We start from the raw sequence: 51,737 nt of genomic DNA on the forward strand, positions 1-51,737 counted from the left end.
AGGTGGTCATTTTGAAATGGAATCAGGTGCTCACTTTAAAACGGAATGGGGTGATCAATATAACCGGAATTTGCACCATATTATTGAATTAATGAAAAATACCTTAAACCTAGCTACCAACTTTGTTTACGAACAATCATTAAAACACTATGTTAATTATAAAGATACAATTGAAGAAAACCCAACATTTCCTTTAAGACTAGGAATAAATCTGCCACCACAAACTTTTTATTTTGAAGATAAGAATCAATGTAAAATCGATTTAATTAAATTTGAATTCGAAATTGATGTAAAATTTAATCCTAAAATTAATCCAGATTCAGGGCGTATTATCAAAAATCCCGACGATTCTATAAAAGCGCATTCATTCAAATTTACAATCGATGAAAATACTGAAAGTGAAATGATTTTAAAACCTGATAGTAATTTTACATTCTTCCATACATCGAATAGCGAAACAGTTGAATTCAAAACTTTGGCATCATACGACCCGAAAAGTAATAAAATCACAAGTTCATAAAAAACTGTGCATTAAATTATTGTCGAAAATACAACTGTTTTATTGTGGCATTCAATATGTCGAGCGTTTCGGCTTGTTCTTGTAAATCTAAAATGGCAACATTAACTTCATTTCTTTTTGAATGGCGTCATTAAAAAATTTCCAATAATCTCCAATATCGGTAGTACCTTTAGAACAAACTTAGTAGCAAATACTATTAACGCATATCTCCAATTCAAATAAACCATTATAGCAAAAATTATCCATTCAAGCCAATAAAGAATTTCAACCCATTTTGGAAGGTCGGGTTCTTCAGGAGGTAACGTCCCGTTTTTCTTTCCTTGAATTAATCGGATATCAAAGGTCGTTATTGACGAAATAACTCCATATGCAATTGTTAACCCAATGAGGGTTGCTGTATCGTAAGGCATTATTGAATTAAAACTCATATTTCAATTTAATGTGATGTTTTAAAGGTGTCCATTAATTTATTTATAAGTATAACAAAACCATAGCAAGTTCACCAAATAAGCTAGATATGTGTGATTTAATTGGATATTATATACATCCAAATATATTATTTTATTTTCTAACTACAGAAGAACTTTTATTTGTGAAAAGTAAATTAATTAATATTAACTTGTAAATGGTTATATTTTATGCTCTTAAAATTTCATTCAAATAACCACATATTAAATAAATACAACATTAATAAATATGATTTGCGATTACATTATAATTATTTTTAATCACTCCAAAATACAAAGTCAATTACTGTTAGGTTGCTCGTAGATAGGCATTAAATAGCTTTTAATAACACCAATTTAGATTCCTTGCTAAGTCTCATTATATTGTAATTATCTATGAGAGATTTTCATTTAGTCATTGCCGTAATTTGTTAATAAATAAACTGCGACGCTTGCACGACAATCATCGTAATTATTGTTGCCATAGAAATTATTAAACCATTTTCTATTTATAATTTCGCCGTTATTTTTTGCATTTTTTGCATCAACTAACCAAGTTTTTGGAATTGCCTTTCGTTGAGTTATTCCTTGAAATTGAAACGAATTTGTTCCATCATTTTTTGGCAACCAACGATTGAATGAAAAATTACCATAAAGGTTTTGACCATTTACTAAAAAAATTTCTGTGAGGAAATCATAAAACTCAGTCCCGTGCATTTTTTTTAAAGTTTTAGTTATTAGAAAATCAATATTAAATGCGTGTCAAAATTTCAAAACATTTATTTCGAATATATAATTTTCTTTTTCAAATTACAAAAGATAATTATTTTGATTTGCCAATGACAAACAGTACTATTGCATATACACATTTCGAATAATTTGAACAAACAGTTCAACCACATATTAAATAAATATAACATTTGAAATCGTATGATGCGGCGAACGAAATGGTCGCTGATTCATTAAACCGACTTCTTTCAATTTTCCGGCAACGCTATGAATTTTAGTCGTTTCTAAGGCTTCGCGTAAAGTCATTGGAGGCAAAATACTCGGAACGCGTTTTGCCAACATCGTCTTTCCTGCGCCCGGCGGACCAATTAAAATAATATTATGTCCTCCTGCCGCTGCAATTTCCATACAGCGTTTTATACTTTCTTGCCCGCGCACATCAGAAAAATCATGCTCTGGGAAATCAAGGCTTTTGTAAAATTCTGCACGAGTGTCAATTACTGTTGGTTCAAGAGTTCCTTTTCCTTTAAAGAAATCTATTATTTCCTGTAAATTCGAAACGCCATAAACATCAAGTCCAGCAACAATCGCGGCTTCTTTTACATTTTGAATCGGAAGAAAAAAACCTTTATATCCTTCTTCTTTTGCTTTTATGGCAATTGGCAAAGCACCGCGAATAGGCTGTAAACTTCCATCCAATGAAAGTTCGCCCATGATGATATATTGTTCAATTTCTGGAGCTTTTATTTGATCAGAGCCAATTAGAATTCCCATTGCAAGTGGCAAATCGTAGGCAGAACCTTCTTTTCTAAGGTCGGCAGGCGCCATATTGATGGTTATTTTTTTGCCCGGAAGCATCAATCCGTTGTTTTTTAAAGCGGCCGCAATTCGGTAACTGCTTTCTTTTATGGCATTATCTGGAAGCCCAACTAAATGATAACCAATTCCTTTATCCATATGAACTTCCATCGTAATGGTCGTTGCTTCTACTCCAAAAACAGCACTTCCGTAAACTTTTACTAGCATAATTATTCTTTCATTAAAAGTTTTAAAACTAATGAAAAAATATTAATTTGTAAGTTTTTTATTTCAAATTATAAATTCTAAAAAAGATACATTGATTTCACTCATTCTTATAAGGCCAAGAATAAATTCCTGTTGGTTGAATACTATCAATTAAAATAAATTTTTCCGTTTCGTCCCTTCGGAAAACATATAAATATTTTTCTTCTGCTCCTTTATGAATTGAATCACCGACTTTAACACGGCTATAAGGAAAAAAATGATACTGCCACATATCGATTTCAATGTCATTATGAAACGGTGTAACACCTCCAGTAGGCGTGTTTTCAACTTTTGTAACTACAAAATCGTATTTCTTAAAATGTACAGTTCTCGATTTAAAATAGTTATTTATAAATAACAAAATTATGCCGCCTATGAATATTAGAATAGCATATTTAATTTTATTAAAGTTATTGTACATTCAATAAGGTTTTACTAATTTTTGGAATAGATTTAAAAGTACTACAAAATCAGATCTTTTACTGCATTAATATTTTTTAAAACTTCAGACCAATCTGAGTTTTTATCTCCGCCACAATCCCACTCAAATCCAAACAATTCTGATGTGACCAAAGCTCACTTTCAATCTGGCCATTTCGGATACATTCATGACATTCGATAATTTCATGCGAATATCCTTTTCCAAGTGTTGGGAAACTAAATGAAGTTTTTTCTTCCTCTTTAATTAAGGCATAACCATCGGCAACAAACCATGGCGCATTTAATTCGATTCGACCTTTGTTTCCTGCAATCACCGCTTTCATTTCTGAATCGGAAACTATTGAAGCATGTAAAATCGATTGTGCTGATTCGTATTGCAAAATCATCGAAGTCTGCAAATCAATATCGTTTTTGTGTTTTATGGCTTTTGCAGTAATCTCTTTCGGATTTCCTAATACTATATAGGACAGAAATAAAGGATAAACGCCAATATCAAACAAAGCACCTCCACCAAGATTCTTGTCAAAAAGCCTTTGATTTTCGGTTTCGCTTCCGCGGAAAGCAAAATCGGCATTAATGTATTTTACATCTCCGATTTCTCCGCTTTTTACTTTCTGCAAAACTTCTTTTATGGAAGGATTAAATCGCGTCCAAAATGCTTCCATAAAAAATCTATTGTGCTTCTTCGAAGCTTCAATCATTCTTTCAGCATCTTTATAAGAAAGCGCCATCGGTTTTTCGCATAAAACATGTTTTCCGTTTTCAAGCGCCTTAATCGATAAGTCAGCGTGCGAATTATGGGGCGTGGCGATGTAAATGATTTCGACTTCTTGATCTTCAAAAAGCGCTTCATAAGAATCATATGTTCTAGAACAATTGTATTTTTTTGCAAAATCATCGGCTTTGGCCAAATCTCTAGAAGCAACAGCCGTCAATTCAGCATCTTCCAACAACAGTAAATCGTTTGCAAATTGATTAGCGATATTTCCTAAACCAATTATTCCCCACTTTATTTTATTTAAATTTTTCATAAACGTACTTTACACACTATTCATCAGTGTTTTAGTCAAATCATCATCTAAAATAGTGAAAAAACATTTTAAAAAAATAATAGCCACATAACATATATTTCATATTTTTAGCAACAAATTAGCAAATACCATATGAAAAAAGCCCTACTACTACTCTTTTTGAGTGTTTTTTTAACAAAAACGTATGCTCAAGACTATTTCCCTGTTAATGAAAGTGTGCACAACAAAAGTAAAAATTACACTGTTTTTACTAACGCCACTATTTATGTTACACCAACTCAAAAAATTGAAAAAGGAACATTACTTATCCAGGACGGAAAAGTTGTTTCTGTTGGAACTTCAATTGCAATTCCTAAAAACAGTATCACAATTGATTTGGCAGGAAAAACAATTTACCCATCATTTATTGATATCTACACAAGTTTTGGAATCGAAAAACCAAAATCAAACTTACCTCCAGGACGCAACCGCAACCAGATTTATGACACAAAAAGAACGGGTTATTACTGGAACGAGAGCGTTAGACCTGAAGTAAACGGTTACGAAACTTTCAAATATGACCAACCAAAAGCGGAAGAATTCTTGAAAGCTGGTTTTGGTGTTGTTGGAACCCACACTCTTGACGGAATCGCTCAAGGAACTGGAGCTCTTGTTGCTCTGAACAATGAAGACAACAGCAAACAAATCATTTCAAACAAACTAACAAATCACTTTGCTTTTACAAAAAGTGCTTTGACAAATCAAGCATATCCAAGCTCTTTGATGGGTATGATGGCTTTATTGCGTCAAATGTATTTGGATTTGGATTGGTATAAAAAAGGAAATTCTGAAACTAAAGATTTGTCATTAGAAGCTTTGGCTAGCAATGAAAAATTGGTTCAGATTTTTGCAACAGAAGATAAATTGAACAGTTTAAGAGCTTCAAAAATTGCGAAGGAATTTGGCTTAAACTACATTTTAAAAGGAAGCGGAAACGAATTTGAAAGAATCGAAGAAATCAAAGCTACGAATGCAAAATTCATCATTCCAATCAGTTTTCCAGATGCTTATGATGTTTCAAATCCGTATTTGTCAAACCAAATCGAATTGGCTGACATGCGTTTCTGGAATCAAGCGCCTACAAACTTAAAAGTGCTTTCAGAAAACGGAGTTGTTTTTGCCTTGACAACTGACAAATTGAAAAAGATTGACGATTTCAAACCTAATTTATTGAAAGCAATAAAATATGGTTTTGATAAAACAAAAGCTTTAGAAGCCTTGACTACAATTCCGGCTGCACTTTTAGGAAAAAGCGACGAAGTTGGAAGTTTAAAAGCAGGAAGTTTTGCCAATTTCATCATTACTTCTGGAGAAGTTTTTGACGAAAAAACAGTTTTATACGAAAACTGGGTTCAAGGAAGCAAATATATCGTGAATGATATCAATGCAAAAGATATTCGCGGGAACTACGACTTGACAGTTGGAAAAGATACTTATAAATGGAAAATTGACGGAACGGCTGATGCGCAAAAATCAGAAATTACGACTGTTGATAATAAAAAAGTAAAAAGCACTTTTTCTCTTGCAAAAAATTGGGTTTCACTTGTTATCAAGCCAGCTGATACTATCAAATCAAACTTTGCTCGTTTAACAGGATTTGTTGAAAAAACAGATGCGCTTTCTGGAAAAGCAGTTTTAGCAAACGGAGATGAATTGGCTTGGAATGCAGTAAAGACAAGTCCGTTTGTGGCGGTTAAAGATACTATCAAACCAGAAAAACCAAATAGAGTTATGCCGGTAACGTATCCAAACGTTGCTTTCGGAGATACCAAAAAACAAACTGCTCAGACTTTATTATTCAAAAATGCTACAGTTTGGACGAATGAAAAAGAAGGGATTTTGACTGAAACGGACGTTTTGATCAAAAACGGAAAAATTGCTGCTGTTGGCAAAAATCTTTCTGATGCATCTGCAACTGTAATTGATGCAAAAGGAAAACACATTACAAGTGGTATTATTGACGAGCACTCACATATCGCGATTTCGAAAGGTGTAAATGAAAGCGGACACAACTCGACTGCTGAAGTTACAATTCAGGATGTTGTGAACTCTGAAGACATTAATATTTATAGAGATTTAGCTGGTGGTGTGACAATTTCACAATTATTGCACGGATCTGCGAACCCAATTGGCGGTCGTTCTGCAATCGTAAAATGGAAATGGGGTTCTGCGGCAGATGATATGTTGTACAAAAACCAACCAAAATTCATCAAATTTGCTTTGGGTGAAAACGTAAAACAAGCAAACTGGGGAATTGACAACCCAACTCGTTTTCCACAAACAAGAATGGGAGTTGAACAAGTTTTTACAGATTATTTCCAATTGGCTAAAGAATATGACGAAAACTGGAAAAAATTCAACGCTGGAAATAAAAAAGGAAAAGCACCAAGAGTGGATTTAGAATTACAAACTCTTGCTGAGATTTTAAACAAAGAGCGTTTCATCACGTGTCACTCTTATGTAGAATCAGAGATTTTAAATTTGATGAATGTTGCTGAAAAATTTAACTTCAGAGTTAACACTTTTACACACATTCTTGAAGGTTATAAAGTTGCTGATAAAATGAAAGAACACGGAGTTGGCGCTTCAACTTTCTCTGATTGGTGGGCTTATAAATTTGAGGTAAACGATGCAATTCCGTACAACGGGCCAATTATGCATAACGAAGGATTGGTAGTTGCTTACAATTCTGATGATGCTGAAATGTCTCGTAGATTGAATCAAGAAGCGGCAAAAGCAGTAAAATACGGAAAAGTATCTGAGGAAGATGCTTGGAAATTTGTGACTTTAAACCCTGCAAAATTATTACACATTGATGACAAAGTAGGAAGTTTAAAAGTAGGCAAAGATGCCGATGTTGTTTTATGGAGCGAAAATCCATTGTCTATTTATGCTAAAGCTGAAAAAACAATTATTGAAGGTGTAGTTTATTTTGATATCGAAAAAGATGCTCAAAAACAACAAGCTATCACTAAAGAAAGAAATGAATTGATTGGGCAAATGCTGCAAGAAAAAAACAAAGGAAACAGCACGCAAGCACCAACGAGAAAAGAGAAAAGAGAATATCACTGTGATACTTTAGAACAGTTATAAGAGCTTTAGAAAATTCATAATGATAAAAAGATACAACATGATAAATAAAAACATATATAAATTGCTGTTATTGTTTTGTGCTTCTGTACAAATGAATGCACAGCAAATTCCGGCGCCAAAACAATCAAAATCGGTTTTGATTTTAAATGCGACTGCGCACTTGGGGAATGGAAAAGTGATTCAAAACAGCGCGATCGGATTTAAAGACGGGAAACTGACTTTAGTAGCCGATGCCACAACTATCAGACTTGCCGCTGATGCTTATGATACTACAATCGATGCCACTGGAAAACACGTTTATCCAGGTTTTATTGCTTCGAATACTACTTTAGGTTTAGTAGAAATTGATGCCGTAAAAGCATCAGATGATGAAGAAGAAATTGGAACTTTCAATCCGAATGTGAGAAGTATTGTTGCTTATAATTCGGAGTCAAAAGTGGTTGAAACTGTTCGTCCAAACGGAATTTTAATTGCACAGGTTACGCCACGCGGCGGAACAATTTCAGGAACATCTTCTATTGTGCAATTAGATGCTTGGAGCTGGAAAGATGCTATTTTAAAAGAAAATGACGGAATTCATTTAAATTTTCCTTCAAACTTCAAAAGATCAGGATCTTGGTTTGAGCCTGGCGTAATTGAGCCAAACAAAGATTACCCTAAGCAAGCCGAAGAAATCAATGCATTTTTGATCAATGCAAAAGCATATAATCAAACCACTCCAAAAGAAAGAAACATTGTTTTGGAAGCTACAAAAGGTTTGTTTGATGGAACACAGACACTTTACATCCACGCTGATGAAGAAAAACAAATTGTAGACGCTATTCAATTGGCAGCCGACAATCAAATCAAAAAAATTGTTATCGTTGGTGGATTTGAAGCTTACAAAGCGACAGCTTCACTTTTGAAATACAATGTTGGTGTACTTTTAAGACGTGTTCACGATATGCCAACAAGTGCGGATCAAGATGTTAACTTGCCTTATAAAATGGCAAAATTGCTTACTGACAAAGGTATTGTTGTAGGATTAGAAAACAGCGGTGATCACGAGCGTATGAGCGTAAGAAACTTGCCTTTCTTGGCTGGAACTTGTGCTGCCTTTGGTTTAGATAAAGAAGTTGCAGTACAATTAATCACTTTAAATACAGCAAAATTATTAGGAATCGACGCCACTTGCGGTACTTTAGAAACGGGTAAAGATGCAACTTTGTTCATCTCCGAAGGCGATGCTTTAGATATGCGTACAAACCAATTGACAACTGCTTTTATTCAAGGAAGAAATATCAATTTAGATACTTTCCAAAATAAATTGAACAGAAAATTCAAAGAAAAATACGGTCAGAAATAATTAGATTTTTCTAATACGAAAAGGCATCATTTGAAATATTCATTTGATGCCTTTTTTATTTGAAATCAAAGAATATGAACAACATAACCCATATTCGAGAAGAAAAAATCATAATTTTAAGAATAATAGTATCTTTTTTGCATCAGATTTTGACGAAATGATAGTTTTTACTCATTTCAAGTTTAATAAATTGTAAAATTTAAGTCTTTTTTAAGATATACACGCAAAATTTAGGGGGTCAAATTTTAAAATTAACAAAAATTAAACATTACACTCTATTTTTTATAGGGGTGTCGAATGATTTTATACTTTTATAAAAAATTTAAAACTAAATAACTATGCGAAAAATTATTTTAAGTGTGATCCTCATCACGATTTTGTTACTATCTATTTTTTCTATCTCATTTGTTACTGAATCAAAAACATTAGGCGCTCATGTTGTTGAATTAAAATTAGACACGGGTGATACAGCATGGATGGTTGTTGCTACGGCATTTGTATTATTAATGACTCCGGGATTAGGATTTTTCTATGGCGGTATGGTAGGCAAGAAAAACGTAATCAGCACAATGCTTCAGAGTTTTATGGCAATGGTAATTGTTACAGTTCTTTGGGTAGTAATTGGTTTCGGATTATGTTTTGGACCATCTATAGGCGGTTTCATTGGAGATCCTTCTTCAAATATATTTTTCCAAGGAGTAAGCGCCAACATGGCGTGGGAATTGGCACCAACAATCCCAATGATTCTTTTTGCTTTATTCCAAGCTAAATTCGCCATCATTACGCCGGCGTTAATCACAGGAGCTTTTGCAGAGCGTGTACGTTTCTGGGCTTACTTATTATTCATGGTTTTATTTATCTTATTCATATACGCTCCATTATGTCACATGACTTGGCATCCTGACGGATTATTCTTTGGATGGGGAGTTCTTGACTTCGCTGGTGGTACTGTAGTACACATGAGTGCTGGATGGGCTGCTTTAGCTGGAGCAATTTTCTTAGGAAAACGTAAAGTTCAAAAAGTAAACCCTGCTAGAATTACATACGTATTATTAGGTACAGGTTTACTATGGTTTGGATGGTTTGGTTTCAACGCAGGTTCTGCTGCTGGAGCCGGAAGTCTTGCTGCACAGGCTTTAGGAACTACTACAATCGCTGCTGCTTCTGCTGCAATGGCTTGGGTTTTCCTTGATAAAATCTTAGGACACAAATTATCTGCAATGGGCGCTTGTATTGGAGCTGTTGTAGGTTTGGTTGCCATCACTCCTGCTGCTGGTTTCGTAACTATGCCTCACGCTTTAGCAATTGGTATCATCGCTGCTGTAATCAGTAATATTGTAGTGAGCAAATTCCCTAAAGGAAAAATCGATGACGCTCTTGACGTATTTGCTTGCCACGGTGTTGGTGGAATGGTAGGAATGTTATTGACTGGAGTTTTTGCTTCTAAAAGCGTAAATTCAATTGTTGGTGACAACGAAGGATTAATCTATGGTGATGCAACTTTATTCTTAACGCAATTGAAAGCTTTAGTACTTGTATCAATATTTGCATTCTGTGCTTCTTACGCTTTATTCTTCATCGTAAACAAAATCACTCCTCTAAGAGTTACTGAAGAAAAAGAAGAATTAGGATTAGACATCTCTCAACACGGAGAATACCTATAATATTAATATTGTCCTCTTTTTGCCTTTACAAAAAAATCCCTCTAAGTTTTAGCTTAGAGGGATTTTCATTTTGAATTAATAGTAATCCTTTATTTATATTTTAGTTTGGAGATTTTAGATTCGAATTCCTTATTCCAAATATTCTTCTCTTTAAAAAGAAAGCGATCCGATAAAAGAGAAAAAGTACACTAGGCAAAATATAATTGAAAAAACAATTACTACCCATGATTTAAAATTCTCTACACGCGTCAATCCTTCATGCATTCCTTTTTCTCGCCGAGTTTTAATATTATCCTTATTCAATAAATAAAACAAGAATGCAAACAACGCAAAAGCGCCACTTATCACGAAATCTAAAAAATTAGAAAACTTCATCTAATTATTTAAAATTCGCAATTCCTTCTTTCAACCATTGCAAGTATTCCTCTGTACTCACATAACTAATTGTCGGTTTAGAAGTATGCAAATTATTGCCTTCTAAATCGGTAATCACATATAAAGGCTGCGTATTTGTTTTATATTTTGAAATCATAAAATCAGTCCATTTATCGCCTACAGTAATAATTTCATCGCCAGCTTTTGTAACAAATTGTTCATTTTTTGGAAGCTCTCTTTTGTCATCAACATAAAGTGAAATCAAAACAACTTCATTTTTTAAGATTGGCAAAACCGATGGATCTGACCAAACGTTATTTTCCATTTTTCTGCAGTTTACACAAGCATATCCTGTAAAATCGAGCATAATTGGTTTGTTGATCTCTTTTGCGTAAGCTAATCCATCTTCATAATCATGAAAAACCATTATTCCATGCGGACCTAATTCTGCACCTTCAGGAAGACCTTTAATTTCTCCTGAATTTACATTGGAATTTCCGGAACCTCCAACTCCAAACGGACTTTCACTATATTGCGGCGGTGGCGGAAATGCGCTGATCAATTTCAATGGAGCTCCCCAAAGCCCTGGAATTAAATAAATAGTAAATATTAAAGATATAATACCCAAATACAATCTTCCAACAGAAATATGCTGAATTGGGCTATCATGAGGCAAAGTGATTTTTCCAAATAAATACAAGGCCAAAGCTCCAAAAATCGCAATCCAAATGGCAAGAAAAACTTCTCTTTCTAAGAAATGTAATTGCAATACTAAGTCGGCGTTTGATAAGAATTTGAATGCCAAAGCCAATTCTAAAAATCCTAAAACCACTTTTACAGTATTCAACCATCCGCCCGATTTTGGCAATGAATTCAGCCAGCCTGGGAATAAGGCAAACAACATAAATGGCAATGCTAATGCAGAAGAGAATCCTAACATTCCAACAACTGGCGCAATTCCTCCATTTGAAGCCGCTTCAACTAATAATGTTCCAACGATTGGTCCTGTACATGAAAATGATACAATTGCCAAAGCCAAAGCCATGAACAATATCCCGATCAAACCGCCTTTATCTGCTTGTTGATCAGCTTTGTTTGCCCATGAATTTGGAAGCATGATTTCGAAAGCTCCCAAAAACGAAGTAGCAAAAATGATTAATATCACAAAGAAAATTAAGTTGAACCAAACATCCGTAGACAATGCATTTAAAGCATCGGCACCAAATATTTTTGTTACAATTAATCCTAAAATCACATAAATAGCGATAATAGATAATCCATAAATAATAGCGTTTCTGATTCCTTTTGCTCTGCTTTTGCTTTGTTTTGTAAAAAAGCTCACCGTCATAGGAATCATTGGGAAAACACAAGGCGTGAATAAAGCAGCAAAACCACCTAAAAATGCAAAGAAAAAGATTGACCACAAACTTCTTGCAGGTGCTGGAGCCGGCATATCTTCTTTAGAAATAGGTTCCTCGATATTTGATTTTACAACTTGAGTTTTTGCTGTATCAGTAGGTTTTGCAATGGTATCAACTGCAATTCCAGTTACTTTTGTTTCATCCACTTTTGCTTCTGCAACCGTAGGAACAGCTTCAACGTTAAACGATGAAGGAATAGCTATTGAGAATTTTTTAGTCGAATTGATGCAAACTTCTTTACAAACCTGAAAATCAAAATCAACATCAACCGTTTTTAAATTTGGGTTGATAATCTTGATTTCTTGTTCGATATGTGCTTTTCCTTCAAAGAAAGTTTCATTTACACCAAAAACATCATTAAATGCTGTTCTGGTTTTTCCTTCTTTTGCTTTTCCAACTAATTCATAGTTTCCTTTTTGGTTTTTGAATGCAATTTCAAGCGCCAACGGACCTCCGTCTGGCGTGAACTGCGAATACATATGCCAATCTTTTTCAATTGTTCCGTCAAAAATTAAAACGGCATTGTTACCTGCTTTTTTTTCAATTTTAGAAGTCCATTTTACTGGCTCTAAAACCTGTGCATTGCTTGTAACAAAAGAAAAAAGAAAAAACAGTAAAAATAAAAGGGATTTACTCCAGTAATTTTTTGTCATTATCGTTTGACGGTATTGATTAAAGTTCATTATTGCAGTTCTATTTTAAGTATATTATTTGTGGTATTTTCAATTTTAAAACGTTCATCTTGCCTAAGTCCAACAACCCACACAATTTGGTTATCTGAACACAAAATCCACGTTTTTTCTTTTTCAATCAGAGATAATTTTTCGTCTTTAAAAAGCTTGCTCACTTTTTTTGATTTCCCTTGCATTCCAAAAGGATGAAAAACATCGCCTTCAGTCCATTTACGTAAAATCAAAGGGAACTGGATTTTTTCAGCATCCACAAATATAGACTTATTTGATTCTATTGTTATGTGACCTACGTTACAAAGTCTCATTTTTAAGGGAAAATTAACTTCTGTCTCGTTTTCATGAATTTCAAATTCCTCGTCTTTAGGCTCATAAGAAACAGGACTCAAAATCAAAGTTTCTCTGTTTTTAAGCAATCTGAATTCTTCTGAAAGCACTTGTTTTCCGGATTGCCCGTTTACCAAATCGTAAATATCATTCCACGCTGAAAATCCAAATTCATTCAGCCATTGGTACAAATAGGATTTGTAATTAGGCAGTTTTTTCAGCTGATTCAAATCAAAATGAATGTCCTCACCTTCTTCTTTTGCCACTTGCTGATAAATCATAATCGATGCATCTTCAGCCATTTCTTGAGATTCCTGCAAATACGATTGGGTTTTCTGAAAAGCATTCAAAAAATTCGGATTGATTTCTTTTAAAATCGGAACCAAATCATGGCGGATTTTATTTCGCAGGTATTTATTCGAAGCATTACTGCTGTCTTCTCGCCATTCAATTTTATTTTCTTCGGCGTATTTCAGAATTTCTTCTCTTGAAAAAGGCAAAAGCGGCCGAATTATTTTGTCATTTTGTTCCGGAATTCCAGTTAATCCATCTAATCCTGTTCCTCTTGTCAAGTTGATGATAAAGGTTTCCAAATTATCATCAGCATGATGTGCTGTCAAGATATAATCGAAGTTTTGTTCTTCTAAAAGTTCATAAAACCAATTGTAACGAAGCTCGCGCGCCGCAACTTGAGTCGATAATTTATAATCTTCTGCAAAAGCCTGCGTATCAAATTGAGTGGTGAAAAACGGAATGTTATTTTGAGCGCAATAATTCTGAATGAATTCCTGATCACCAAAACTTTCTAATCCGCGAAGCTGAAAATTGCAATGCAAAACTGCAATTTCATAAGGCAATTGTCTCAACAAATGCAACAAAACCATACTGTCTAAACCGCCACTTACAGCTAGAAAAAGCTTTTTTTCTGCTAAAAAAGAAAAACGGGAAATGATATGATTTTGGAAGTTTGAAAACATTTGATAAATGTAAAAAATTAAACTTTATCTATTTTTAAATGAAATGTTAAGCGTATTTTTTTTTTTAGCCACGAATTCACGAATTATTTTTTTATGCAGATAGCGTATATTTTTTCTGCTACGAATTCCACAAATTTACTCTCATACGATTAGACAAAAAATTCGTGAATTCGTGGCGAAAAATCACTGCAAAACTTCGTGCATTGCTTTGGCTTTTAGCAAACATTCTTCGTATTCTTTTTCGGGAATGGAAAGAGATGTTATCGCACTACCAACGGAAAACGAGACATATTTATTTTCTTGGTTGTATAAAATACTTCGAATTACGACATTAAAATCAAAGTCGCCTTCGGGAGTGAAATAGCCAATTGCACCGCTATAAAGGCCACGTTTGGTTTCTTCCAAATTTTCAACAATTTTCATTACAGAAATCTTTGGCGCTCCGGTCATGCTTCCCATTGGAAAAGTAGTTTTCAAAACATCAACTGACGAATATTGTTTGTCTAATTTTGAAGTTATAGTCGAAATCATCTGATGCACTTGAAGAAAAGAATAAATGCCGCAAAGTTCCTCAACCTCAACAGATCCTTTTTGCGCTGTATGCGATAAATCATTTCGAACCAAATCGGTAATCATGATGTTTTCGGCACGTTCTTTTGCATCATTTTCTAGAAAATGCTTTGATTTTTCATCTTCAACAGGATCTGAAAAACGCTTTGAAGTTCCTTTTATGGGTTGCGAAATGATCTTCTCTCGCACCTTTTTCAAATATCTTTCTGGTGAAGCAGAAAGCAGGAATTGTTTATTATTTTTAAAGAAAGCAGAAAAAGGTGCTTTCGAAATTTCATTCAGTTTCTGAAATTTTTCCAGCGGATTAATCCCCGTATTTTCAGCAAAAAATTCCATGCAAAAATTGCCTTCATACATATCGCCTTTATGGATATGCTCCAGCATTTTATTTACTTTTTCAACATACAATTCTTTCGAAATTCGTTGCTTTACAACTACCGTTTCCTGACTTTCGACTTTTGACTTCTGACTTTCGACTATCTCATTAAAATCATCTTCAACCTCATCATCACACAGAAATAAATACTGGATTTCAAGTTCATTTCCTTTCAACAAAAATATTTTTTTTGGCTGAAAGAAAAACAAATCTGGAAAATCAAGTCCGTCAAAATTATCTGATTTTAAATCTTCAATATCATTTTTTAAATCATACGAAAGATAGCCAAAAAGCCAATCTTTTGTGGTTTGCTGATATTGTTTTAAATCTTCAAAAGCGTTTTGAAAATCAGTTTTTATAGACGTAAAAGCATCCACAGCAAGCAAACAGTCAAAACTTGAATATTCTTGTGGATACGAATTGCTGTCCAAAAAAACAATCTCGCGAAACTGTTGCGACCAACTTAAAAGCTGTAATTTGAATTGTTCTGGGTTGGAAATATGTTTATGAATTGAAACTCTCAAAGAAGTATGAATTTTAAAACTTCAAAATTACGACAAAAAAAATCCTTCGATAAAATAAACTCGAAAAAATATTGGCACACTTTTTAGTATATCGATTTTAACAGTAAATCGTAAAATTTCATCATTTGATTAAAAAACTACTCTTAAAAATCTTAACAACAAAACCGTATTTACATCGTGTAAATATTTTATTTATTAATCAAATTTTTAAACTTTTATGAAAACAACTGCAAAATTAGGTTTGACCACCTTAATTCTTATTCTTGTATTATTTTCCTGCAAAAAAGCAGATTATGCAACAGCTGAAGCTTCGGCTGACGTTGCAACCATGGACAGCACCGCAATTTCGTCGTCGGCAGCGGTCGAGCAAAAAGACAGCAAACAGAAATTTATTCGAACCGCTGATATTAAGTTTAAGGTTAAAAATGTCGTCAAATCTACTTATGCAATTGAAAATGCCACGCAAAAATTCGGCGGCTTTGTGACTTATACGAATCTTCAAAGTAATATCCTGAATCAGATCAAAACCAAAATCAGTCAGGACAGCACTTTAGAAACCACAAAATATTCGGTAGAAAATAATATCACCATTCGCGTTCCTAATACGCAACTTGATACTGTAATTAAAACAATTGCCAAACAAATTGATTTTTTGGATTTCAGAGTAATCAAAGCCGATGATGTTTCTTTAAAAATGTTGGCTAATCAACTTTCGCAAAAAAGAAACAGTATTTCTGAAAAAAGAGTTGCAAACGCAATTGATTCAAAAGGAAAAAAAATCAATGATATTGTCGAAGCTGAAAATACATTAGCCAATAAAGTAGCAGAAAAAGACAATAGCACCATTGAAAATCTTTCTTTGCAAGATCAGGTTAACTTTAGCACTGTTACACTACAACTTTACCAAAACGAAACCATTAGACAGGAGGTTATGGCAAGCGAAAAAGACAGTGCGGCATATAAACCTAATTTAGGTATTCAGGCCATCGATGCTCTAAAAAGTGGTTGGTACATATTACAATCCATCTTAATTTTCTTTATTAATCTTTGGCCAATTATTTTAATAAGCGTTGGTTGTTATTTCCTCTACAAAAAATATATAAAGAAATAAGAAAAGTGTTAATAAAACTGCAATTTCATAACGAAAAAATCGTTATATTTGATATTGCTTTCAATTAATCCCAAAACATGGTAAGATCAATTGAAAAATCTTCAATTAAACAGGATTAAAATACTAATTCTGTTTATGAGAAATTTACATTAGACGATTTCCAAGCACATCATTTATATTTTTTAACTTTTTAAAAATCCTAAGTATTATGAAAATTGCTACTATTATTGTCCGTGTTTTAATTGGTCTTTTGCTGCTTTTTGCTTCTATTAGTTTTTTCTTTCACTTAATGCCAGCAGAACCAGCAACCAATAATGATTTTAAAGCCTTTAATACAGGTTTGATGGCTTCTACTTATTTAATGCCCTTGGCTAAATCAATTGAATTGCTTTGCGGAATTGCATTTGTAACGGGACGTTATGTAACATTAGCTAATATTTTGATCTTGCCTATCACGGTAAATATCTTGTTCATCAACTATTTTTTAACGCCAGATGGTCTGCCAATCGCGGGATTATTATTTTTAGGCAATTTATTTTTGATTTACAGATATTGGGATAATTACAAAAGTGTTTTTACAGCTTAATTTATTTTCAATTAGAAATAAAAAAACCCGATACAGTAACGTATCGGGTTTCTTTTTAATTTGTTTTGTCATGTTTTACCCAAATTAAATCGGAAATTTTATATCCAATTTCTTGGGCTTTAATCAGAAAATCAGCTTTAACGCTTTCAGGAATTGTAGTTTCCCTTGAAAGTATCCACATATACTTCAAACTTTCGCCTGCAACAAGAGCATATTTATAATCTTGATCTACTGCGATAACATTATACCCAGCATAAAAAGGACCAAAAAATGAGACCTTAAGCATACCAACATTGTCCTTTTTGACAAACTTGGCTTTCCCGATACTTTCCTCCCATTTGTCTTTTTTGACATCATAGCCCTTATTATCAACTTTTATAGTGCCATTGTCATTCAGCGAATACTCGGCGGTGACGTTATTTAAATCTTTTTCCCATTTATAATCTAACCTTGCGATCTCATACCATTTTCCTAAATATTTTGCCTTATCAAAGTTGGTGACGGCAACTGCTTTTTTAGGAATTGTAGAACTGCAGGAATAAAGTACTGCTGCAATTCCCGCTCCAAGAAGAATCGGAGCTATATATCTATTTTTCATAATGTTATCTTTTTAATTTAAGTAAAGATAGCATCTGAATTACACATCTAATTTACAAAATTTTTCTGAAACTTTATATTTTTTCAGATATTTTAAAACAGATTAAAAACAAAAAACCGTCAGAAATAATCCTGACGGTTTTTGAAATATGATTTACGTAAAAAATTATACGTGTAAAGCTCTATTTTCTGTAGCTGCCAATGCTGCTTCTTTTACCGCTTCCGCGAAAGTTGGGTGTGCGTGGCTCATTCTTGAAATATCTTCAGCAGAAGCTTTGAATTCCATTGCAGTTACTGCTTCAGCAATTAAATCTGCTGTACGAGCACCAATCATGTGAACTCCTAAAACCTCATCTGTTTTCTCATCAGCAAGGATTTTTACGAATCCGTCTAAATCAGCACTTGCTCTTGCACGTCCTAAAGCTTTGAATGGGAAACTTCCAGATTTGTATTTTACTCCAGCGGCTTTCAATTGCTCTTCAGTTTGTCCAACTGCAGCAACCTCTGGCCAAGTATAGACTACTCCAGGAATTAAATTGTAATCGATATGTGGTTTTTGACCTGCTAAAATTTCAGCAACCATTACTCCTTCTTCTTCCGCTTTGTGTGCCAACATTGCTCCACGAACAACGTCACCAATTGCATAGATATTTGGAGTACTAGTTTGTAAATGATCGTTTACTTCAACTTGTCCTCTGTCTGAAATTTTAACTCCAGCTTTGTCAGCATTTAATCCGTCTGTGTAAGGACGACGACCAACAGAAACTAATGAATAATCTCCTTCAAGAGTAATTGTTTCTCCTTTTGCATTTTCAGCTTGAACTGTAACAGCATCGCCGTTTCTTTCAACTGATTTTACTTTGTGAGAAACGTAGAATTTCATTCCTTGTTTTTTCAATACTTTAGTTAATTCTTTAGAAAGCGCTCCGTCCATTCCTGGAATGATTCTGTCCATGAATTCTACTACAGAAACCTGAGCTCCTAAACGAAGGTAAACTTGTCCAAGCTCGATTCCGATAACTCCTCCACCAATAATCACTAAGTGTTTTGGAACTTCTTTTAAAGCTAATGCTTCAGTAGAAGTGATGATTCTTTCTTTATCAATTTTGATAAATGGTAAAGAAGATGGTTTAGATCCTGTAGCAATTACAGTATATTTTGCTTCGATAGTTTCAGATGTTCCGTCTGCTTTTGCAATAGCAATGTGAGTTGCGTCTACGAAAGAACCTAAACCATTGAAAACAGTAATTTTATTTTTATCCATTAAGTAGTTGATTCCACCTACGGTTTGATCTACAACGGCTTGTTTGCGCGCGATCATTTTCTCTAAATTGATTTTTACATCACCAGAAACTTCGATTCCGTGGTCTGCAAAATGAGCAATTTCTGAATAGTGGTGAGAAGATGATAATAATGCTTTTGAAGGAATACAACCTACGTTAAGGCAAGTTCCGCCTAATGAATTATATTTTTCTACAATAGCAGTTTTGAAACCTAATTGTGCGCAACGAATTGCTGATACATATCCGCCAGGACCTGAACCTATAATGACTACGTCAAATGAACTCATAGTTTATCTTTTTTATTTTAAGCGATACAAAATTAAGGAATAAAGTTTTGTTTAAAGTTTAAATTTCAATGTTTTTTGTGTGAAATTTTGTTGAGAAGTTTAACCGCAAAGGGCGCTAAGATTTACGCGAAGTTCGCAATTTTTTTTTAATCTCGCAGAGTCGCAGAGTCGCAAAATAATTTGAATTGCCTCTAGCTTTAGCTGGAGGTACATTATTGAAGCACAAAAAAGGCTTTAGCCAAACTTAGAGAGTTGTGGCTAAAGCCTTTTTATAAGAATCATTTTTACATCCAGCTAAAGCTAGACGCAATTCAACTTAAAAACTTTGTGTCTTTATCACTCTGTAACTTTGCACCTCTTAAAAAGAAATCACCGTTGAATTCTTCACTTCGCTAATCATAAACATACTTTGTGTACTTCCAATATGCTGTAATGAAGTCAATTTGGTTACCAAAAATTCTCTATACGCTTCCATATCTTTTACTAGAACTTTCAGAATATAATCATAATCACCACTTACATGATGGCATTCTAAAACCTCGTTTAGTTTGATGACTTCACTTTCGAATTTGGTTAAAAATTCTTTCGTGTGTTGAATCAATTTTAAATGGCAGAAAACCACAAATCCTTTTTCGATTTTGGATTTATCGACTAAGGCTGCGTAGTTTTTTATAATGCCTTCGCGCTCTAGTTTTTTGATTCGTTCGTAAACTGCTGTTACTGAAAGATTCAATTTTAAAGACAATTCTTTGTTCGTCTTTTTGCTGTCGGTTTGAAGTAAAACGAGGAGTTTTTTATCTATTTCGTCAAGAATCATTTCTATTATTTTTTGAAGTGAAAGAAAATCTACAGAATCAGATTCTGCAGCTCAAATTTAGATTAAAAAACATTAAAAATACATATTAATAGTTTTAAAATCTATAAAAACAATTTCTTGTTGACATTTTTTCTAATTAAACTTTTCTTTGACTGGAATTTCTTTTGAAAATGAGTGCCCTAGCCCTGATAGAAGTGGAAATCCTTTTGTGCCGGGGTTCGGCACAAAAGATTGAAACGGATAGCAGGAAATAGCTCCTGAAACTTGAAACAAAACAAACAAAAAACTAACATATAATGAAAGACTTTAATCCAGCAGACAAAATTCAAGATTTGCAATACTTTGGAGAATTTGGAGGCGTGAATCCTTCGATTTCTGATTCTTCGACTTATACTTTTTTATCGGCTAAAACGATGTTCGATACTTTTGAAGGCAATATGGAAGGCTGTTATTTGTATTCCCGCCATTCTTCGCCAAGTAATTTATATTTGGATCAGGCTTTGGCAGCAATGGAAGGGACTGAAACAGCAAATGTTTCGGCTTCGGGAATGGGTGCGATTACGCCTACTCTTTTGCAATTGTGCGGTGCTGGCGATCATATTGTTTCGAGCCGAACGATTTATGGCGGCACTTATGCTTTTTTGAAGAATTTTACGCCTCGTTTCGGAATTGAAACCACTTTTGTTGACATTACAAAATTGGATGTTGTTGAAGCTGCCATTACTCCTAAAACGAAGGTTTTGTATTGTGAAACGGTGAGTAATCCGTTATTGGAAGTGGCTGATATTCGAGGTTTGGCAGCGATTGCTAAAAAACACAATCTAAAACTGGTAGTAGATAATACATTTTCGCCATTATCGGTTTCACCTGCAAAATTAGGTGCTGATATTGTCATTCATAGTTTGACGAAATACATTAACGGAAGCAGTGATACAGTTGGTGGTGTAACTTGCGCTTCTAAAGAATTTATTAATTCACTTAAAAACGTGAATACTGGCGCGAGTATGCTTTTAGGGCCAACAATGGATAGTTTGCGTTCTGCGAGCGTGATGAAAAACCTGAGAACGCTTCACATCCGAATCAAACAACACAGTCACAATGCGCATTTTTTGGCTGATCAATTTGAAAAAGACGGTTTAAAAACAGTTTATCCTGGATTGAAAAGCCACCCAAGTCACGAATTGTATAAAACGATGATTAATCCGGAATATGGTTTTGGAGGAATGCTGACGATTGATGTTGGTTCTTTGGAAAAAGCCAATGAATTAATGGAATTAATGCAGGAACGAAATCTAGGTTATCTAGCAGTAAGTTTAGGTTTTTACAAAACGTTATTCAGCGCCCCAGGAACTTCAACTTCAAGTGAAATTCCGTTAGAAGAACAAAAAGAAATGGGATTAACAGATGGTCTAATTCGCTTTTCTATTGGTTTGGATAATGATATTCAACGTACTTATGATATGATGAAGGCTTGCATGATGGAGCTAGGGGTTTTGAAAGAGGCTAAGATTCTAAGTTACTAAGGGACTACGTTTTTTTCAAACAATTACTTAAAATTTTCTCTCGCAGATTGCGCAGATTTGGCAGATCTTTTTCTTAATAAATAATCTGCCCGATCTGCGAAATCTGCGAGAGATTTTTTTTCATCAGCCTAATGTGCGACACAAAAAAAAGCCGTTCTGGAAATTATATCAGAACGGCTTTTTGCTTTAATTTTGCTCGAAATGTCGAAACGTTTTCCAATATTTGTCTTTGTAGATTTCGTAGCTTATTTCAAAAACACCTTCCTACTTTTTGATTAATTGATCAGCTACTTTGGTTGGTTTTCGGAAGTCTTTGCAGGCAAAAAAGATTTCTCTTTTATTATTTGCTGTTTCTCTGCCAATATTTAAATAACCATCAGAATCTGGTAAAATATGGATAATTTCTTCTTCGATTTCATCTAATAACTTATATGTTTTTTCATCTGGCAATCCATCGTTATTACAATCTTCAAAGGGAATCACAATTATAAAAACCCAAGGATGTGATGCTTTTTTGTCCCATTGCATTAACGTTGTATTTATCAAAGCCAAAACCACCGCGCCACTTTGCCTTTTTCCTTCAAAATTAGCATAGCCATCATTCTCTGTATTATGTCTTGTCCCTTCGTATCTTTCAACAAACTCCTTTTCTCTCCAAATTAAATAATCTTTTAATTTTTCAATCGGGATTAATTCTTCTGAAATAGCATCTGGCCCAACCACTTTCATGTTATCGATCAAAGTAACCGAATGCAGTTCTCCCAAATAATTATCTAAGAAAATATAAACACCATTGGTTACCATTGATTTCTTTTCTTCTTCAAAATCATCATAAACAATCGTCAAGTCTATTTCATCAGGATATTGCTTATGAACGTTTGGATAAAACTTTAAATTGTCTTTATTGAATTTGAAACCTTCATAACTTATACCTACATCTGTAATATCTAATGAAGGCTTAAGAGCTGTAATTTTCCAACCTTCAATTTTAGGAGCAGCATTTACCAATTCTTCAACGACGTAAATATTTCTAATCGCTCCGTCTGGCGTCAGAATTAATTCAGCGGTTTGATCATCAAACATTCCGGTTACAAAATAAATTCCGTCATGAATTTCATCCAATTTTGGCCCGAGTTTTTCAAAAAAATCTTTCTGTATATTGTCACCTATTTGAACTGCTTTAAAAAACTCTTTTTCGTGTTTTAAAAACCAATTCCAAAACTCGTTATGTGATTGAATTGGCGCTTCTTTTTTGCCCAATATTTTATCCAGAAAACCCATTTATTTAAAATTAAATTAAAATTTCACTCAAACAAACTTAAAGAAAAGTCTTTTCAAAACATAAGAATATTTGTATAAAAAATAAAGCTTTTAAAGGACTACTGAAGATAAATACTTTACACTTAAAAATTTTTATTTCACGCAGATTTTAAAAAGATTTATGCTGATATACGCAGATTATAAATGGAAAAATCAAAACTAGATCTGCTGCAATCCTTTTAAAATCTGCGTGAAATAATTAGTTATAAAAAAAGCCGTTCTGAATGTTTTCAGAACGGCTTTTATCATTTATCATTTTACTTTTAACTTATAACTTCAGTATTAAGTTTACTATTTTTTCGGCTGTAGCCAAAATAAATCAGCAATCCGATTATCAACCAAACCGTGAAGTAAATCCAGTTCCAAACGCTTAATTCGGCCATCATATACAAACAACAGATTAATCCTAAAAGCGGAATCAAAGAAAGATTTTTTCTGAATGCCCAAACGGCTAATCCAATTAAAACGAAAAGGAAAATCCACATTGGGATTTTGTGTTTGAACAATTGGAAACCTGATTCGTATTTCAGAGAATCGCTGATTGGCAGTCCTTTTACAACTTCGGCGTATTTTACCTCATCATCTTGATATTGGCTCAACAAATGCTCTAAATCTGAAGTTTCAGCCGTTTTATTGTTAACCTCAATACTTTCTAGATAATTGAAAACCTTTGTTGATTCCTCCTTATCTAATGAAGTTACAATTGTTGTAGCGTCATTTATCTGAGCTTCATTATTCACAAATGCCATTGTCGCTTTAGTATTGATCGCAAAAGCATAATACAATCCAACGATAATTAAAACTGGCAAAATGAATTTTGAATTAATATAAGGCGTTTTGAATTTTCCTCTCGGAATTTCAGGTTTATTTTGCAGCACTAAAACCCCTGCACAAACCAATACAAAGGCAAATAAGGTTCCGATACTACACAAATCAGTCACCATTGTAAGGTTCAAGAATAATGCTGGAACTGCCACTACAAAACCTGTTACAATAGTTGCAAAAGATGGCGTTTTGAATCTTGGGTGAACAGTTGAAAATTTCTTTGGAAGCAATCCGTCACGGCTCATACTCATCCAGATACGAGGCTGTCCCATTTGGAAAACTAACAAAACGCTCGCCATTGCTACTACGGCACTCACAGCAATAATTCCCGACATCCATTTTAAGTCTAATTTATCGAAAACAAATGCAAGAGGATCTCCAACATTTAATTCGTGATATTTTACCATTCCAGTTAAAACCAAGGCGATGGCAATATATAAAAGGGTACAAATAATAATCGCCCACATCATTCCACGTGGTAAATCACGTTGCGGATTTTTACATTCTTCTGCTGTTGTAGAAATAGCATCAAAACCAATATAAGCAAAGAAAACTGCCGATACTCCTTTTAAAACCCCACTAACTCCATTTGGAGCAAACGGATCCCAATTTGCTGTATCTACATAAAAAACACCAACTGCAATTACTAAAAGTACTACGCAAAGTTTTATAACAACCATTAAGTTACTTGCGTTACGAGATTCTTTCATTCCTCTGTAAACCAAAGCAGTAATCAAAATAATAATGAATAAAGCTGGTAAATCGGTCACAAAATGAAATGATCCTATAGTTGGTGCTGTTGTCCAAGCCGTGTGTGCTTGCTGTAACGCTGTACTTAAATTTTCGAAAGATTTTCCGCCTCGCATTAAAGCTTCGGCATCGTTAAATCCATTTGAAGCGGTTAGGTAATCCATTTGAATCCACTGCGGTAAATGAATGCCCCCACTCTGGAGAAGTCCCGTAAAATAATCGCTCCAAGATATGGCGACGGTTATATTCCCGACGGCATATTCCATGATTAAAGCCCATCCGATAATCCAAGCGATAATTTCTCCAAAAGCCACATAAGAATACGTGTAAGCACTTCCTGAAACCGGAACCATCGATGCAAATTCGGCATAAGCAAAAGCAGCAAAACTACATGCTAAAGCAGTAAAAAGGAACAAAAATATTACGGCTGGTCCTCCGTCTGCACTCGCTTTTCCGATGGTGCTGAAAATTCCCGCACCGACAATTGCAGCAATTCCGAATGCAGTTAAATCTTTGGTTGTAAGGTGCTTTCCTAATGCATCATGCCCGTCTGCCTCATTCTTTGCAACCTGTTTCAGAATATCCTGCACTGTTTTCTTTCGGAATAAACTTGAAAATGCCATATATTTTTTGCTATTAAAAATTGATTTATTTCAGTCGTTCTGGTTTTATTTTGCAAATAATGCAAAAATTATCCTGATTTCAAATATATAAAACCATTTTGTTTTTTTGTGATTTTTTTTCTTGCCATCAAGGCGCGAAGACACTAAGTTTTTTTTCGCCATTAAAATCTGTGGCTATATTTTTCTCTCGCAGATTTCACAGATCATGCAGATTTTGATTGTGCTGGAAAAAATTGCACAGATTTTTTAAAATAATCTGCAATCCCGATAACTATCGGGAGCGTGAAATAAAAAATAAATCTGCTCAATCTGCCAAATCTGCGAGAGATAAAATCTTTGCGTACTTTGCGTAATTCTTAGCGCTCTTTGCGGTTAAATTATTTCAAACAGCTTCTCAAAATACTCACAGGATGCTGCGCTTCACGACTTGTCCCATCATAAATTTGATGACGACAGCTTGTCCCTGCAGCGGCGATTTTTACGTTTTCGGCAGTGTTTCTCACTTTTGGAAATAACGTATCCTCGCCCATTTGCATACTCACTTGATAATGTTCTTTTTCGTAGCCAAAAGAACCCGCCATTCCGCAGCAGCCTGAATTGTAAATCGTAACGGTATTATTTTTAGGAAGATTCAGCATGGCAAAAGTCGCTTCAACAGAACTTAAAGATTTCTGATGGCAATGTCCGTGAATCTTAATTTCTTTACTTTCTTCCGAGAAAGAATCGGCTGTAATTTTGCCGTCTATGATTTCTTTTTTGAAGAATTCTTCAATTGTAAAAGCATTTCTCGATAATTTTTCTGCTGCTTCTTTATCATCCGCTAGACGGAGATATTCATCTCTAAAAGTCAAAATCGCCGAAGGTTCGATTCCGATTAATGGTACGTTTCCTAAAACCAAATCTTTAAAAACACTTACATTATGATTCGCAATCTTTTTCGCTTCTTCCAAAAATCCTTTTGAAAGATACGTTCTACCGCTTTCTTCATGATCGACAACCAAAACCTGATACCCTAATTTCGTCAATAATTCGAAAGCATCGATTCCGATATTTACGTCATAATAATTCGTGAATTCGTCTACAAACAAATACAATCTTCCGTTTGGAAAATCTGTTTGTGACGGTTTATTATTAGAGTACCATTTTCTAAAAGTCTTTTTCGCCAATAAAGGAACTTGTCTTTCTGGCGCAATTCCCATTGTTTTTTTAACCAAAGACTGATTCGAAATAAAATTCGTAATCGCTGGGAATTTGCTTCCCATTTTATTCAATTTGGCGTTATTGGCAAAAATCTTATTTCGGGTTGAAAAACCGTTTGCTTTTTGATATTGGTATAAAAATTCAGCTTTTAAAGTCGCTACATCCACATTACTCGGGCATTCGCTTGCGCAGGCTTTACAGCTTACACACAATTCAAAAACTTCGTATAATTCTCTCTGGTCGAATTTATTCTCTTTTTCAGAATATGTTAAATATTCTCGTAGTGCATTCGCTCGCGCGCGCGTCGTTTCTTTTTCGTTTCTCGTTGCACGATAACTCGGACACATCGCTCCTCCGCCTGACGGTAATTTTCTACAATCGCCAGAACCGTTACATTTTTCGGCAGCGCGCAAAATTCCTAAACTGTCTGAGAAATCCTGAAATGTTTTAATATCCGGTTCAACTCTTCCCGAAACTACACGATGATTTTCGTCCATTTTCAAAGCATTCACAATCTTCCCGATATTCAAAACCGAATTTGGATCGAATGCCAATTTGATTCTTTTCAGCAATTCGTAATTCTTGTCGCCAATCATAAACGGAATAAATTCTCCACGTACAATTCCGTCACCGTGTTCACCGCTTAACGAACCTCTGTATTTTTTCACCAAATGCGCTACTTCTGTCGCAATGGTTCTGAATAATTTTAGATCAGATGTTTTCTTCAAATTCAAAACTGGACGAAGGTGCAATTCTCCCGCACCCGCATGTGCATAATAAATCGCTTCTTGCCCGTGACGCAACATCATTGCCGAGAACTCTGCAATATAATTTGGTAAATCGCTCAATTCAACAGCAGTATCTTCAATCGAATCTGCTGCTTTATCGTCTCCGACTATACTTCCTAAAAGTCCAAGGCCTGCTTTTCTCAGTTCGTTGGCTTTGTCAATATCATTTCCGTAGATTTTTACTCGGGCGTAACCAAAATTGTTTTTCTCTAAATCTGCAATTAAAGCGTCGGCTTGTTTTTCGGCATCTTCTAAAGTATGCGAAGCGACTTCAAACAACATAATCGCTTTTGGTTCACCAACCAAAAAGAAACGGTTTTTAATGTGCTCCCGATTCGTTTTGGTACAATCCAAAATCGTATCATCAATCATTTCGCAAGTGTACAAATGATGTTTCATCGCCACCACAACCGATTCTAAAGATTCCTGAATCGTATGATAATGCCCAACAACCATAATACTATGTGGCGGAGGCAGATCGTCAACTTTCAACGTAACTTCGGTTGTAAAAGCCAAAGTTCCTTCGCTTCCGCAAAGCAGTTTTCCAAGATTTATGGTTGGTTCAGTTCCGCCAAATAATTCTGATTTCAACAGAATATCAACAGCATAACCAGTATTTCTTCTGTGAATTTCTGGTTTCGGAAACTCTTTTACAATTTCCTCTTGAGCTTCTTTTATTGAAAGTTCATCATAAATCGTTTTGTATATTTTATTTTCTAAAGTATCGCCTTTTGTTTTTTCGATAAATTCAGTCGAAGTTAGATCTTTAAAAACCACTTCAGAACCATCGCTTAGAATTGCTTTTACTTCTGCAATTTTATCGCGCGTAACGCCGTATCGAATCGAAGTTGTTCCCGAAGAATTATTTCCCACCATTCCGCCAATCATGGCACGGTTTGAAGTTGATGTAATTGGGGCAAAAAATACGCCGTGAGGTTTTAAGAATAAATTCAGCTCATCGCGAATTACGCCAGGCTGAACGGTTACGGTTTTGTTTTCGGCGTTGTATGAAATAATTTTTGTAAAATGCTTCGACACATCAATCACCAATCCGTCTCCTACTGCTTGTCCAGCCAGCGAAGTTCCCGCAGTTCTTGGCGTAATCGACAAGTTATGCTCTGCCGCAAACTTGATCAGTTTGGCAATATCTTCCGTCGATTTAGGAATCGCCACCGCATTGGGTTTAATTCGGTACACCGAAGCATCTGTAGAATAAAGCGTTTTATGAAGCTCATCGAATAAAAGTGTGCCTTCGAGACTAGCGGCTAATTGCTCTAAATGAGATTGGGTCAACATGTAAATGTGCTTTTTATAAAAATATTTCCTGAAAAAACTCAGACCACAAAGATAAAAATATCACAGGGCAAAATGATTCTATTTTGGGAATTTATATAACAACTTCGTCAGATTTTATAAAATTCTGAGAGAATCCTGTAAAGCCTGAATCTTACTAAAAAACTAATTTTAAGGTTTTGCCAAGTTGGGTGAAAATTTTTAAACACATAGAAACATAGATTTTATTTTTTTAATTCTGAGAATATTAGAAAAAATCTAGATTTTAACACATAGTATAACAAACTCAACTATGTGAATTTAAATAAATGAAATGCCTTTAAGCGCAATCCTGATAGCTATCGGGAATGTTTCTATGTGTTAGAAAAAATCAACTCAGCAAGTTTAAACATTTTACGCCTTTACAATTATGGAAAATTTCTTTCAGGACGTCATCAACCATCTCGAGGGTTACTACAATAGCATTGTCGATCTTACGCCAAAATTTATTCTGGCGATTTTGGTCGTTCTCGTTTCGTGGTTTATCGCGAGCCGTGTGGGTATTTTTGCCGGAAACCGACTCAAAACCAAAATGCACGATCGTCTTTTGGCGATTTTTATTGCCCGTTTAATTAAATCGGTTTTGATAATTATCGGAATGTTGTTTATGTTCCGAATTATTGGTTTGGAGGGCGTTGCACAAAGCATGCTTGCAGGCGCGGGAATTTCTGCTTTTGTAATTGGTTTTGCACTTAAAGATATTGGAGAAAATTTCCTTGCCGGAATTCTGCTGGCTTTTAAAAGACCTTTTTCTATTGGAGATATTATCGAGAGCAACGGCGTAAAAGGCGAAGTCATCAATCTCAACCTCCGCGATACCGAAGTCAAAAGCGACTCGAAAATCATTTATATTCCGAACGCGCTTCTTATAAAAAACACACTTATTAACTACAACAGCGAAGGTTTTCTGCTCCAGACTTTCACCGTCGGACTCGAATATGGTTCTAATTATACTCGCGCCATCGAACTCGTAAAAGAAATTCTAGGAAACAGCGAAGACGTAACCGAAAAAGACCACGAAAACGCCGCCGTAATTACTGATGTTATTGCCGGAGGAATTATTCAGCTTAATATTCGATATTGGGTTAAAACCGCTTCAACAACAGAAAATTCAGAATGTCGCTCTAAAATTATTGCTGTGGTTTTGAATAAATTGAAGGAGAATGGATTTGTTTTGAAGTAGATTTTTAAAAATCTAGAAGGTCAAAGATTTTTTTACTTCTTTATTTTATTCGTAATATTATCTTCAAATTCAAAAACTTTCAGATGGAAGATCATTTTTTTGACATTCAAACAGACAAATTATTCAAAAGAATTACTTTTTTTGTTTTGTTTGGAGTAGTACTAAATCTGCTTTTATTTTTCGAGACCTCTTATCTTGAAAACACTATAACCAATAGATCTTTTATTAATTCTTATGTAATTTATTGCGCGTTTTTAGGCATTTTTCATTGTTGTGTTTACAGAAAATTTATTCGCAATTTTCTAGTCATTACTATTGCATTTTTTTTCATAAATCTAGCATTCGGTCTCTTTTATTTTCTTATACTCACATTCAGTTTCGGAATTGAAGTTTTTGCTTTCATTGGAGTTTTACTTATCTATTTATCCATTCAGCTCATCACTTTAAGATTATGTTTCAATTTAAAACCCACTGCAAGTTTAAGTTTTATAACTATTCTAATTTTCATTGCTGGTTTTAGCATAACCTATATAAAAAAAGACTTCGATCTTTTTTATTATGGATTTTCGTTTATCTGTTCTGTATGGTGCCTAAATATTATAATCTCGGTGCTACTTTTCTCTGATTTTGCGTTTGACAAAAAACAAAAAACTGAATCAAGAGATCATTCAAATACAGGAGAAATTAACGTAGAAAATTTCCAAGATTATTTAAAAACCATATTTAGCTCACAAATAACCTTTTACGAAGCTTTCAACAAATTTCACATTTATGAAATTGATTGTTTTGAGGAAGATTTCGAATATAAATTAGCAATCGAATGCTCAAATGAAAATATCAAATTTTCAACCGTTACAAAAGAACCTAGTGTTGATTTTTCTTTATATGATTATATAATCGAAACCAACAAAGAAGCTGAAGATTTTGTACAACACATCTTAAAATTTGGCTGGCCAATCAAATAAGATATTTTTCAGGAGCTATACCGACAACGCGGATTAATTTATGATGACTTTGAAGAAATTTATTCAATAAGCCCTTCTGTAAACTTTTTAGAAAGAATACCAAAAGTTGGTTTTATAAAATCTTGAAAAGCATTTGCCTCTTCAAGAGTTTGAAAAGGTATCGAATGATCTTCAATCAACCCATTTAATGTAAAGTTTAGATGAGTAATGTAATCTTGAAAACTATCTAGATAAAGAGATTTTGCATCTACTAGTTCGAGACCTGATAATTTGTCAAACGCTTGGCGTTTAGCATTTATATACTCCTCCGCGCTTTTAATAAATTCTTCTTTGATTTTTTCGTAACTCATATCAGTAACTCATTTACTCAAATTTAAAAAAAATAGCGATTATAGCAAAATTTTGAAATATCTGGAACTTGTTGCAAAGTAGATCTGTTTCAACTTATATTGTGTTCAATCTTTTCGGGAACGGATTGCAAATTCAGGCTATTGGGGAATATTTTTTTAACACAAAAACATCTCAATTTAAAAAACAATACTGCTTTTACTGTTGGTTTTACAGAAATTTTTCGTGTTAAAATTTCATATATTTACAACAATAAAGCAAATTATTATGAGAAAAAAAATACTTAATAAATTAGAACAAATAATTAATTGGTTAGAAAGATTACATAATAAAATTTCTCTAAATGATAATGCAAATGCACTTTATTCTTCACTTTCTCCCATTGATAACGGTGACGAAAATGGGCATTATTCAAAAGCTCTTTTATGGGCATTAAAAAACAGAAAAAAAGAGGATATCAAAAATATTGCATTAACTGGACCATATGGATCAGGAAAAAGCAGCATATTAAAAACTTTTCAAAAAAATTATAAAGGGAGAGATTTAAAATTTTTAAATATATCTCTAGCAACATTTGCAGAAGAAAAACCCAAATGTGACAAAAAAGGTAATAAAATAAAAACAGATAAAAACGAATTACTTAAACTTATAGAAATAAGCATTTTAGAACAAATATTTTATCATGAAAATGATAACAAAATTCCAGACTCACGATTTAAAAAAATAAAAAGCTATAGCTTTTGGCAATTATTTTTTTATTCCTTAGGCTATCTTATCTTGCTCATCTCACTCTTCGATTACTTCAATCCATATTTCATACAAAGTATTATTAAGGATGTTGCTATAAATAACACTCTTTGCGATTTTATATATTATATCGAAAGAGGAATTATTGCATTTGGATTATTTATTATCATATTAAAATCCTCAAGATTAATTAGTTCTATCACTATCAACAAACTTCAGATTCAGAATGCAGAAATTGGAATCGGTGAAAATTTAAACAAATCTATATTAAATCATCATATTGATGAGTTATTGTATTTTTTTTCTGCAAGGCCTTATAATGTTGTAATAATAGAAGATTTAGATAGATTCGAAGAAACTGAAATTTTTACAAAACTACGTGAACTTAATTTACTTTTAAACAATTCTAAAAAAACCAAGAAGAAAGAAATAGTTTTTATTTATGCTATAAGAGATAACATGTTTACAGATAAAGAAAGAACAAAATTTTTTGATTTCATAATCCCTGTAATTCCTGTAATTAATTCATCAAATTCTAATGAACTTTTATTTAAAAAAAGAAAATCTGCTAATTTTAATCTAAGCGATAGTTTAATTGAGGACATGTCTTTTTTCATAGATGATATGCGGTTACTAAATAACATATCGAATGAATTCTATTTGTATAAAGAAAAATTAAATGAAAATCTAAATCAAGATAAGTTATTTGCAATTATTACCTATAAAAATATCTATCCAACTGATTTTATGAAATTAAGTTATAATGAAGGATATCTATATGATGTATTCAACTCTAAAAATATTTATTTAAAAAGAGTTGTAAACGAAAAAGATATTGAAATTACTAAAAACAATGAAGATATTAAATACTATGAAAGTATATATATAAACAATGTCAAAGATTTAAGAAGACTGTATGTTTCAAGAATTGTTGAGAAATTATCAGGCTACAAATCTTTCGTGATAAATGATGAAACTATGTCAATTGAAGATGTAATTAAGGACGAAAACTTTGAATATTTAAAAAATGATAACTATAAATATCATCAAATGGTAATAGATGCTTATGGTAGAGATAATACAAGAGTAAAAAGTCTTGAATTTCATTTTCGTTCAATTGAAAAAGAAATAAATCCATCAAAATTATTTTTAGAACAAGAAACTGAGATCAGTGATATCCAAAATGGAAAAATAAACGCTTTAAAATCAAGAAATCAAGAATTAGAAAAACAAAAACAAAAAACAAGAAGTTCTAAAATTGGAGAATTATTAAGATCAAATGCAAATTCTGAAATACCTATAAATGAAAATCTTAATAAGAATTTTATTCTCACTTTACTTAGAAATGGGTATATAGGAGAAGATTACATTGATTATATTTCTTTATTCCATGAAGAAAGTATTAGCCGTTCAGATTATCAATTTCATATTAATATCAAGAATGAAACAAACCAATCATTCGATTACAAATTATATAAGATTGAAAAGTTAATTACAAAAATCAATATAAATGATTTTCAAACAGAGTATATTCTAAATTATAACTTAATGGATTTCTTATTAGCAAATGTTAGTAATTATACACAAGAAACAGAAAACATAATAAACAAATTGAAGGATGAATCTAAAGTTTCAATTGAATTTATTAAGGGGTATTGCGAATTTTCAGAACAAATAAAGGTTTTCACAAATCTACTTTCGAATAAATGGCCAAATATATGGAACTTCATAGAATCAAATCCTGATTTCTCTAATGAGTTAAAGAAAGCATTTTTTAAAAATATAATTGAATATTCAGACATAAAAGATATTCAAGAAATTTCTAAACAATCTTCTTTTAAACAAAATATTATATCTAATCCCTTATTTTTAAATATTAGTGATAACTGTAAACAATTAAAAAAGATAATTGAAACACTTCAAATATCTTTTGACAAAATTGATTTTGATAATTCCCCAGATGAAATGCTTAGTTTCATTTATGAAAATAGTTTTTACAAGATAAATACTGAAAATATAATTTCAATAATCAAAAAATTTGGAGAATTTAATCAAATTGAATTTGATAATGCAAATTTTTTTGCTATCAGAAATTCTAAAGCAGATAAATTGATCGGCTATATAGAGAAAAATCCAAACGAATACTTAGAAAAAATATTTTTTAATATTTCAACAAATGTGAATGAAGACGAAGAATCTTTTATAGAGTTAATCAATCATAAAAACATTAGTCACAAAAATAAAGAGTTTATTATTGAACAAGTAAAAACAAAAATTTCTCTGATCTCAAAAATCAGCGATTATAATTTAAAAACTTTGCTTCTCACAAAAAACAAAGTAATTCCAAAATGGGAAAATTTATTACACACATACAACACTCAAGATACTGACAAAGAAGATCTTGCCAAAGAAATTCCTGACTCAATTATATCTTATCTCAACATAATTGAGAATGCAGAAGAATTATCGAAAACTAAAATACCTAAAAATGAAAACAATGAATCTATATATAAAGTTTTTTGGAAAAAGTTAATTCAAATGGACAAAATAGAAAATAGGCCCTATGCCTTAATTTCTAAATCTAGTCCTTGGTGGTACAAGGATTTAAACTTAAATATCTTGTCAGAAGAGAAAATAAAATCACTAATAAACAATACGTGCATTCAACCAGTCGTTGAGAGTTTTAATAATGTGAAAGAAGCTCATAATGGTTTAAATATTTATTTATTTGAAAAACGAAAAATAGAATATTTCAAAATTCTTAATGAATTAACTTTTGATAGTGATGATTTAGAACTCGTACTTGAATCAACAATTTTAAACAATTCAGAAAAATATCAGGTTTTGAAAAATTGTCCCGAAGATATTATCATTACAAATAACAATTTAAAATTATTAAGTTCAATCTTAATAGAGGAAAATTCATTTGTAGTAAGTGACAACATATTAAAGTCTATTATAACAAATAACAAAGTACTTGTCTTAGAACGAATAAAATTATTTATTAAAAACTCGTCGAAATACAATATTGAATTTATCGAAAATTTTTTAAAGAATTTAGGAGGTGACTACTCGGATATTACTGATACAAAATTGAAAGCAAAAGTTCCAAAAAATCAAGAAAACCAAGAGCTTTTAAGTATACTTAAAAATAAAGGATATATTTCATCTGTTTCAATTCTTGACTCTCATTATAGAGTTAATCATAAAAGAAAGTAATATAATATTAGGAATAATAATTATTGTTTTTCTACATTAGAAAAAACATCAAAAAAAAAAATGAATAAAAACATATCCAACCTCTACAATATAGCCCAAAAAGAAACCCGAAAAATACTTGGCTTAATGTCTGGAACTTCGCTCGACGGACTTGATATTGCTTTGTGTGCGATTTCTGGTTCTGGTGAAAATACAGAGGTAAAAATTCTAGAATTTGAAACGATTTCTTATTCTGAAGACATTAAAAACGAAATCAGAAAAGTATTTGCTCAAAGAACAATCGATTTTCAGCATTTGGCTTTATTAAATGAATGGATCGGAATATTGCACAGTGGCATGATTAACGATTGTTTGAAAAAATGGAATATTTCGTCAAACGAAGTGGATTTAATTGCTTCTCACGGGCAAACGGTTTTACACGCTCCAAAGTTTTTGCATCAGCAGGAAAAATTTCCGAATGCGACTTTGCAAATTGGCGACGGTGATCATATTGCGGTAAAAACCGGAATTATCACACTTTCAGATTTCAGACAAAAACACGTTGCGGCGGGCGGTGAAGGCGCGCCTTTAGCAGTTTACGGCGATTATTTATTATTCGGAAAAAAAGGCGAAAACCGAATTATGCTCAACATGGGCGGCATCGGGAATTATACCTACCTCCCAGCCTCGCTAAACACTGAGGAAGTTTTTGTAACCGATACCGGAACTGCAAATACCTTAATCGATATTTTCACCAAACATTATTTTCCAGAAAAAAGTTACGATAAAAATGCTGAAATAGCGCGAAAAGGAACTGCAAATCAAGAACTTTTAAACGAACTTAAAAAAGATGATTTCTTCCAAAAAAGCTTCCCAAAATCAATTGGTCAAGAGCTTTTTAATTTCGATTTTGTACAATCGGCTTTAGTGAAATTGAATTTAGAGAATATTTCGGCATCAGATTTGCTGGCAACTTTAACTTGCTTAAGTGCTGAAACAATTGCCGAAGCGATTTATTTCAGCATAAAAAACACCCAAATTCCGGCTGAAGATTTTCATATTTATATGTCTGGAGGCGGAACAAATAATCCGTTGTTGGTAAAGTGGCTAAAGGAATTATTGCCTTGCCAGTTTCATACCAGCGACGATTTAGGCATTTTAAGCGATGCAAAAGAAGCGGTTTTATTTGCGCTTTTGGCGAATGAAACCGTTTCTGGAGGAAATTATAATTTCGGGAACAGCAAAGGAATTCCATCTGTAACAATGGGAAAGATTTCTTTTCCTGATTAAGAAAAAGTTGCCACGAATTACACTAATTGCACTAATTTTTGTTCTTAATTATTCTTTTAAAAAATAATTCGTGAAAATTCGTGTAATTCGTGGCAAAAACAAACTATTTTTGGCTCTTGTTAAAATAAACATTTGAAATGCATAAAAATCAGCTCTTAGTATTCACTTTTATCTATCTATTTCTTTTCTCTTCGGTTTCTAATGCGCAGGAAAAAACAATGCACCCAAAAAACGAATTCAGAGGAGTATGGATTGCAACCGTTGTGAATATTGACTGGCCAAAAACGGCAACTGATAATGTTGAAAAAGAAAAAGCCGATTATCTTGAAATTTTAGAAACGTATAAAAAACTGAATTACAATGCCGTAATCGTCCAGGTTAGAAGTGTAGGCGATGCAATTTATCCTTCTGATCTGGCGCCTTGGTCTCGATTTTTAACTGGAAAAGAAGGTTTGGCACCAAATCCATATTACGATGCATTGGCTTGGATGATCGAACAGGCACACAACAGAGGTTTTGAATTTCACGCTTGGCTGAATCCGTATCGTGCGACTTTTGATTTGAACAAAAACTTGCTAAGTCCTGGACATGATCTTTTCAAACATCCGGAATGGATGATCGAATATGGCGGAAAATACTATTACAATCCAGCTTTGCCAGAAGTTCAGGAACATTTGACAAAAGTCGTGAAAGAAGTCGTTGATAAATACGATATCGATGCGATTCATTTTGATGATTATTTTTATCCGTATGCCGTTCCTGGAAAAGTATTTAACGATTCGGCTTCATACAAAAAATATGGAGCAGGTTTAAGCCTTTCAGACTGGCGTCGGGCGAATGTGAGCAACTTTGTGCACACGATTTCTACAACAATTAAAGCAAGCAAACCTTGGGTTCAATTCGGAATCAGTCCGTTTGGGGTTTGGCGAAATAAATCTCAGGATCCAAGAGGTTCTGAAACACAATCTACTTCAAATTACGACGATTTATACGCTGATCCTGTTTTATGGATGGACCAAAAATGGATTGATTACATCTTGCCTCAATTGTATTGGAGCATGAACAATCCTAGAGCTTCTTACTCTAAATTAGTAAAATGGTGGTCTGAAAACTCTAATAATACTGCAATTTACATTGGTCATGCTACTTATAAAATTAGAGGAGATGGCGATAAAAGCTGGAATTTCATGACTGAAATACCAACCCAAATTGATTATTTACGAACTTTCAAAAATGTATCAGGAAGTGCTTATTTCAGTTCAAAATGGTTCATGGACAAAAACTTGGATGTGGTTCGCCATCTTGAAGAAAATCAATATAAATATCCTGCGCTTCCGGCGGCAGTTCCAAATTTAAAACGCGTTATTATTGATACGCCACAAGTTCTGGAATACAACAAAGACAGCATAAAATATACGTTTACAATCAAAAGTCCGCTGAATACAAAAGTGCGTTACATGGTGGTTTACGGAGGCGAAAATCCTTCAAAAATCGACATTGACGATGCTACAAAAATCGTTGAAAAGGTTACCGTAAAAGAAGTTGACGGAAAAATTACTTTTTCGATCGCGGGTGGAAAACTGAATCTTTACAAAGCTTGTGCTTTCACTTTTATTGACTATTTTGCCAACGAAAGCACGCCAAGTGCAATCGACTTAAAAAAGCCATTTAAAAACTATACACCAAATCAACCAAATGAAAATAGATAATAAACCTTGGTTCTGGATTCCGCTTCTTAATTTTGCTTCGGGATTGCCGTATGCTGTAATTATTTCCGTTTCGGTTTTAATGTACAAAAATCTCGGAATCAGCAATGAAGACATTGGTCTTTATACCAGTTTATTATATCTTCCTTGGGTTGTAAAACCACTTTGGAGTCCGTTTATTGAATTGACAGGAACCAAAAGAAAATGGTTTTTATCGATGCAATTGCTTATTTCGATTGCTTTTCTGTTAGTTGGATTCACAATTCCAACGAACGGATTTTTTATGATGACGCTTGCCATTTTTTGGGTTGCTGCTTTTGCTTCAGCTTCTAATGATATTGCGAGCGACGGCTTTTATTTATTGGTTTTACCAAAAGAACAGCAATCTTTTTTCCTCGGAATCAGAAGTACTTTTTACAGATTATCAATGCTGGCCGGAAACGGATTAATAGTACTTTTTGCAGGATATTTAGAACATAAATATGGCGACAACACAAAAGCATGGTCGTACACGATGATTTGTGTTGGGTTATTAATGACTTTTATTACGCTTTACAATTTTATTTTTACACCAAAAAATGAAATCAATCCTGCTGAAAACAAAGAAGCTCATCATCAGAACTTCGCAACTATATTCATCAGTTTTTTCAAGAAAAAACAAATTGCCGTCGTTTTAATCTTCATTCTTATATTTAGATTAGGAGAATCACAGCTATTAAAAATGCTGACTCCGTTCTTAATTGACCCTATTAAATATGAATTAGTAGAAACAAGTTCTGATCTAAATGAAAACAAAGCTTTAGAAATATTTAATACAAAAGTAAAAGCTGGCATAAAGCTTGAAAAATCAGAATTAGAGTTATTATATTCAAAATTACCCGTTGTAGTTGAAAACAGAAAGGGCAAAAAAGCTTTAGCAGAAACGTTGCCTAAAAAAAATGAAGAATACAAAAAAGTAAATGAAGCAAGAATTACTTTTATTGATGGATTGATTTCAAAAAATGGAAATCAAAAAACAATTCAAGTAGGCGGTATGGGACTTGACACTGAAGATGTTGGTTTAATATATGGGACTTTCGGATTAATTGCTTTAACTATTGGAGGAATTTTAGGCGGAATCGCAATATCAAAACAAGGGCTTACAAAATGGATGTTTCCAATGTTTCTTGCCATGCACCTTCCAATTTTAGGATTTATTTTATTGGCTTTCTTTCATCCTTCATCAATTTATTACATTTATGCCGTTGTAATTTTAGAACAATTCGGATACGGTTTTGGATTTACAGGATTTATGATGTATTTAATTCATGTTGCAGAAGGAGAATCAAAAACAGCACATTATGCACTGGCAACCGGTTTTATGGCATTAGGAATGATGCTTCCGGGAATGTTAAGCGGTTATATACAAAAATATTTAGGATATGGAAACTTCTTTATCTGGGTTTTCATAGCCACAATTCCAGGTCTTATTTTATCACGTTTTTTAATTTTCCCGAAAGATTTTGGGAAAAAATCAGAAGAAGTTTAACCCCCAAATCAAACTTTACCTATGGAAATCAATGAAAATTTGCAGGCCGAACGCAACCTAAAAGGAGCTGAGTTCGAAAAAAACGGAAATCTTGAAAAAGCTATTGAATTGTATGAGGAAAATGTCGCGGAAGGCTTTAAAGGAAATCATCCTTATGATCGATTAGCAACGATCTACAAAAACCAAAACGATCTCGAAAATGAAATCCGAGTTTTGGAAAAAGCAATTGTGGTTTACGAAATAATCACGATTGAAGATCGTTTAGAAGGATTACCAAAACTTTTCCGTTTCAAAAACCGATTGGAAAAAGCAATTGAGACTAAAAAACAATTAGCGAAACAGAAGAAAGCAAAACTGAAATAAAATATCTTTTTAAACACTAGAAACATAGATTTTTTGTTTGAAAAGAATAAAAGAGAAACTCGTTTCTCAACACCTAGTAAACGTTTGGCAGCTTTGTCATAGTTTTAAACTTTGACAAAGCTTTGCGCAAAGATGTCAAAGAAACAAAAGCAATAAATCATGAATACAATAAAACGCACTAATTCAGACGATATCGATTTTAAAAATCTGGTTGTTTTATTAGATCAGGATTTAGCGATTAGAGATGGTGAAGATCATGCATTTTACAATCAGTTTAATAAAACCGATAAAATAAAACACACTATCGTTTATTACGAAAATGACATTCCCGTTGGCTGTGGCGCTTTTCGCGAAAAAGAACCAGGAACAACAGAAATCAAACGAATGTATGTTCATCCTGATCACCGAAAAAAAGGAATTGCATCGGCGGTTTTAAACGAATTGGAAATCTGGGCGAAAGAAGTTGGTTATACTTATACCATTCTTGAAACTGGAAAAAACCAGCCAGAAGCGATCAACTTATATCAAAAATTACAATATACTATAATTCCAAATTATCCACCTTACGAGGAAATGGATAATAGTGTTTGCATGAAAAAGACTTTATAATAATGAAAATCACAGCCGAAGCATTACGACAAAAAATAGGACAATTTTTCTTTCCAGCAGTATTCATCAACGATACCGAAGAAAATATTCAAGAAACGGAAAAACTTATTAGAGAACATAATATTGGAGGATTGACGTTTTTCCATAGTCGTGCGAGTGCTGCAACGAATTACGAAAGCAAGAAAAAAGTAGTCTTCAACGACGACAGCTACGAAAAAATCAAAGCGTTGATTGTTCGTTATCAAAAAGTCGCTTCTACTCCACTTTTAATCAGCATTGATGCCGAATGGGGCTTGGCAATGCGAATTGAAAAAACACCGCAATATCCGTATGCGATTACACTTGGCGCTTTGCCGGAAAACAAATCAAGTTTGATTTACGAAGTTGGAAAACAAATTGGTTTAGATTTAAAAGCCACTGGAATTCAGTATAATTTATCCCCTTTGGCAGACATCAACAACAATCCAAACAATCCTGTTATTGGCTATCGTTCTTTTGGTGAAAACAAAGAAAAAGTGGCCGATTTTGCTGTTGAATATTTAAAAGGAATGTCAGAAGTTGGTGTTTTAGGTTGTCTGAAACATTTTCCAGGACACGGAAATACGAATGTTGATTCGCATTTAGGTTTGCCTGTTTTAAAAGAAACTTTAGAAGAATTATTAGAAAACGAATTATATCCATTCATTAAAGGAATCGAAAACAATGTCGATTCGATTATGATTGGGCATTTGGCTGTTCCGAGTTTAAATGACGGAAAAGATACTTCTGCAACTTTATCGAAAGCAGTTATTCAAGATCTTTTGCGTGATAAATTAGGTTACGATGGTTTAGTAATTTCTGATGCTTTAAACATGCACAGCGTTTCTAAATTGTACGAAACAAAAGGACAATTAGAATGGGAAGCTTTCAACGCTGGAAATGACGTTTTATGTTTCGCTGAAAATGTTCCGGAAGGAATTGAAGCGATCTATAAAAATGCCTCGCCAGATCGCATTTTTGAAAGTTATAACCGAATCATGAAAGCCAAAGAAAAAGCAGGAATTCTTTCTGGAAACACTGCTATTTCAGGCGAATTAAACTTTGAAAAAACATCAGAATTAAATCTTGAAATTGCTCAAAATGCAATCACAAAAATCATTGATAACAGAATTTCAGATTTAGCTCTTGAAGCGCAGAAAAACAACAAATTAGCCAAACTGAGCTTATATAAAAATACCGAAAATACATTTTTCAAAACTTTAAACTCAAAATTCCCTTCACCTGAATTTGCTTTTGAAAGTTTAGAAACTTCCGACATTTCAACTATTAAAAATGAATTAGAAAATTTCGAAACAATCATCATTTCATTATTTGTTCCGAAAGCAAAACCGCTGAATAATTTTGAAGTAAACGATGAAGTTTTCAAACTGCTTTCTGATTTATTGCAAACCAAAAAATGCATTGTTTACATTTTCGGAAATCCGTACGTTTTGCCATTAATTCCGAATCTAAAAAAGGCTTCAGGATTAATTCAGGCGTATCAAGATTTTGAAGAATTTCAAAAAACAGCAGGAATTCATTTTTAGAAAAAAATAATTTCTCAGGCGTTTTACCCGTAAACATTGACATTCAGTAAATTACAGTTCAAAATAGTCAAAATTTATCAACTTATAAATTTTTATAATCACATCTTATTGTAACTACCTGTACTTATGCCCTACTTTTGCAGCAAATAAATATTTAACGTAAAACGAAAATTATGTCTTTAGTAGGAAAAAAATTCCCAAGTATTGCAGTAGATGCTATCTCAGAAATGGGTGACAATTTAAAAATCAACATTTTTGAAGAAGCAGTAAACAACAATAAAAAAGTACTTTTATTCTGGTATCCAAAAGATTTTACTTTTGTATGTCCAACTGAATTACACGCCTTTCAAGCTGCATTACCAGAATTCGAAAAAAGAAATACTATCGTAATTGGTGCTTCTTGCGACACAAACGAAGTTCACTTTGCTTGGTTAAATACTCCAAAAAACAATGGTGGAATCGAAGGTGTTACTTACCCAATCTTAGCAGATACAAACCGTAACTTAGCTAACATTTTAGGTATTCTTGATATCGAATCTACAAGCTATAGCGAAGATACAGATTCAGTTATTATCGAAGGTTCAAACGTAACTTACAGAGCTACTTACCTAATCGACGAAACTGGAAAAATTTTCCACGAAAGCGTAAACGATATGCCATTAGGACGTAACGTAAACGAATACTTAAGAATGGTTGACGCTTACACGCACATCCAAACTAAAGGTGAAGTTTGTCCTGCAAACTGGGAAGCTGGTAAAGAAGCAATGTCTGCTGACAGAATCAGTACTGCTGAATACTTAAGCGCAAACTAATTCTTTTTAAGGTTCTGAGGTTCTAAGATACTAAGGTGCTAAGCTTTTTACTTAACTTTTGAAACTTAAAATACAATTCTACAATATAGTTATCAGGTTCTCAGATTAACACTTAGAATCTTAGAACCTTGATAACTTTAAATCTCAAAAAATAATTTTAACGTTAAGTCATTTTATGGACTAAGGGCTAAAAAACTTAGAACCTTAGCACCTCAGCGACTTAGCACCTTAAAAAATAAAAATTATGTTAATCGACTTAAACGAAGATACGTTAGCAGATTTAGTTGCTAAAAACGAAAAAGTAGTAGTACAATATTCAGCTTCATGGTGTGGAAATTGCCGTATTATGAAACCAAAATTCAAAAAATTAGCAACAGAAAATGAAGCTATCACTTTTGTTTTGGTTGATGCAGAAAATTCTCCTGAATCAAGAAAATTAGCAAACGTAAGCAACTTGCCTACTTTCGCTACTTTCGTAAACGGACAATTAGTTGGCGAAACTCAAACTAACAAACAAGAAGTTCTAATTGATTTAGTAAACGCAATTGCTTAATTCATAAACTCCACAACATGAAATTACCAGTAATTAAGCATTTAACGCAATTCATCGAAGAAAACGATCAGGATTATATCATCGAAACGATCGAAGTTCTTGAAGCGATGACCGAAATTCCTTCTCTTAAGGATGAAGAATTAGACGTAATCGGCGAATTGATTTCAAATATGTACGGCGCCCTTGAAGTTCAAAAATTGGTTGCTCAAGGAACAGACAAAAAAGAAGCTCTAAATACGTTCATGAAACGTGTTTTAGGCTCTATCGATAAATAATCGAGCCTCTTTTTCAAAGAAAAAACAAAAAAACATGACTGAGAAAGCGTTTCTAATTGGAGACGCTTTTTTTTGTTTTAATGAATTCTAAAATAATAAGGGCGAGCCACCATTAGAAAAAGGGGCTAAATCTACTTTGTCTACATCAGCCCCTTTCCCTAATGCTGTCGGGCTATCCGCGCTACTTCGGTAGCTTGCTCCTATCCCTCTCGCGAGTAAACGTTTCCAATAGACTTCGCTGGTTCAGCGCTACCTAAAAAAGAAAAAAATCAATTGCCTCTAGCTTTAGCTGGGGGTGTACAAATAAGTCCCGAAAAGGGCTTTAGCCAAATGCACAGGTTTTGGCTAAAGCCCTTTCTTTCATCTACAAAACCTCCAGCTAAAGCTGGAGGCAATTGAAAGCTGAACTTTGTCAAAGTTGAATCTAAAGTGTAAAATCAAAAGAACAATATACTCTCAAAATTTTAGTTATCATTAAAAATAATCTACCAAAATAAATCACAAATTCGTGAATACGCGACCACTCCAAAACCACAATTAATCTCTCCTTAAACCCTTAACAAATACTTTTAGATTCAAATATTAATCCTTACTTTTGAACCTCATTAATTTTAATCAAAAATCATGGCATCTATCACATTAGGAGGAAATCCAGTTCATACATCAGGCGAATTGCCAGCTGTTGGGTCACAATTAGCTGACTTTAAATTAGTTCAAAACGACTTATCAGTTGCTTCATTGAGCACTTTCGCTGGTAAAAAATTAGTTTTAAACATCTTCCCAAGTGTTGATACAGGAACTTGTGCAACATCTGTTAGAAAATTCAATGCAAGTGCAAGCGGATTAGATAACACAACTGTTTTATGTATTTCTAGAGATTTACCATTCGCTCAAAAACGTTTTTGTGGTGCTGAAGGTTTAGAAAATGTAGTAAACTTATCAGACTTTCAAACTGGTGCTTTCGGAAAAGCAAACGGATTAGAAATTGTTGACGGACCTTTAGCAGGTTTACACTCAAGAGCAATCATTGTTGTTGATGCTAGCGGAAAAGTTCTTCACACAGAACAAGTTGCAGAAATTGCAAACGAACCAAATTACGAAGCAGCTTTAGCAGCACTATAATATTTTCCTCTAAAATGGAGTTTCAAAAAGACAATACTTTTGTTTCAGGTCGTTTAAAAAGTGTTACATATGCTTTTAAAGGAGCTGTAAAATTAATAAAAACAGAACACAGCATTATGGTTCAATTCTCATTGGGAATTATCATGACTATTGCTGGATTCTATTTTCACATTTCACAAACCGAATGGCTATGTCAAACCTTAGCCATCGGTTTAGTTTTAGCTATTGAAGGATTAAACACGGCAGTTGAAAAAATTGCTGATTTTATTCATCCGGATTACAGCAGACGAATCGGATTTATTAAAGATATTGCTGCCGGAGCGGTATTTTTTGCTGCAATGACTGCAATAGCGATTGGCTTAATTATTTATCTCCCAAAATTTATATAGGCAAGGAACGCAAGAATGGCAAAAACAAAAAAAGAAACTGCAGACAAAAAAACCGAATCAAAAGTCGAAGGTATTAGGTCCCGAAAATTAACCAAACAACAAAAGTTTGTTCTGGGATGTCTTTTGATACTCTTTTCAATCGCATTACTGGTTGCGTTTATTTCGTTTTACGTTAACGGACAATGGCAGGCAGACCAAAGTGCTGTTGATAGTCTAGGAAATCGCGATGAAGTGGTTCAAAATTGGCTCGGAAAATTCGGAGCTTATCTTGCTGATCTTATCGTTTATCGAGGTTTCGGAATCGCATCTTTCATTTTTGTCCGTCTATTTTTCTTAACCGGATTATTTTTAGCATTGGAACTTTCGACCAAAAAGCTGAAAAATACTTGGTTTTGGGACTTATTTGCCTTGATTGTCGTTTCTATCCTTTTTGGATTTTTCGCCACATCAGCACCAGAATTGGGTGGAACAATTGGCTATGAATTAAATCTTTTCCTTCAGGATTATATCGGAAAAACAGGAACTTTATTAACCTTGCTTTTCGGACTGATCGTTTATTTGATTTTCAAAATAAAAGTATCACCTGAAAAAATTCAATCGTATTTTGATTCAACAAAAAAGGAGTTCAATTCTGAATTAGAATCAATAAAACCAATTCAACCGCAACAGCCACAACAGCCCGAAAGCGCTTATAATTTAGAAGAATTTGCAATTGAAGAAGAAGATCCTGAATTAGACAATATTCATCTAAAAACGGTTGATTCTCAATTCGAAATCAACAAAGAAGCTTTAAAACCAACGATTTCTCACGCTTCTGAAATTGAGTTAAATCCCGTTTTAAAGCCAATTACTCCAAAACAAGAACTACCATTAGTTTCTCCTGACGAAGCTTTTGTGATTGAAAAATCAGAAGAAGAAGATATTATCGAAGAAAATCTGGCTTCTCGCCTAGTTGCCGATTTCGGATTATTTGACCCTACTTTGGATTTATCCAATTACAAATTCCCAACCATCGATTTATTAAAAGAATATTCGACTGGCGGTATTACCATCAATCAGGAAGAATTAGAAGAAAATAAAAACAAAATTGTAGATACACTTCGCAACTACAAAATTGAAATTGCTCAAATCAAAGCAACTGTTGGTCCATCGGTAACTTTATATGAAATTGTTCCAGAAGCTGGAATCAGAATTTCAAAAATTAAGAGTTTAGAAGATGATATAGCCTTGTCATTATCAGCATTAGGAATTCGTATTATTGCGCCAATTCCAGGAAAAGGAACTATCGGTATCGAGGTTCCGAACAAAAACCCAACTATGGTTTCCATGAAGAGCGTTATTGGAGCTGCGAAGTTCCAAGAAGCTGAAATGGAATTGCCAATTGCTTTAGGAAAAACAATTTCTAACGAAACTTTTGTTGTCGATTTAGCCAAAATGCCTCACTTATTGATGGCGGGTGCCACAGGACAAGGAAAATCGGTTGGATTGAATGCGGTTTTGACATCACTTTTGTATAAAAAGCATCCAGCCGAAGTAAAATTTGTTTTGGTTGATCCGAAAAAAGTAGAGCTTACGCTTTTCAACAAAATTGAAAGACATTATTTAGCCAAACTTCCAGATACAGAAGATGCTATTATAACCGATAACGCCAAAGTTGTCAACACTTTAAATTCGCTTTGTACTGAAATGGACAATCGTTATTCTTTATTAAAAGACGCGATGGTTCGTAATATTAAAGAATACAACGAAAAATTCAGATCAAGAAAATTAAATCCAGAGGCCGGTCATCGATTTTTACCTTATATCGTTTTGGTTGTCGATGAGTTCGCCGATTTAATTATGACGGCTGGAAAAGAAGTCGAAATCCCGATTGCACGTTTGGCCCAACTTGCTCGTGCTATTGGTATTCACTTAATTATCGCTACGCAAAGACCTTCTGTAAACGTCATTACAGGTTTGATCAAAGCCAATTTCCCTGCCAGAATTGCCTTTAGAGTAACATCTAAAATTGACTCAAGAACGATTTTGGATACTCAGGGTGCCGATCAATTAATTGGACGAGGAGATTTATTATATACTAATGGAAACGACGTAGTGCGTGTTCAATGTGCATTTATTGATACGCCAGAGGTCGAAAAAATTACGGATTTTATTGGCGGACAAAAAGCTTATGCCACGGCATATCTGCTTCCAGAATTTATTGGAGAAGAAACTGGCATCAATCTTGATATAGATATTTCCGAAAGAGATTCCTTGTTTAGAGAAGCTGCGGAGATTATTGTCAACGCACAGCAAGGTTCTGCTTCATTACTGCAAAGAAAATTAAAATTGGGTTACAACAGAGCCGGACGATTGATCGATCAATTGGAAGCTGCCGGAATTGTTGGTCCTTTTGAAGGCAGTAAAGCTCGAAGTGTGAACATTCTAGATTTAAGTGCTCTTGATCAATTTTTTAATAATGAACAAAATTAACCCCATCATGAAAACGAAAATTCAGGAAATCAGAAACAATTCTATCACTAACATGACTAAAAAGTGTCTTCAATTTGCAACAATTTTGCTTTTGAGCTTCACTTCTATTCAGGCTCAGGATAAAAAAGCCAAAGATTTATTGAACGAAGTGACAGCTAAAATAAAAAGCTACGACAACATTGTTATTGACTTTAAATATTCTTTGAATAATGCTAAAGAAAATATCAATCAAGATAGCAAAGGAAATGTAACCATGAAAGGGAATCAATACGTATTGAATTTCATGGGTGTCACTAAAATTTTCGACGGCCAAAAAACATACACTATTGTTCCTGAAGACGAAGAAGTTACTGTTTCCAAAGTAAATGAAAAGGACGATAACGCCATTACGCCTTCAAAAATGCTTACTTTCTTTAATTCTGGATACAAATACAACATGGATATTGTTCAAAATGTAAAAGGAAGAAAAATCCAGTATATCAAATTAGTTCCGACAACAGGAAAAGACCAAAGAAAAGAAATTCTTTTAGGTATTGACGTTCAAACAAAACACATCTATAATTTGATTGAAACTGGAAAAAACGGAACAAAAACAACTTTAACCGTTAATTCTTTTAAAACCAATCAACCATTATCAAAAAATCAATTTACCTTTGTAGCGAGCAAATATCCAAAATACTACATCAACAAATTAGATTAATTACAAGGTTGAAAATTTTAGACAAATACTTACTAAAAACATTTCTGATTACATTTGCTACGGTATTTGTAATCCTTTTTTTTATATTCATACTTCAAACAGTCTGGCTTTTTATTGCAGAACTTGCAGGTAAAGATTTGGATTTGATATTGGTTATAAAATTCCTATTATTCTCAATGCCAAGGATTATTCCGTTAGTTTTGCCACTATCGGTATTGTTGGCTTCGATTATGTCTTTTGGGAATTTAGCGGAGAACTATGAGTTTGCCGCTATGAAATCTTCCGGAATCTCACTGCAAAGAGCAATGCGTATCCTAATCGTATTCATCTTTGTTTTAAGTATAGTTGCTTTTTGGTTTGCAAACAATGTAATTCCTTATGCAGAATACAAGTTTATTAATTTCCGTAAAAACATTGCTCAAGCTAAACCTGCAATGGCAATTGCCGAAGGACAATTTAACGATGTTGGATTTTACAATATCAAGGTAAATAAAAAATCAGGAGAAAACGGAAACATCTTAACAGGGGTTACAATTCATGAAAAAAGCAATACTATTGGTGAAAACAAAACTGTTATCAAAGCCAAACACGGCAGATTAATTAGTAATGAAAAATCCAGTATTTTAAAATTGGTTTTAAATGACGGCTATTATTACCAAGATGTTACACCAAAAAAATACGAAGATCGTGCAAAAGTCCCTTTTGTAAAAGCTGCTTTTAAAAAGCAAATCATCAATATCGACTTGTCTGAACTAAATAAAGTTGATGAAGATAAAGAAAGTGTAAACAGCACAAACGGTATGCTGAATGTCAGCGAATTGCGCTATACTTTAGATTCTTTAAACAAAAATCTAGACAATGAGATAATTTCGTTTTCAGAAAATATCAATCAGCGTGTGGGAATCAAAAAAATTCCGATCCCGATTAAAACTGACATAAAGAAAAAACCAATGCCTAATGATCTTTTGTCTTTATATACAACAAAACAAAAGCTAGACATTCTAAAAATGGCTAACAGCAATGTATCCAGCAATGTCTACTCAATCGAAGCAACTCAAAAAGATTTAAAAGATAAACAACGCGAAATCAACAAACACCTTAGTGCATTGTACGAGAAGTTCGTAATTGCTTTCGCTTGCTTTTTAATGTTTTTCATTGGAGCTCCTTTGGGCGCGATCATCCGCAAAGGCGGATTGGGATTGCCTATTGTATTCGCAGTTTTGATTTTTATTACTTTCCACTTTATAAATACCTTTGGAAAAAGACTTTCGCAAGAAGGCGGTATGACTCCTTTTTTAGGATCATGGATGTCATCTTTTATATTATCGCCATTAGCAATTTTATTGACTTATCGTGCAACAAACGACAATGGTCTAATAAATTTTGATGCGATTACGACACCGATTTCTCAAGCATTTCAGAAAATTTCTGAGCGATTTTTTCCCGCTCAAAACAAACAATAATTATGTCAGCAAAAATACAACTAAATACCATTGAAGAAGCTATAGAAGATATTCGTCAAGGTAAAGTAATCATTGTAGTCGATGATGAAGATCGTGAAAATGAAGGTGATTTTTTGGCAGCTGCTGAAAAAGTGACGCCAGAAATGATCAACTTTATGGCTACACACGGACGCGGATTAATTTGTACACCACTTACAGAAAGCCGTTGCAAAGAACTTGATTTGCGTGCCATGGTAACCAACAATACAGATCATATGGAAACTGCCTTTACAGTTTCTGTGGATTTGAAAGGAAATGGAGTTACAACAGGTATTTCTGCAGCCGACCGATCAAAAACAGTTCAATCATTAGTTGATCCAAATACAAAACCACACGACTTAGCACGTCCTGGACATATTTTCCCTTTAATTGCAAAACAAGGTGGTGTTTTAAGAAGAACTGGGCATACCGAAGCCGCAATTGATTTTGCACGATTAGCCGGATTTAAGCCTGCTGGAGTTATCTGCGAAATTTTAAATGAAGACGGAACAATGTCTCGTTTGCCTCAACTTATCGAAGTAGCGAAAAAATTCGATTTAAAATTAGTTTCGATTGAAGATTTAGTTGCCTACAGAATGCAACACGACAGCTTGATTGTTAAAAAAGAAGATTTTGATATTGAAACTCGCTTTGGAACATTCAGATTGAGAGCTTACGAGCAGACTACAAACAAGCAAATTCATATTGCGCTAACAAAAGGAACATGGAATTTAGGAGAACCAATCTTAACTAGAATCCACTCTTCGCAGGTTAATAATGATTTACTTGGTACTTTAACAAATAATGCTGAACAGCAATTAGATGATATGTTTAAAGTTATTAATGAAAATGGCAAAGGCGCTATAATTTTCATTAATCAAGATATGACTGCTGTTAATCTTTTAAATAGAATTTCTGAGTTGAAAGCCTTACAATCACAGGGAACATTAAAAGCTCCAAAAGTGATTATTGACAGCAAAGATTACGGAATTGGAGCTCAAATTCTGCATGATATTGATATTTCAAAAATTAGATTAGTTTCAAATACACAACAAACAAAACGTGTTGGAATGATTGGTTACGGCCTTGAAATTACAGAGTACGTAAACTACTAATTTATGGGAACAATTGAAGAAAGAATTATAAAGTCTGAAACACGAATTTTTAAAGCCGTTTTTCCAAGTACAACGAATCATTATGATACTTTATTTGGAGGAACTGCGCTTCATCTAATGGATGAAGTTGCTTTTATTTGCGCAACGCGTTTCAGTCGTAAAAAAGTAGTAACGATTTCAACTGGTCAAATCGACTTTAAAAAAGCAATTCCGGCTGGAACTTTAATCGAATTAGTAGCAAAAGTTGTTAGTGTTGGAAATACAAGTTGCAAAATTCACGTCGATATTTTTATGGAACAAATGTACTCTGAACTTCGCGAAACTGTAGTTTCAGGAACTTTTTCATTTGTTGCAGTTGATGAAAACAAGAAATCGGTGCCTATTTTAGATCATTTAGAATAATTTTTTGAAAAATCTCATTTTCGGAAATATTGATAATTAGACACTTGAGAATTATTTAAAAAAACTTGAAAAATAATTCCAAAAAAAGTTTTGATAACCGAAAAACCGTCTTATATTTGCACCCGCAATCAGACAATGAGAGCAACATACTGGAGAAATGGCAGAGCGGTCGAATGCGGCAGTCTTGAAAACTGTTGACTGTAACAGGTCCGGGGGTTCGAATCCCTCTTTCTCCGCTGA

Annotated in this window: 40 protein-coding genes, 1 tRNA gene and 1 pseudogene; 27 read left to right on the plus strand and 15 right to left on the minus strand. The window is 33.6% G+C overall.

What is annotated here, in order from left to right:
* On the plus strand, positions 1-520 hold a 520-nt coding region (locus AAYQ19_RS21635), incomplete at its 5' end, for a hypothetical protein (RefSeq protein WP_343539277.1).
* 107 nt (positions 521-627) lie between these two features.
* Here the strand turns inward: AAYQ19_RS21635 and AAYQ19_RS21640 are convergent.
* The 5 genes and pseudogenes from AAYQ19_RS21640 to AAYQ19_RS21660 all read right to left on the minus strand — a co-directional run bounded on the left by AAYQ19_RS21640 (position 628) and on the right by AAYQ19_RS21660 (position 4,232).
* Positions 628-948 carry a hypothetical protein gene (locus AAYQ19_RS21640; RefSeq protein WP_343539279.1) on the minus strand — a complete coding sequence of 107 codons (321 nt, stop codon included), beginning with the start codon at positions 946-948 and terminating at the stop codon, positions 628-630.
* Between the two features lie 429 nt (positions 949-1,377).
* Positions 1,378-1,683 (minus strand): hypothetical protein, encoded by a 306-nt coding sequence (locus AAYQ19_RS21645; RefSeq protein WP_343539281.1) that lies wholly within the window; start codon positions 1,681-1,683, stop codon positions 1,378-1,380.
* Positions 1,684-1,872: 189 nt separating this feature from the next.
* Positions 1,873-2,721, minus strand: a pseudogene (locus AAYQ19_RS21650) (YifB family Mg chelatase-like AAA ATPase); the annotation flags it as partial.
* A gap of 97 nt (positions 2,722-2,818) precedes the next feature.
* Positions 2,819-3,121 carry a hypothetical protein gene (locus AAYQ19_RS21655; RefSeq protein ID WP_343539283.1) on the minus strand — a complete coding sequence of 101 codons (303 nt, stop codon included), beginning with the start codon at positions 3,119-3,121 and terminating at the stop codon, positions 2,819-2,821.
* A 136-nt stretch (positions 3,122-3,257) separates the two neighbouring features.
* On the minus strand, positions 3,258-4,232 hold the full coding sequence (locus tag AAYQ19_RS21660; RefSeq protein WP_343539285.1) for a Gfo/Idh/MocA family protein: 975 nt from the start codon (positions 4,230-4,232) through the stop codon (positions 3,258-3,260).
* Positions 4,233-4,364: 132 nt separating this feature from the next.
* Between AAYQ19_RS21660 and AAYQ19_RS21665 the strand changes: the two genes are divergently transcribed.
* From AAYQ19_RS21665 to AAYQ19_RS21675, 3 genes are all read left to right on the plus strand, one after another.
* A complete protein-coding gene (locus tag AAYQ19_RS21665) occupies positions 4,365-7,364 on the plus strand; it encodes an amidohydrolase family protein (protein ID WP_343539286.1) in 3,000 nt (999 codons plus the stop codon).
* Positions 7,365-7,401: 37 nt separating this feature from the next.
* Positions 7,402-8,709 carry an amidohydrolase family protein gene (locus tag AAYQ19_RS21670; RefSeq protein ID WP_343539288.1) on the plus strand — a complete coding sequence of 436 codons (1,308 nt, stop codon included), beginning with the start codon at positions 7,402-7,404 and terminating at the stop codon, positions 8,707-8,709.
* A gap of 338 nt (positions 8,710-9,047) precedes the next feature.
* A complete protein-coding gene (locus AAYQ19_RS21675) occupies positions 9,048-10,373 on the plus strand; it encodes an ammonium transporter (protein WP_343539290.1) in 1,326 nt (441 codons plus the stop codon).
* Positions 10,374-10,752: 379 nt separating this feature from the next.
* Here AAYQ19_RS21675 and AAYQ19_RS21680 read toward each other — a convergent pair whose 3' ends face one another.
* The 3 genes from AAYQ19_RS21680 to AAYQ19_RS21690 form a co-directional block, all read right to left on the minus strand.
* Complete coding sequence (locus AAYQ19_RS21680; protein WP_343539292.1) at positions 10,753-12,852, minus strand: protein-disulfide reductase DsbD family protein; 2,100 nt, start codon at positions 12,850-12,852, stop codon at positions 10,753-10,755.
* Positions 12,852-14,162: a tRNA lysidine(34) synthetase TilS gene (gene tilS, locus AAYQ19_RS21685; protein WP_343539294.1), complete on the minus strand. Its 1,311-nt coding sequence runs from the start codon at positions 14,160-14,162 to the stop codon at positions 12,852-12,854. Before tilS ends, AAYQ19_RS21680 begins: the two co-directional genes overlap by 1 nt.
* A gap of 183 nt (positions 14,163-14,345) precedes the next feature.
* Entirely contained in the window at positions 14,346-15,632 is a 1,287-nt protein-coding gene (locus AAYQ19_RS21690) for an anthranilate synthase component I family protein (protein ID WP_343539296.1), read from the minus strand.
* A 217-nt stretch (positions 15,633-15,849) separates the two neighbouring features.
* Here AAYQ19_RS21690 and AAYQ19_RS21695 point away from each other — a divergent pair, with 217 nt between their 5' ends.
* Both AAYQ19_RS21695 and AAYQ19_RS21700 read left to right on the plus strand, forming a co-directional pair.
* Positions 15,850-16,743, plus strand: coding sequence for a DUF4349 domain-containing protein (locus AAYQ19_RS21695; protein WP_343539298.1), 894 nt, complete (start codon positions 15,850-15,852; stop codon positions 16,741-16,743).
* Positions 16,744-16,951: 208 nt separating this feature from the next.
* A complete protein-coding gene (locus tag AAYQ19_RS21700; RefSeq protein WP_132988467.1) occupies positions 16,952-17,329 on the plus strand; it encodes a DoxX family membrane protein in 378 nt (125 codons plus the stop codon).
* Between the two features lie 55 nt (positions 17,330-17,384).
* Here AAYQ19_RS21700 and AAYQ19_RS21705 read toward each other — a convergent pair whose 3' ends face one another.
* The 3 genes from AAYQ19_RS21705 to AAYQ19_RS21715 all read right to left on the minus strand — a co-directional run bounded on the left by AAYQ19_RS21705 (position 17,385) and on the right by AAYQ19_RS21715 (position 20,313).
* Positions 17,385-17,927 (minus strand): lipocalin family protein, encoded by a 543-nt coding sequence (locus AAYQ19_RS21705; protein ID WP_343539301.1) that lies wholly within the window; start codon positions 17,925-17,927, stop codon positions 17,385-17,387.
* Between the two features lie 165 nt (positions 17,928-18,092).
* Entirely contained in the window at positions 18,093-19,496 is a 1,404-nt protein-coding gene (gene lpdA, locus AAYQ19_RS21710) for a dihydrolipoyl dehydrogenase (RefSeq protein WP_343539303.1), read from the minus strand.
* A gap of 358 nt (positions 19,497-19,854) precedes the next feature.
* Entirely contained in the window at positions 19,855-20,313 is a 459-nt protein-coding gene (locus AAYQ19_RS21715; RefSeq protein WP_343539305.1) for an Lrp/AsnC family transcriptional regulator, read from the minus strand.
* A gap of 296 nt (positions 20,314-20,609) precedes the next feature.
* Between AAYQ19_RS21715 and AAYQ19_RS21720 the strand changes: the two genes are divergently transcribed.
* Positions 20,610-21,836 carry an aminotransferase class I/II-fold pyridoxal phosphate-dependent enzyme gene (locus AAYQ19_RS21720; RefSeq protein WP_343539306.1) on the plus strand — a complete coding sequence of 409 codons (1,227 nt, stop codon included), beginning with the start codon at positions 20,610-20,612 and terminating at the stop codon, positions 21,834-21,836.
* A gap of 264 nt (positions 21,837-22,100) precedes the next feature.
* Here the strand turns inward: AAYQ19_RS21720 and AAYQ19_RS21725 are convergent, their stop codons facing one another.
* The 3 genes from AAYQ19_RS21725 to AAYQ19_RS21735 form a co-directional block, all read right to left on the minus strand.
* The gene (locus tag AAYQ19_RS21725) at positions 22,101-23,117 is read right to left on the minus strand and encodes a DUF695 domain-containing protein (protein ID WP_343539307.1); all 1,017 of its coding nucleotides are present in this window, start codon (positions 23,115-23,117) and stop codon (positions 22,101-22,103) included.
* A 302-nt stretch (positions 23,118-23,419) separates the two neighbouring features.
* A complete protein-coding gene (locus tag AAYQ19_RS21730; RefSeq protein WP_343539308.1) occupies positions 23,420-25,354 on the minus strand; it encodes an amino acid permease in 1,935 nt (644 codons plus the stop codon).
* Positions 25,355-25,731: 377 nt separating this feature from the next.
* Positions 25,732-28,638 (minus strand): FAD-binding and (Fe-S)-binding domain-containing protein, encoded by a 2,907-nt coding sequence (locus tag AAYQ19_RS21735; protein WP_343539310.1) that lies wholly within the window; start codon positions 28,636-28,638, stop codon positions 25,732-25,734.
* Between the two features lie 406 nt (positions 28,639-29,044).
* Between AAYQ19_RS21735 and AAYQ19_RS21740 the strand changes: the two genes are divergently transcribed.
* On the plus strand, positions 29,045-29,857 hold the full coding sequence (locus AAYQ19_RS21740; protein WP_343539312.1) for a mechanosensitive ion channel family protein: 813 nt from the start codon (positions 29,045-29,047) through the stop codon (positions 29,855-29,857).
* 608 nt (positions 29,858-30,465) lie between these two features.
* Complete coding sequence (locus tag AAYQ19_RS21745; RefSeq protein ID WP_343539314.1) at positions 30,466-30,822, plus strand: hypothetical protein; 357 nt, start codon at positions 30,466-30,468, stop codon at positions 30,820-30,822.
* Between the two features lie 59 nt (positions 30,823-30,881).
* Here the strand turns inward: AAYQ19_RS21745 and AAYQ19_RS21750 are convergent, their stop codons facing one another.
* Positions 30,882-31,172: a hypothetical protein gene (locus tag AAYQ19_RS21750; protein WP_343539316.1), complete on the minus strand. Its 291-nt coding sequence runs from the start codon at positions 31,170-31,172 to the stop codon at positions 30,882-30,884.
* 265 nt (positions 31,173-31,437) lie between these two features.
* Here AAYQ19_RS21750 and AAYQ19_RS21755 point away from each other — a divergent pair, with 265 nt between their 5' ends.
* The 18 genes from AAYQ19_RS21755 to AAYQ19_RS21840 all read left to right on the plus strand — a co-directional run bounded on the left by AAYQ19_RS21755 (position 31,438) and on the right by AAYQ19_RS21840 (position 51,733).
* The gene (locus tag AAYQ19_RS21755) at positions 31,438-35,136 is read left to right on the plus strand and encodes a YobI family P-loop NTPase (protein WP_343539318.1); all 3,699 of its coding nucleotides are present in this window, start codon (positions 31,438-31,440) and stop codon (positions 35,134-35,136) included.
* Positions 35,137-35,196: 60 nt separating this feature from the next.
* Positions 35,197-36,405 carry an anhydro-N-acetylmuramic acid kinase gene (locus tag AAYQ19_RS21760; RefSeq protein ID WP_343539320.1) on the plus strand — a complete coding sequence of 403 codons (1,209 nt, stop codon included), beginning with the start codon at positions 35,197-35,199 and terminating at the stop codon, positions 36,403-36,405.
* 137 nt (positions 36,406-36,542) lie between these two features.
* Positions 36,543-38,114, plus strand: coding sequence for a glycoside hydrolase family 10-like protein (locus AAYQ19_RS21765; protein WP_343539322.1), 1,572 nt, complete (start codon positions 36,543-36,545; stop codon positions 38,112-38,114).
* Positions 38,101-39,639 carry an MFS transporter gene (locus AAYQ19_RS21770; protein ID WP_343539324.1) on the plus strand — a complete coding sequence of 513 codons (1,539 nt, stop codon included), beginning with the start codon at positions 38,101-38,103 and terminating at the stop codon, positions 39,637-39,639. Before AAYQ19_RS21765 ends, AAYQ19_RS21770 begins: the two co-directional genes overlap by 14 nt.
* Before the next feature lie 21 nt (positions 39,640-39,660).
* Positions 39,661-40,002 (plus strand): hypothetical protein, encoded by a 342-nt coding sequence (locus AAYQ19_RS21775; RefSeq protein WP_343539326.1) that lies wholly within the window; start codon positions 39,661-39,663, stop codon positions 40,000-40,002.
* 159 nt (positions 40,003-40,161) lie between these two features.
* Positions 40,162-40,611 (plus strand): GNAT family N-acetyltransferase, encoded by a 450-nt coding sequence (locus AAYQ19_RS21780; protein ID WP_343539328.1) that lies wholly within the window; start codon positions 40,162-40,164, stop codon positions 40,609-40,611.
* Positions 40,612-40,613: 2 nt separating this feature from the next.
* A complete protein-coding gene (locus tag AAYQ19_RS21785; protein ID WP_343539330.1) occupies positions 40,614-42,176 on the plus strand; it encodes a glycoside hydrolase family 3 protein in 1,563 nt (520 codons plus the stop codon).
* Positions 42,177-42,349: 173 nt separating this feature from the next.
* Positions 42,350-42,988, plus strand: coding sequence for a peroxiredoxin (locus tag AAYQ19_RS21790; protein WP_012024184.1), 639 nt, complete (start codon positions 42,350-42,352; stop codon positions 42,986-42,988).
* A gap of 244 nt (positions 42,989-43,232) precedes the next feature.
* Positions 43,233-43,541: a thioredoxin family protein gene (locus AAYQ19_RS21795; RefSeq protein WP_007805605.1), complete on the plus strand. Its 309-nt coding sequence runs from the start codon at positions 43,233-43,235 to the stop codon at positions 43,539-43,541.
* A 17-nt stretch (positions 43,542-43,558) separates the two neighbouring features.
* A complete protein-coding gene (locus tag AAYQ19_RS21800; protein WP_008462029.1) occupies positions 43,559-43,816 on the plus strand; it encodes a DUF6952 family protein in 258 nt (85 codons plus the stop codon).
* A gap of 624 nt (positions 43,817-44,440) precedes the next feature.
* Positions 44,441-44,938 carry a thiol peroxidase gene (gene tpx / locus AAYQ19_RS21805; RefSeq protein WP_343539348.1) on the plus strand — a complete coding sequence of 166 codons (498 nt, stop codon included), beginning with the start codon at positions 44,441-44,443 and terminating at the stop codon, positions 44,936-44,938.
* Positions 44,939-44,952: 14 nt separating this feature from the next.
* Entirely contained in the window at positions 44,953-45,327 is a 375-nt protein-coding gene (locus AAYQ19_RS21810; RefSeq protein WP_343539350.1) for a diacylglycerol kinase, read from the plus strand.
* A 15-nt stretch (positions 45,328-45,342) separates the two neighbouring features.
* On the plus strand, positions 45,343-47,799 hold the full coding sequence (locus AAYQ19_RS21815) for a DNA translocase FtsK (protein ID WP_343539351.1): 2,457 nt from the start codon (positions 45,343-45,345) through the stop codon (positions 47,797-47,799).
* Between the two features lie 52 nt (positions 47,800-47,851).
* Positions 47,852-48,499 (plus strand): outer membrane lipoprotein periplasmic chaperone LolA1, encoded by a 648-nt coding sequence (gene lolA1 / locus AAYQ19_RS21820; RefSeq protein WP_510727478.1) that lies wholly within the window; start codon positions 47,852-47,854, stop codon positions 48,497-48,499.
* An 8-nt stretch (positions 48,500-48,507) separates the two neighbouring features.
* Positions 48,508-49,962 (plus strand): LptF/LptG family permease, encoded by a 1,455-nt coding sequence (locus tag AAYQ19_RS21825; RefSeq protein WP_343539355.1) that lies wholly within the window; start codon positions 48,508-48,510, stop codon positions 49,960-49,962.
* A gap of 2 nt (positions 49,963-49,964) precedes the next feature.
* Positions 49,965-51,095 (plus strand): 3,4-dihydroxy-2-butanone-4-phosphate synthase, encoded by a 1,131-nt coding sequence (ribB, locus tag AAYQ19_RS21830; protein WP_445709706.1) that lies wholly within the window; start codon positions 49,965-49,967, stop codon positions 51,093-51,095.
* Positions 51,096-51,098: 3 nt separating this feature from the next.
* Positions 51,099-51,497 (plus strand): acyl-CoA thioesterase, encoded by a 399-nt coding sequence (locus tag AAYQ19_RS21835; protein ID WP_343539356.1) that lies wholly within the window; start codon positions 51,099-51,101, stop codon positions 51,495-51,497.
* A gap of 151 nt (positions 51,498-51,648) precedes the next feature.
* Positions 51,649-51,733 (plus strand) — tRNA-Ser (locus AAYQ19_RS21840).
* The last annotated feature ends 4 nt before the right edge of the window (positions 51,734-51,737 follow it).

Source organism: Flavobacterium mesophilum (genome assembly GCF_039581405.1).
GTDB lineage: Bacteria > Bacteroidota > Bacteroidia > Flavobacteriales > Flavobacteriaceae > Flavobacterium.

Excerpts from the sequence above, each read along its gene's own strand:
- AAYQ19_RS21640 (WP_343539279.1), bottom strand. The coding sequence starts at position 948 with ATGAGTTTTAATTCAATAATGCCTTACGATACAGCAACCCTCATTGGG.
- AAYQ19_RS21645 (WP_343539281.1), bottom strand. The coding sequence starts at position 1,683 with ATGCACGGGACTGAGTTTTATGATTTCCTCACAGAAATTTTTTTAGTA.
- AAYQ19_RS21660 (WP_343539285.1), bottom strand. The coding sequence starts at position 4,232 with ATGAAAAATTTAAATAAAATAAAGTGGGGAATAATTGGTTTAGGAAAT.
- AAYQ19_RS21665 (WP_343539286.1), top strand. The coding sequence starts at position 4,365 with ATGAAAAAAGCCCTACTACTACTCTTTTTGAGTGTTTTTTTAACAAAA.
- AAYQ19_RS21670 (WP_343539288.1), top strand. The coding sequence starts at position 7,402 with ATGATAAATAAAAACATATATAAATTGCTGTTATTGTTTTGTGCTTCT.
- AAYQ19_RS21675 (WP_343539290.1), top strand. The coding sequence starts at position 9,048 with ATGCGAAAAATTATTTTAAGTGTGATCCTCATCACGATTTTGTTACTA.
- AAYQ19_RS21680 (WP_343539292.1), bottom strand. The coding sequence starts at position 12,852 with ATGAACTTTAATCAATACCGTCAAACGATAATGACAAAAAATTACTGG.
- tilS (WP_343539294.1), bottom strand. The coding sequence starts at position 14,162 with ATGTTTTCAAACTTCCAAAATCATATCATTTCCCGTTTTTCTTTTTTA.
- AAYQ19_RS21695 (WP_343539298.1), top strand. The coding sequence starts at position 15,850 with ATGAAAACAACTGCAAAATTAGGTTTGACCACCTTAATTCTTATTCTT.
- AAYQ19_RS21700 (WP_132988467.1), top strand. The coding sequence starts at position 16,952 with ATGAAAATTGCTACTATTATTGTCCGTGTTTTAATTGGTCTTTTGCTG.
- AAYQ19_RS21705 (WP_343539301.1), bottom strand. The coding sequence starts at position 17,927 with ATGAAAAATAGATATATAGCTCCGATTCTTCTTGGAGCGGGAATTGCA.
- lpdA (WP_343539303.1), bottom strand. The coding sequence starts at position 19,496 with ATGAGTTCATTTGACGTAGTCATTATAGGTTCAGGTCCTGGCGGATAT.
- AAYQ19_RS21715 (WP_343539305.1), bottom strand. The coding sequence starts at position 20,313 with ATGATTCTTGACGAAATAGATAAAAAACTCCTCGTTTTACTTCAAACC.
- AAYQ19_RS21720 (WP_343539306.1), top strand. The coding sequence starts at position 20,610 with ATGAAAGACTTTAATCCAGCAGACAAAATTCAAGATTTGCAATACTTT.
- AAYQ19_RS21725 (WP_343539307.1), bottom strand. The coding sequence starts at position 23,117 with ATGGGTTTTCTGGATAAAATATTGGGCAAAAAAGAAGCGCCAATTCAA.
- AAYQ19_RS21730 (WP_343539308.1), bottom strand. The coding sequence starts at position 25,354 with ATGGCATTTTCAAGTTTATTCCGAAAGAAAACAGTGCAGGATATTCTG.
- AAYQ19_RS21735 (WP_343539310.1), bottom strand. The coding sequence starts at position 28,638 with ATGTTGACCCAATCTCATTTAGAGCAATTAGCCGCTAGTCTCGAAGGC.
- AAYQ19_RS21740 (WP_343539312.1), top strand. The coding sequence starts at position 29,045 with ATGGAAAATTTCTTTCAGGACGTCATCAACCATCTCGAGGGTTACTAC.
- AAYQ19_RS21750 (WP_343539316.1), bottom strand. The coding sequence starts at position 31,172 with ATGAGTTACGAAAAAATCAAAGAAGAATTTATTAAAAGCGCGGAGGAG.
- AAYQ19_RS21755 (WP_343539318.1), top strand. The coding sequence starts at position 31,438 with ATGAGAAAAAAAATACTTAATAAATTAGAACAAATAATTAATTGGTTA.
- AAYQ19_RS21760 (WP_343539320.1), top strand. The coding sequence starts at position 35,197 with ATGAATAAAAACATATCCAACCTCTACAATATAGCCCAAAAAGAAACC.
- AAYQ19_RS21765 (WP_343539322.1), top strand. The coding sequence starts at position 36,543 with ATGCATAAAAATCAGCTCTTAGTATTCACTTTTATCTATCTATTTCTT.
- AAYQ19_RS21770 (WP_343539324.1), top strand. The coding sequence starts at position 38,101 with ATGAAAATAGATAATAAACCTTGGTTCTGGATTCCGCTTCTTAATTTT.
- AAYQ19_RS21775 (WP_343539326.1), top strand. The coding sequence starts at position 39,661 with ATGGAAATCAATGAAAATTTGCAGGCCGAACGCAACCTAAAAGGAGCT.
- AAYQ19_RS21780 (WP_343539328.1), top strand. The coding sequence starts at position 40,162 with ATGAATACAATAAAACGCACTAATTCAGACGATATCGATTTTAAAAAT.
- AAYQ19_RS21785 (WP_343539330.1), top strand. The coding sequence starts at position 40,614 with ATGAAAATCACAGCCGAAGCATTACGACAAAAAATAGGACAATTTTTC.
- AAYQ19_RS21790 (WP_012024184.1), top strand. The coding sequence starts at position 42,350 with ATGTCTTTAGTAGGAAAAAAATTCCCAAGTATTGCAGTAGATGCTATC.
- AAYQ19_RS21795 (WP_007805605.1), top strand. The coding sequence starts at position 43,233 with ATGTTAATCGACTTAAACGAAGATACGTTAGCAGATTTAGTTGCTAAA.
- AAYQ19_RS21800 (WP_008462029.1), top strand. The coding sequence starts at position 43,559 with ATGAAATTACCAGTAATTAAGCATTTAACGCAATTCATCGAAGAAAAC.
- tpx (WP_343539348.1), top strand. The coding sequence starts at position 44,441 with ATGGCATCTATCACATTAGGAGGAAATCCAGTTCATACATCAGGCGAA.
- AAYQ19_RS21810 (WP_343539350.1), top strand. The coding sequence starts at position 44,953 with ATGGAGTTTCAAAAAGACAATACTTTTGTTTCAGGTCGTTTAAAAAGT.
- AAYQ19_RS21815 (WP_343539351.1), top strand. The coding sequence starts at position 45,343 with ATGGCAAAAACAAAAAAAGAAACTGCAGACAAAAAAACCGAATCAAAA.
- lolA1 (WP_510727478.1), top strand. The coding sequence starts at position 47,852 with ATGACTAAAAAGTGTCTTCAATTTGCAACAATTTTGCTTTTGAGCTTC.
- ribB (WP_445709706.1), top strand. The coding sequence starts at position 49,965 with ATGTCAGCAAAAATACAACTAAATACCATTGAAGAAGCTATAGAAGAT.
- AAYQ19_RS21835 (WP_343539356.1), top strand. The coding sequence starts at position 51,099 with ATGGGAACAATTGAAGAAAGAATTATAAAGTCTGAAACACGAATTTTT.